Genomic DNA, 56299 nt, shown 5'->3' with positions numbered 1-56299 from the left:
CCGCGCTCACGGCCGCCGAGGCCTGTATGACTCCGCGGGCGCTGGCGGAACAGGAGCACGCGGCCCGTCGCGTGTCGATAGACCGGGCCCATCTGGTCGCCGGACTCAGGGAGTTCGCGTCCGACGGCGTCCGTGTCGCGGAGCCCGCCGAGGGCCCCTTCGTCCTCATCGGGCTCCCCGGGGCGGCGGCCGTCCGCGCCCGGCTGCGCCGGCTGGGCTTCGCCGTGCGGCGCGGCGACACCTTCCCGGGGCTCGACGACACCTGGCTGCGCCTGGCGGTGCGCGACCGGGCGACGGTCAACCGCTTCCTCCAGGCACTGGACCAGGCAGTGAGCCTGCGGGACCGCTGACGCGGACACCGCGCCTGGCGGACTCCTGAGCCGGCGCGGGTGGCGCATTGCCCGGCGCGGCGAGGGTGGCACATTGCCCCGCAGCACGGGATTCGCCCGGGCGATGCGCCACCGGGCTCTCGTGGCGCCGACGGATGCGGGCGCGGTGCGCCGCCGGATGCCGACACGGTGGCCACAATCGCTCGTACGGGCGCTGGGCGCGCGAACTCCCCTCTGCCACCGAGGAGTTCGCGCACCAGGGCCGCCGATCCGTCCGGGCCGTCTGGGCCGTCTGGGCCGTCTGGGCCGTCTGGGCTGTCTGGGCTGTGCTCAGCCCCTCTTGCGGCGGGCCAGTACGACGGCTCCGCCGCCCGCCGCCAGCAGGGCGACCGCGCCCGCGGCGACGTACGGTGTCGACGAACTGCCGCCGGTCTCGGCGAGGTTTGCCTCGTCGGCAGGGGCGCCCTGTGGCTTCACCTCGGTCGCGGGCTCGACAGGATCCGCAGCCGCAGGTGCGTCCGGAGCGTCCGGTGCCTCGCAGGTGGCCTCGGCGAGGGTGACCGTGCCCTCGACCTCGGCCACGTTCAGCTTCAACGGGTTGATGGACACCTTGAGTTCGAGCGCGGTGGCGGCGGCCGTACGCGAGGTGGTGCGGGTCGACGCAAGGTCGAGGCGCACCTCGCCGACGCCGGGCACCTTCACCTCGGTCGGGCCACCGGCGGTCACCGTGGTCTTCTTGCCGAGGACCGTCACTGCGCCCAGCGGATTGGCGGTGGCGACGGGCTTCTCGCCCGCCGCGCAGACCGCCTTCGCGCTGACCTGCTCGATCTCGATGAGGGACAGCAGGGGCAGCCCCGGCACATGCACCTTGGCATGGGCGAGGTGCACGGAGCCTTCGGCCTTCTTCGCGGAGACCTTCGCACTCGACCGGGCGACCTCCGCCCCCAGTACGGTGAACGGCCGCCCGCCGTCGACTCCGTCCAACTTGGCGGTAAGCGCGGTCTTCTCGGCGCTGCGCGGTGCCCGTACGTCGTTGAGCGAGACCGTGAGCGGGACGTTCACGGACTTGTTGAGCAGGGAGACGTCGAGCCCGGTGCGCAGGACCACGGCACTGGCGCGGCCGTGGCCCTCGGTCGCCTGGGCCGGGCCCGCGCCCGCCAGGGCCGCGGGACCTGCGGCCAGGACGGTGGCCGCCGCGGTGACGGCGAACCTGCGTGCGGGCATGCGTGCGGGCATGCGTGCGGGCATGCGGAAAGCGTTGCTGTTCAAGGTGGTGGGACCCCCACGGGAGACAGAACTGGAGACGCGACGCCGCCGGACGCTCCGCTCACGGGGACCTGCGGGGAGCGCCGACGGCGTCGATGCGGGAATCCTTACGCACGGAGAGTGAACAGTCAGCAAGCTGACGGGAGTTCACTCATACGTGGAGTTTCCGTGCGCTTCTTCGAATCGTCCGGCACGCGCGTTCCTCATCTCCACCCGGATGCCCGAACCGGCTCGAACGCGCCGGTTGACGCGCCGGAGCACGCGCGGAAGTGCAGAACGAGCGAGCTCGGCGGACGGTTACGCTCCGTCAACTCACAGGTCCTAGCCGACGACCTTGCCGTTCAGCACCACCCGTCGGGGTGCCGCCAGCACCCGTACGTCCGCCCGCGGGTCTCCCTCGTACACGACGAGGTCGGCCGGTGCTCCCTCGTCCAGGCCGGGCCGTCCCAGCCAGGCCCGGGCGCCCCACGCCGTCGCCGACAGCGCCTCGATGGGCGGGATTCCGGCGGTGACCAGCTCGGCGACCTCGCCCGCCACCAGGCCGTGTGCGAGCGTGCCGCCCGCGTCGGTGCCCACGTACACGGGGACACCGGCGTCGTACGCGGCGCGCACGGTGTCGTAGCGACGCTCGTGGAGTCGCCTCATGTGCGCCGACCACTGGGGGAACTTCGCCTCACCGCCGGCCGCGAGCTGCGGGAAGGTGGCGATGTTGACGAGGGTCGGGACGATGGCGACGCCGCGTTCGGCGAAGAGCGGGATGGTGTCCTCGGTCAGGCCGGTGGCGTGCTCGATGCAGTCGATGCCCGCCTCCACCAGGTCCCGCAGGGAGTCCTCGGCGAAGCAGTGCGCGGTGACCCGGGCGCCCAGGCGGTGGGCCTCGGCGATCGCCGCCTCGACCTCGGCGCGGGGCCAGCAGGCGCCGAGGTCGCCCGTCTCACGGTTGAGCCAGTCCCCCACGAGCTTCACCCAGCCGTCGCCCCGGCGGGCCTCCTGGACGACGTACGCGACGAGGTCGTCCGGCTCGATCTCGTGGGCGAAGCCGCGGATGTAGCGGCGGGTGCGGGCGATGTGGCGGCCAGCCCTGATGATCTTCGGGAGGTCCGCGCGGTCGTCGATCCAGCGGGTGTCGGAGGGCGAGCCCGCGTCGCGGATGAGCAGGGTGCCGGCCTCGCGGTCGGTCAGGGCCTGCTTCTCCGCGATGTCGTCTGCGACGGGGCCGCTGGGGCCGAGGCCCACGTGGCAGTGGGCGTCGACCAGGCCGGGCAGGGCCCAGCCGTTCACGGTACGGATGTCACGGGCGCCTTGCGGGCGCTCGTAGGTGATTCTGCCGCCGACGATCCAGAGTTCGTCCCGGATGTCGTCGGGGGCGACGAGCACACGGCCCTTTACGTGCAGTACCGCCTGATCACTCATGAGTGCACTTTAGTTCGGCGGCTGCGGGACCGCCGTGGCTGGTTGCGCAGTTCCCCGCGCCCCTCAAGGGGCACGGAGAAAGGGGCACGGAGCGCTCAGCCCTCCTTGCTCAGTCGGCCGGCGCTGTCCTCCTCGACGTCCGCCATCGCCGGGTCCAGCAGGCGGGACAGGAAGTGGCGGGTCCGCTCGTGGGTCGGGTTGGTGATGACCTGGGTCGGGGGGCCGTCCTCGACGATGGCGCCGGCGTCCATGAAGACGACGCGGTCGGCGACCTCTCGGGCGAAGGTCATCTCGTGGGTGACGACCATCATGGTCATGCCCTCGTCGGCGAGCATGCGCATGACGGCGAGGACGTCGCCGACGAGTTCCGGGTCGAGGGCCGAGGTGGGCTCGTCGAAGAGCATCACCTCGGGGCCCATGGCGAGCGCGCGGGCGATGGCGACGCGCTGCTGCTGGCCGCCGGAGAGGGAGGCGGGATACGCGTCCGCCTTCTCGGAGAGGCCGACCCGCCGGAGGTTCTCGGCGGCGACCTTCGCGGCCGCCTCCTTGTCGCGGCCGAGCACCCGGCGCTGCGGCAGCGTGAGGTTCTCGGTCACCGTCAGGTGCGGGAAGAGGTTGAACTGCTGGAAGACCATGCCGATCCGGCGGCGTACGGCGTCGATGTCCACGTCGGGGTGGGTCACTTCGGTGCCGCCGACGAAGACCTGGCCCTTGGTGGGCTCTTCGAGGAGGTTCACGCAGCGCAGGAGCGTGGACTTGCCGGAGCCGGAGGGGCCGATGACACACACGACCTCGCCGGAGCGGACCTCCAGGTCGATGCCGCGCAGCACCTCGTTGTCGCCGAACGACTTGTGCAGGCCTCGGACCTGGATCTCCGGCGTACCGCTCGTGCCGCTCGCGTCGGCCTTGCTGCTCGTGCTGCTCACTTGGTGGCCTCCCCGGCCTTCGCCTCAAGGCGGCGTACGACGAATCCGAGCGGGATCGTGACCAGCAGATAGCACAGGCCCGCCACCAGGATTGGTGTCGAGTTGGCGGTCTCGCTGGCCAGGTCGCGGCCGAACTTGGAGAGTTCGCGCTCCTCCAGGGTGACCCCGAGGAACAGCACCAGCGAGGAGTCCTTGAAGAGGAGCACCAACTCGTTGGTGAGCGGCGGGATCACGATCCGGAACGCCTGCGGAATGATGATCGAGACCATGGCCCGGGCATGCGAGAAGCCCAGCGAACGGGCCGCCTCCATCTGTCCCTTGGGCACGGCCTGGATGCCCGCGCGGATCGTCTCCGCCATGTACGCGGCCGCGACGAGGCCGAGCGCCAGCGCGACCTTTCCGTACGTGCCGCCGGGGATCTCCGTGCCGGGGAACGCCAACGGCACGGCGACGCCCACGAAGATGAAGATCAGCAGGGCGGGCAGCCCGCGGAAGATCTCGATGTAGATGCCGGCCAGCCAGCGGTACGGCCCCACGGAGGAGAGCCGCATCAGGGCGACGACCACACCGAGGGCTAGGCCGAAGACGAAGCCGGACACCGTGTAGAGGACGGTGTTCTTCAGCGCCAGCGTGATGATGTCCGGGAACATCCGCTCGGCCAGGTCGACCTGGGCGAACTGGTTCTGCAGCTGCTCCCAGTCGGCCGTGACGCCGAAGGCGACCAGGGCGGCGACGAACACCGCGTACTGGACGCCGCGCGACACGGCCCGCTTCTGACGCCTGGTCAGACCGCTTCTGCGTGGCTGGACTTCGGTGTCCGTCCCACTCATGAGGCGGCGGACGGGGAAGCGGATGCGGCGTCCGCCGCGTTCTCGTCGTATGGGCCGATCCACTTCTCGTACAGCTTCTTGTAGGTGCCGTCGGACTTCGCGTCCGCCAGCGCCTTGTTGATGGCGTCGGCGAGCTTGGTGTTGCCCTTCTTCACCGTGAAGCCGTACTCCTCACCGGTGTTGATGTTGTCGGCGACCTGGAAGGCGTCCGCGTTGGCCCTGTCCTTCAGCCAGCCCTGGACGACCGGATAGTCGATGACGACGGCCTTGACCTGGCCGGTGCGCAGGCCGTTCAGGAGCGCGTCGGAGGACTCGAAGGAGACCGGGTCGAGGCCCTTGCTCTTCGCGTACTCCTCGCCGGTGGTCTGCGCCTGGGCGCCGACCTTCTTGCCCTTGAGGTCGGCGAAGGAGGAGATGCCGCTCTTCTTGTCGGCGAGGACGGCCTGGGTGGCCTCGAAGTACGGGTCGGAGAAGTCGACGTTCTTCTTGCGCTCGTCGGTGATCGTCATGCCGGCCGCGGCGAGGTCGCACTGGCCGGCGTTGAGGGACCCGCCGGTCTTGAAGTTCTCGAAGGGCTGGTCGAGGATCACCTGCTTCACGCCCAGGTCCTTGGCGACCAGGTCGATGACCGAGACGTCGAAGCCCTGCACCTTGCCGTCGATCTCCGACTGGAACGGCGGGTACGGCAGGTGCGTGCAGGTGGTGAGCTGTCCGCCCTTCACCAGCTCGACCCCGTTCGCGGTGGTCTTCTTGCCCCCGTCGTCGTCCGAAGAACAGCCGGCGACGAGCAGCAGCCCGGCCGTCGCGGTGGTGGCGGCCAGGATGCGGGACCGGCGCCCGAGGACCATCTTCACGGGGGTTGACCTCCTGTGGGGGAACTGTGGCTTCTGATTATAAGGAAAGGTTTGAGGCTCTCAAACCATTCCCATGGCCATTGAGCCGTCCGGCCTCAGAAGTCGTCGGTGGGGCGGGCGGGGACCCGCCCGTTACGCTCGTGTGCGTCTACCCCGTGAGCGCCACCCGTGAACAGCGCCGTCCGTAAACGAAGAGAGCACTGCTGTGACCCATCCCCTCCTGGACCTGGCGCCGCTGAGCGCCGCGCACTTCGCGTCGATCGAGGACCGCGTGGCGCGACTGCTCTCCACCGAACAGGACGTCCTGATCACCCAGGGCGAGGCACTGCTGCCGCTGGAGGGAGCCATTCGCGGCGCCGCGGGGCCCGGCACGATGGCTCTCAACGTGATCACCGGTCCGTACGGGCAGACGTTCGGCGACTGGCTGAGGGACTGCGGCGCGACGGTGTACGACCTGGCCGTCCCCTTCCACACGGCGGTCACGGCCGCACAGATCCAGGAGGCCTTCGCCGAGCACCCGGAGATCGACTTCGTCTCCCTGGTTCACGCGGAGGCGGCCACCGGCAACACCAACCCGGTCGCGGAGATCGGCGAGGTCGTACGGGCGCACGGTGCCCTGTTCTACCTGGACGCGGTGGCGTCGATCGGCGCGGAGCCGGTGCTGCCGGACGCGTGGGGCGTGGACCTGTGTGTGATCGGCGCCCAGAAGGCGATGGGCGGGCCGGCCGGGGTCTCCGCGGTCTCGGTGAGCGCGCGTGCCTGGGCCCGTATGGCCGCCAACCCGCACGCTCCGCGCCGCTCCTACCTCTCCCTCCTGGACTGGAAGGAGCGCTGGATCGACACCGGGCGCCGGGCGCTCCTGCATGCCCCGGCCCAGTTGGAGATGCTCGCGCTGGAGGCGTGCGTCCAGCGCATCGAGGCCGAGGGTCTCGACACGGTCATGTCCCGTCACGCGGCGGCCGCGGCGGCCACCCGGGCGGGGGCGCTCACGCTGGGCGGGGGCGTCGAGCCGTATGTGTACGAGGCCTCGGCGGCGGCTCCGGTGGCCACGACGTTGCGTACGCCGGTGGGGGTCGACGCCTCCGCGGTGGTGGCCAGGGCACTGGCCACCGACCCGACGCTGCCGCTCGCCGCGGGTGGCGGTGCCCTGGCCAAGGAGATGATCCGGGTCAACCACTACGGGCCCGCGGCGTCCCTGGACACGGTCCAGTCCTGCCTCTCCGCGCTGGGCGCGGCGCTGGCCGAGGGCTGAGTTTCGTCTGCGGGCCGGTGGGGGCCGGTCGCGCAGCCAGCAACGAACGGCCAGGGGAATGAACCGGGGACGATTGAACGTTCACCCTCCGAGCGGAGGGTGCCTCCGCGTCCGTCCGTACGAGCCGAAAGAGCCGAAGACATGCGCGTCGAGATCTGGAGCGACATCGCCTGCCCGTGGTGCTACGTGGGCAAGGCCCGCTTCGAGAAGGCGCTCGACGCCTTCCCGCACCGCGACGACATCGAGGTGGTGCACCGCTCCTTCGAGCTCGACCCGGGGCGTGCCAAGACGGACATCCAGCCGGTGATCAGGATGCTCACCAAGAAGTACGGCATGAGCGAGGCGCAGGCGCGGGCCGGTGAGGAGAACCTCGGCACGCAGGCCGCCGCCGAGGGTCTGGAGTACCGCACCCAAGGCCGCGACCACGGCAACACCTTCGACATGCACCGGCTGCTGCACCTCGCGAAGGAGCGGGGCCTGCAGGACGAGCTGATCCAGATCTTCTACAAGGCGAACTTCGCCGAGGAGCGGTCCGTCTTCGGCGACGACGAGCGGCTCGTGGAGCTGGCAGTCGCCGCCGGGCTCGACGCCGACGAGACCCGCAAGGTGCTCGCCGACCCGGCCGCGTACGCCGACGAGGTCCGCGCCGACGAGCGCGAGGCCGCCGAGCTGGGCGCGAACGGCGTGCCGTTCTTCGTCCTCGACCGGAAGTACGGCGTCTCCGGCGCCCAGCCCGCCGAGGTCTTCGCGCAGGCGCTGGAGCAGGCGTGGGGCAGCCACTCCCCGCTGAAGCTGATCCAGCAGGACGACGCCGAGGCGTGCGGCCCCGACGGATGTGCGGTGCCGCAGAACTGACACGGACGGGAAAAGCGCAGGTCGGGGCGTATCCATAAGCGTTGCTTGGCGAAACCACGTAGAAGTCGGCAATGGACGGGGAGATCCCCGGGCCGCAGAGTGGTCCCATGGAGACCTTCGAGACCCTCGTCCGAGCCGAGTTCGCCGCGAAGAACACCTATCTCAACACCGCGAGCACCGGGCTGCTCCCGGCCCGCGCGGTCGACGCCATGCGGGCCGGCGTCGAGTCCGTGGCGGCGGGGCAGCCGCAGGACATGTTCGCCGACGTGGAGGCGGCCCGCGCCGCCTTCGCCCGTCTCGTCGGAGTCCCGGACAGCCGTGTCGCGGCCGGGGCCTCCGTCGCCGTCTACAGCGGACTGATCGCCGCCTCGCTGCCCGAGGGCGCCGAAGTCCTCACCGCCGAGGCCGACTTCACCTCCGTGGTGAACCCCTTCCACATGCGCCGCGACCTCAAGGTGCGCACCGTGCCGCTGGAGCGGATCGCCGAGTCGGTGCGCCCGGGCACCGCGCTCGTCGCGGTCAGCGCCGCACAGTCCGCGGACGGCCGGATCGTCGATCTGCCGGCGCTGCGCGAGGCCGCACGCGAGCACGGGGCCCGTACGTACCTCGACGCCTCCCAGGCCACCGGATGGCTGCCCATCGAGGCGGACGCGTACGACTATGTGTCCTCCGTCGCCTTCAAGTGGCTCGTCTGCCCGCGGGGCGTGGCTTTCCTGGTCGTTCCGGAGGACCTGGGGGGACTGAACCCGATCTTCGCGGGCTGGGTCGCGGGAGAGCACCCCTGGGACAGCTGTTACGGGCCGGTCGAGGAACTCGCCCACTCCGCACGGCGGTTCGACGAGAGCCCGAGCCTCTTCTCGTACGCGGGCGCCCGTCACTCGCTGGAGCTGATCGAGGAGTTGGGCGTGGACGCCGTGCACGCCCATGACCTCGCCCTCGCCGACCGCTTCCGCGCGGGCCTGGCCGGCCTGGGGCAGGAGCCGGTTCCCGCGCCGGGCTCGGCGATCGTCTCCGTGCCCGGACTCGGCCACAGGCAGCCGGAGTTGAGCCGGGCGGGGATCGAAGTCTCCGACCGCGCGGGCAACCTGAGGGCCGCGTTCCACCTGTACAACACGGCCGCGGATGTCGATCGTCTGCTGGACGTCCTGTCGGGCTGATTGCCAGACCCACTGGCGCGGGGTCCGCGGGGACGCTAGGAAGGGCATCACGAGGTGGTGGTGCCGGTGGAGCCAACTCTCCACAAGTCCGAACGGCCGCCCGCGGATGCGGAGTTGCATCGGCGGCTGGTGTACGGCGACGAGTCCGCGCTGTCCGAGGCCTACGCGGCGTACGGCGGGCTCGTGCGGCGGATCGCCGGGCGCGTCACGAACAGCCCGGCGGCCGCCGAGGACGTGGCGCAGGAGGTCTTCGCCCAGCTGTGGAGCAGGCCGTACGCGTTCGACGCGCGCCGGGGTTCGCTGCGCACCTGGCTGTCCGTGCTCGCGCACCGGCGGGCCGTGGACTGGGTGCGCAGCGAGGCCCGGCACCGCAAGGCCGCCGGGGCGGACGACTCCGCGCTGCACGCGATCCCCGACACCGGGCCCGGGCCCGACGAGGCGGTCGTCGACCGCGAGCGCTCGCTGCTGCTGCACTCCGCACTGGCCGAACTTCCGCAGCCGCAGCGGGAGGTGGTTCACCTCGCCTACTTCGCGGGCCGCACCTACCGCCAGGCCGCCGTCGAGCTCGGCATCCCGGAGGGCACCGCCAAGACCCGCCTGCGGTCCGCGCTGCGCAAGTTGGCCGAGACTTTGGCCGAGCCGCCGGATCCGGCGTGGGAAAGGGGCGCATGATGGCGACAGGGGAAGGAGGCGTCCGGTGACCGACGACCACGACGGTGTGCCCGAGCTGCTGGCCGCCTGGGCCTTCGGCGCGCTGCAGCCCGCTGACGAGAAGGCGGTACCGGCGCACCTGGCCGGCTGCGAGAGCTGCGCGGCGGAGGCGGAACGGCTCCGCGAGACCGTACGGCTGCTGGACGTGTCACCGGGGACGGCCACGGGCAACGGATCGTCGGCGACGGCCGCGCGGAACGGTTCGGCCGCGGTCTCGCAGAACGGTTCGGCCCCCGGCGCGACGGGCGGCGGTTCCGCGGGAGCGTCCGTCGGCGACGGTCCGGCCGGAGCGGACGGTGTGCTGGCCCTCGCCCTGCGGTCCCGGCCCGCCCTGCCGCGCGTCGCCGCGCACGCGGCCCCGTACGCGGCCGCCGTCGCGGGACTGCGCGCGCTGCTGCGGGAGGTGGACGGCCACGGGCCGTGGGGCACGCCCGTCGTGCACGACTGGGACGTCCGCGACACCGTCGGCCATCTGATCGCCGCCGATGAACAACTGGCCGTGCGCCTGGGCCTTCGGACCCACACACCGCCCTCGCGGATCACCGAGGACACACCGTGGGAGGAGGCCTGGAACACGCGGACCGCCGACGTCATCGCGTACGAGCGGACGCGCGACCCCCAGGAGACGGTCGCCGCGTGGGCCGCGCGGGCCGCCGCGCTGCTGGCCACGCCCGAGGCCGTGGATCCCGAACGGGCCGCGCGCGCGACGACGTTGATGGGTGTACGGCTGCCGGTCGCCGACCACTTCGTGGTGCGGGCCTTCGAGGCGTGGATCCACTCGGACGACATCGGCCGCGCTCTTGGTCTCGCCGTGCCGCCGCCCCCGGACGCCCATCTGTGGCAGCTGGTACGGCTCGCCGTCCGGATCCTCGGCATGACTCTGGGGCCCACGGCACCGCCGGTGCTGTTCGCGGTGACCGCCGGCGAGAGCTCCACCGAGTGGGTGCTCGGCTCCGAGGACGAGGCGGTCCGGGGTGAACTCGTCCTGGACGCCGTGGACTTCTGCCTGCTCGTGGGCGGCCGGTACACAGCCGACGAGGTCCCGAGGGGCGTGGCGGGTGACGAGAACGTCGTACGCGACGTACTGGAGCGCGCGGCCGCCCTGTCCTGGCTGTAGCTCAGCCTCTACGGGCCCGGGCAGCGCGCCCCTGGCCCTGGGGAGCTACGAGCCCGGGGCCGGGCAGCCCCCCGTCTCCGTGCAGAGGTTCGCCTCGACCTTGGAGAGGAGAGCGACGAGCTGGGTCCGCTCGGCCGGGCTCAGGCCCGCGAGGGCGTGCTCCTCAAGGCTCGCCCAGGCGAGTGTGACCTCGTCGAGCAGTCCGCAGCTCTTCTCGGTCGCCTCGACGAGCACCGCGCGCCGGTCCTTCGGATCCGGGCTGCGGGTCACGTGCCCGGACTGCTCAAGGCGCTGGAGCATCTTCGTGACCGTGGACGGATCGAGGTCGACCGCCTTGATGAGGTCCGACTGGCGCACCGGGCCCCGGTCCCACAGGTGCATCATCACGAACTCCTGCCCGGGGTAGAGCCCGGCCCCGCGCAGCAGCTTGGCCGCGGTCGTGCGGTGCAGCCGGGCGACCCGTGAGATGGCGTGGCCGACCGGGCCGCCGCGCGCGGCGGAGGGCAGCTTGTCGATACAGAGGGGGTCGGCCTGCGGGGCCGCGACCTCCTGGCTGGCACTCATCTCGACTCCCGGGTTCGTGCGTACGTGCTGTCCACCGTACGTCCCACCGCCTCCCCCGGCCTCCCCCGCCTTCTCGCGCCGTCTCCCAGCCGTCTTCCGGCTTCCTCCACCGAGATTACCTTGGTCGGCCAAGGAATGGTTTAGGGTGGCTCTCGGTTCAGATGATTGGCCGACCACATAAATCATTTCCGGGAGCTCTTGTGACCACTGCGTACGACCCGATCGACCTGTCCGGCACACCCCTCGCCAACCGCATCGCCATGGCGCCGATGACCCGCAGCAGGGCGGGCGAGGACGGGGCCCCCACCGACCTCACCGTCGAGTACTACGCCCAGCGCGCCTCCGCGGGGCTGATCATCACCGAGGGCATCCAGCCGTCCGCGGTCGGCCAGGGCTACCCGGACACCCCCGGCCTGCACAGTGCCGAGCAGATCGCCGGCTGGCGGAAGGTGACCGACGCCGTGCACGCCGCCGGCGGCCGGATCTTCGCGCAGCTCATGCACGCGGGCCGGATCGGCCACCCCAGCCTGCTGCCCGACGGACTCGTCAACGTCGGCGCGTCACCCGTGCCGGCCCAGGGGCAGGTCTACACGCACGAGGGTCCCCTCGACTTCATCACCCCGCGCGAGCTCACGGGCGACGAGGTCCGCGCCACCGTCGGGGAGTTCGTGACCGCCGCGCGCGGCGCTGTCGAGGCGGGCTTCGACGGCGTCGAACTGCACGGCGCCAACGGCTACTTGATCCATCAGTTCCTCGCCCCCGGCTCCAACCACCGCACCGACGAGTGGGGCGGCTCCGTCGAGAAGCGCATACGGTTCGCCGTCGAGACCGTGAAGGCCGTCGCCGCCGAGATCGGTGCCGGACGCACCGCCATCCGGCTCTCGCCCGGCAACCCGTACAACGACATCCAGGAGCCCGAGCCGGAGCCGACGTACACCGCGCTGGTGGCCGAGCTGGAGCCACTGGGTCTCGCGTATCTGCACGTCACCGAGGCGGTCGAGATGCGTGAGCTGACCCTCGCGCTGCGCAAGCGGTTCAGCGGGACCCTCGTCCTGAACCCGGCCACCGAGGGGCCGACCGGGCCGGAGTCCCTGACCCTCGTCGAGGACGGCGTCGCCGATCTCGTCGCGTACGGCCAGCTGTTCCTGGCCAACCCGGACCTGCCCGCCCGTCTGCGGACCGGCGGTCCGTTCAACGAGCCCGACGGGGCCACGTTCTTCGGCGGGGACGCGAAGGGCTACACGGACTACCCGGCGCTGTAAGGCAGTTGGCCCGGTTCCCGTCTCGTACGAGACGGGAACCGGGCCAATCACCCGTGGGCGTACGTCACTTCACCGGAGTGAAGTCCCGCGCCCCGATGAACTCGGGCCGGCGTACCGGTGCCGAGAACGGCTCCAGCGCCGTGTTCTCCACGCTGTTGAACACGATGAAGACGTTCGAGCGCGGGAACGGCGTGATGTTGTCGCCCGAGCCGTGCATGCAGTTGCAGTCGAACCAGGTGGCCGAGCCGGCCTTGCCCGTGAAGAGCTTGATGCCGTGCTTGGACGCGAACTTGGTGAGCGCCTCGTCGGAGGGCGTGCCCGCGTCCTGCATCTGCAGCGACTTCTTGTAGTTGTCCTTCGGCGTGGCTCCGGAGCAGCCGAGGAACGTGTGGTGCGACCCCGGCATGATCATGAGGCCGCCGTTGGTGTCGTGGTTCTCCGTCAGCGCGATCGAGACGGACACCGTCCGCATGTTCGGCAGACCGTCCTCCGCGTGCCAGGTCTCGAAGTCCGAGTGCCAGTAGAAGCCGCTCGCACCGAAGCCGGGCTTGACGTTGATCCGCGACTGGTGGACGTACACGTCGGAGCCGAGGATCTGCCGGGCGCGGCCGACCACGCGCTCGTCGCGTACGAGCTGGGCGAAGATCTCACTGATCTTGTGGACCTCGAAGACCGAGCGGATCTCCTGCGACTTCGGCTCCACGATCGAGCGCTCGTCGGCACGGATCGCGGGGTCCGTCACCAGGCGCTCCAACTCCGCGTGGTAGAGCGCGACTTCGTCCTCGCCGATGATCCGGTCGACGGCGAGGAAACCGTCACGCTCGTACGACTGCAGGTCGGCCCCGGGGATCGGTCCCGGCGTACCGGGCTCGCTCCACACGACCGGGTCCTGCCGGGGCACGGACACCTCGCTGGTACCGCGACTGGGATACAGGTCGGTGATCGTCGTCATCGGTTCAGACCTCCTCGGGCTCGGTCAGCAGGGGGTAGACGCCGTTCTCGTCATGGTCCTCCCGTCCGGTCACCGGCGGATTGAAGACACAGATGCAGCGGAAGTCCTCCTTGATCCGCATCGTGTGCCTCTCGTGCCCGTCGAGGAGGTACATGGTTCCCGGCGTGATCGTGTACTTCTCGCCGGTCTCGTCGTCGGTGAGTTCGGCCTCGCCCTCCACGCAGACGACGGCCTCGATGTGGTTCGCGTACCACATCGACGTCTCGGTACCCGCGTAGAGGATCGTCTCGTGCACGGAGAAGCCGACCCTCTCCTTGGCGAGGACGATGCGCTTGCTCTCCCAGGTACCCGACGCCGATTTCACGTGTCGGTCAGTGCCTTCGATCTCCTTGAACGAACGGACTATCACGGTGCTGCGAAGCCTCCTTCAGGCTGATGTGCGGTTGGTGCGGTTGGTGCGGTTGCTGCTGTGGCCGCTGTGGTTCAGGGGTGGTTCAGGCCGTCTCGCGGACGGCACGGGCGAGGATGCGCAGGCCCTCGTCCAGTTCCTCGGGGGTGATGGTGAGCGCCGGGAGGAGTTTCACGACCTCGCTCTCCGGGCCCGACGTCTCGATGAGCAGGCCGAGTTCGAAGGCCCGCTTGGCGATCAGGCCCGCGCGCGCCCTGTCGTGGAACTCCATGCCCCAGACCAGGCCCCGGCCGCGGTACTCCTTGACGTCGGCGAGGTTCTCCTCGGTGATCGAGATGAACGCCTCCTCGACCTGCTCGCCACGGGTACGGGTCTGCTTCTCCATGGCGGGGCCGTCGGACCAGTACGTCTCAAGAGCGGCGGCGGCCGTCACGAACGCGGGGTTGTTGCCGCGGAACGTGCCGTTGTGCTCGCCCGGCTCCCAGATGTCCAGCTCGGGCTTGAACAGGCACAGGGACATGGGCAGTCCGTAGCCGCTGATGGACTTGGAGACGGTGACGATGTCGGGGGTGATGCCCGCCTCCTCGAAGGAGAAGAACGCCCCGGTCCGGCCGCAGCCCATCTGGATGTCGTCGACGATCAGGAGCATGTCCTGGCGCTCGCACAGGTCGGCGAGGGCGCGCAGCCACTCGGGGCGGGCGACGTTGATGCCGCCCTCGCCCTGCACGGTCTCGACGATCACGGCGGCGGGCTTGTTGAGTCCGGAGCCCTGGTCCTCCAGGAGCCGCTCGAACCAGAGGAAGTCCGGGATCTTGCCCTCGAAGTAGTTGTCGAAGGGCATCGGCGTGCCGTGCACGAGCGGGATGCCGGCGCCGGCCCGCTTGAAGGCGTTGCCGGTCACGGCGAGCGAGCCGAGCGACATGCCGTGGAAGGCGTTGGTGAAGGAGACGATCGCCTCGCGCCCCTTGACCTTCCGGGCCAGTTTCAGCGCGGACTCGACGGCGTTGGTGCCGGTCGGGCCCGGGAACATGACCTTGTACGGCAGGTCGCGGGGCCGCAGCACCAGGTTCTGGAACGACTCCAGGAACCCGCGCTTGGCGGTCGTCGACATATCCAGACCGTGGGTGACGCCGTCGCGTTCCAGGTAGTCGATGAGGGCGCGTTTCAGTACGGGGTTGTTGTGGCCGTAGTTGAGTGATCCGGCGCCGGCGAAGAAGTCGAGGTACTCATGGCCGTCCTCGTCGAACATGCGGCTGCCCTGCGCGCGGTCGAAGACGGTGGGCCAGCCGCGGCAGTAGCTGCGCACCTCCGACTCCAGGGTCTCGAAGACGCTCAGGTCGGGCTGGGTGATGGTCACGGTGTTGCTCCTCAGGGCGTGGGGGGTTCGTCAGTGCGACAGGGGGCCGATGCGGTACAGCACCTCTGGGTCGTGCGGTCCGTCGGGGAAGTGCGCTGTGTCGAACAGGACCTCGCGCTCGACGGTCGCTCCGTGGCGCCCGGCGTACGACGTGAACAGCCGCTCGGAGGCGGTGTTGCCCGGGGTGATGGTGGTCTCGACGGTGGTCAGCTCGTGTGTGCGGGCGATCCGCAGGGTCAGTCCGTCGAGGAGCGCGGCGGCGAGGCCGCGTCCGCGCTGTTCCGCGTCGACGGCCACCTGCCACACGAGAAGCGTGTGGGGGCGCTCGGGCCGGATGTAGCCGGTGACGAAGGCGACCGGCTCGCCGTCGGCCGTACGCGCCACCGCGGAGGTGCCGGCGAAGTCACGGCACCACAGCAGGTAGCTGTAGGAGGAGTTCAGGTCGAGGTTCCCGGAGTCCTTGGCAATGCGCCAGAGTGCGGCTCCGTCCACCACGTGCGGACGGTCGATCCGCAGCCCTTCCGGCATTTCCAGGAATTCCGCTTGCAGGTCTGCTTGTGCGGCGGTCATGCGGATTGAATTTACCCAGCGAAAGTTCAAATTGCATCGCCGGAGGGGGTTACGTCGATGCGCCCGTTGTGTTATCACGCGGGCGCGGACGCCGCGTACCACCGGCCTGGAGCCACCCATTTATCACGAAAACACAGGAGAAACCGGGCACCCTGTGTGTTGCGTCACAGCCGCGTAATCACCACGAGATCTGCCCGAATTAAGAGGTTGGTGTTCGCGAAATCTTAGCGTTTAGGTTCGAGGAAAGCGGGCAGAAGAAAACGGGGAGCTGCACTGAATAAGGCCCCGGAAAAGAGCCCGGAAATACCTCCGGATAAACCGAACCGGAATTCCCCGATCACCCGCCGCACCGCTGGTCAGGCGCCTGTGACCCCGTCGATCCGCTCCCTGACGATGTCCGCGTGACCGTTGTGGCGCGCGTACTTGTCAGGTTCACCCGCGCCCCGAGAGAAGCGTTACCGCCGCATCTCGGTGAGACGCCGCACGAGTCCAAGCGGCGTCACCTCGGACAGCGCGGCACCGTGGGCTCTCCGTACGACCCCCGCCGGTCGGGGCTCAGGTGCCGTCTCTGAGGTCCGCCGGCCAGTCCGGGCGGTATTCGATGTGGTCGTAGGTGACCACGCAGCCCTCACCCATCGGGGACTGGGTCATGAAGCCGATCAGGGCGGCGCCGGTCTCCTTCTCGTCGGCCAGGGTGAAGAGGCGGACGAAGGTCCAGCGCTTGCCGTCCCGCGATGCGTGGAAGGCGAACGCGCGGCCGGTGCGGCTGATCCTCAGCCAGACCGAACTGCCGTCCACCGTGAAGGAGTTGGCGTCGTCGGAGTGGCCCCGGGTGACGACCGTGCAGACGGTGGGCACATCCGGCGAGTTCTCCAGGCAGAGTTTGGCCCAGGCCCGCTCGCCCACATGCGCGTACAGCACGCCCGCGTCGAAGGCCCCGGCGAAACCGACCGTGACCCGGGCGATGAGCTGGAAGTCCCCCTCCGGCGACCCGAGCAGCCGGGGGGCGTCGGACGCGGGGTCCAGGCCCTCGTCGGTCGGCGGCACGAACCGGTCCTGCCGCGCCCCCGCCCACCCGGTGAGCACCCCGTCCTCGTACGACCAGTGCCCGTCGGGCCCGTACGTCCGAAGAGAAAAGGGAAGTTCAGGAATTTTCACGTCCATCCCCCGAGTCTGTCAGGTCCACCCCCACGCCCCGAAAGGGGCGCGGCTCCTTCAGGGGCGCGGGGAACTGCGCGATCAGCCACAGCGGGCCCGCAGCCGCAAACCGACCACGGGCCCAACGGCGCTCCAAGCGGAGCGCTACCGCTCCAGACGCCCGTCGTACCGCCGCGGCAACCCCAGCGGATTGTCGTCGCGGAGCTCCGCCGGCAGCAGCGCCTCCGGCGTGTTCTGGTACGCGACCGGCCGCAGCCACCGCTCGATGGCCGTACCGCCGACCGACGTGGACGTGGAGGTGGTCGCCGGGTACGGCCCCCCGTGGTGCTGGGCGGGTGCGACCGCGACACCGGTCGGCCACGCGTTGACCAGGACGCGACCCGCGAGCGGCGTCAGCTCGGCGAGGATCTCCGCACCGCGCCCCTCGCCGGCGGTCTCCTCCGTGGAGAGGTGGACGGTCGCCGTGAGGTTGCCGGGCAGCCGGGCGAGCACCGCGTTCGCCTCGGCCTCGTCCTCGTAGCGCGCCACGACGGTGACCGGTCCGAAGCACTCCTCAAGAAGCAGGTCGTACTCGCCCTCGCTCGCGAGCCGCCCGGCCGGAACCGTCAGGAAGCCGGGGCTCACCGTGTGCTCGCTGCCCGCACCCGGGGTCACCGGAGCGTCCACGTCGGGGAGTTCGGCCCGCTCGGCGACCCCCGCGACGAAGTTGTCGCGCATGCGGTGGTCCAGCAGAACACCCGCGTCCGTGTCGCTCACCGCGTCCGTGAGCGACTTGACCAGCCGGTCACCGGACGCGCCGGCGGGCGCCAGCACAAGACCCGGCTTCACGCAGAACTGGCCGACGCCCAGCGTCATGGAGCCCGCGAGCCCCGTACCGATCGCCTCGGCGCGCTCGGCGGCCGCGGCCTCGGTGATGACGACGGGGTTCAGGGAGCCCAGCTCGCCGTGGAAGGGGATCGGCACGGGCCGGGCGGCCGCCGCGTCGAAGAGTGCCCGTCCGCCGCGTACCGAACCGGTGAATCCGGCGGCCGTGACCAGCGGGTGCCTGACCAGCTCGACGCCGGCGTCGAAGCCGTGCACCAGGCCGAGGACACCGTCCGGGATGTCGTGCTGGGCGGCGGCCCGGCGCAGGACGGACGCGACCAGCTCGGACAGACCCGGGTGGTCGGGGTGCGCCTTGACGACGACCGGGCATCCCGCGGCGAGCGCGCTCGCGGTGTCGCCGCCGGGCACGGAGAAGGCGAAGGGGAAGTTCGAGGCCGAGTAGACGGCGACAACGCCCAGCGGCACCTTGTAGCGGCGCAGGTCCGGGATCGGCGGGGTCGCGGTGTCGTCGGGGTGGTTGATCACGACCCCGAGGAACTCGCCCTCGTCGACGATGTCCGCGAAGGCCCGCAGCTGGTAGCAGGTGCGGGCGAGCTCACCGGTGAGCCGGACCGGACCGAGCGCGGTCTCCGCGTCCGCGGCCTCGACCAGGTACTCCTTGGCGCCTTCGAGCTGGTCGGCCGCGGAGCGCAGGAAGGCCGCGCGGACGGTGCGGTCGGCGAGTGCTCCCCGGGCGGCGTGGGCCGCGCGGACGGCCGCGTCCACCTCCTGGGCTGTGGCTTCCACCGCAACCTGCTCGCGCTGCTTCCCGGTTCGGGGGTCGACACTCCAGACTGGTGCTGCTGCCACCGCGGGTCCCTCCAGATGTAATGCCGCAGTACATGTGCCACTCACCAGCGGCGTTCGATATGCTGAACGCTGTCTCTGGTGGTGAATATGCTGTGGAGACTATTTCCCGGCGAACTAGGGGGTCAAGGCGATGTCGGCAGTCGAGACGGGCGGCGGGGCGCAAGTCAAGTCCGCGGTGCGGACGGTTGAATTGCTCGAGTACTTCGCCGGACGCCCGGGCATGCACTCCCTGGCCGCCGTGCAGGAGGCCGTCGGGTACCCCAAGTCCAGTCTCTACATGCTGCTGCGCACCCTCGTCGAGCTCGGCTGGGTCGAGACGGACGCGACGGGCACGCGGTACGGCATCGGCGTACGTGCCCTGCTCGTCGGTACGTCGTACATCGACGGTGACGAGGTCGTGGCGGCCGCGCGGCCGACCCTGGACCGGCTCTCCGACGACACCACGGAGACCATCCACCTGGCGCGCCTCGACGGCACGAACGTCGTCTACCTCGCGACCCGCCAGTCCCAGCACTACCTCCGCCCCTTCACACGCGTGGGCCGCCGGCTGCCCGCGCACTCCACGTCGCTCGGCAAGGCGCTGCTCGCCACACACACCGACGAGCAGGTACGGAAGCTGCTCCCGGAGACGCTCCCCGCGCTGACCGAGCACACGATCACCGACCGGGAGAAGCTCATCGAGGAGCTGCACCAGGTTCGGGAGCAGGGGTTCGCGGTGGACCGCGAGGAGAACACGCTCGGGCTGCGCTGCTTCGGCGTCGCGATCCCCTACCGGACGCCCGCCCGGGACGCGATCAGCTGCTCGGTGCCGGTGGCTCGGCTGACGCCCGCGCACGAGCAGATGGTGAAGGACGCGCTGTTCGACGCGCGGGACCGGCTGACTCTCGCTACCCGGAGGCTTTGACATGTCCGACATGCCCGACGCGGAGGTCGTGCTCCGGGAGATCCACGACAGCGATCTACCGGTCTTCTTCCGGCAGATGATGGACCCCGAGTCGGTGCGGATGGCCGCGTTCACCGCGAAGGACCCGACGGACCGGGACGCCTTCGACGCCCACTGGAAGCGGATCCGCGCCTTGTCCGACGTCGTCAACCGTACGGTCCTCGTCGACGGTGACGTGGTCGGCAACGCGGCGGTGTACGGCCCGCCGGACGAGCGCGAAGTGACGTACTGGATCGACCGGGCGTACTGGGGGCGGGGGATCGCCACGGGCGCCTTGCGGGCGCTGCTCGATGCCGTGCCCGAGCGTCCGTTGTTCGCTCGGGCTGCCGCGGACAACGTGGGGTCGTTGCGGGTGCTGGAGAAGTGCGGGTTCCGCGTCTCCGGGCGGGACCGGGGGTTCGCGAATGCGCGGGGTGAGGAGATCGACGAGGTTGTGCTGACGCTCGAAGCGTGAGCGTGCGTCGGTTTTTCGGTGGGCGCAGTTGGGGCTGCGGGTCGTTGCCGGGTGCGGGTTGTGTGTGGCTGGTCGCGCAGTTCCCCGCGCCCCTTTCGGGGCCTGGCATCGCGTCCGCCTCCCCCGTGCGGCGGAGGCGGATCGTCGTCGCGCAGGACGTGGCCCGGTGGGGTGGGGCGGGAGCGTGGGTGGCATGACGCAGACGTTTCGTCGGATGTTGTGCGCCGTCGCCGAGCAGCCGACGACCTGATGAACCTCACCTACGCTGGGCAGATGATCGTCGGCATCCTCGTGGCGGGCGTCGGTGCCTCCGTCCTGGCGAAGCGGTCGAGGTGACCGCATTCGCCCGGACTCTGTTCGGGAGGCGGACGCGTCGCCGGTGGATCCATCTGATCCTCGGCGGTGCGCTCGCCATGCCGTACGTCTTCGTCGGCGAGCTGATCGTCGGCCCGTTCACCAGCTCCCAGAACCTGTTCAGTTCGCTGCCCCACCAGCTGCTCGCCTTCGGTGCCGGGCTGCCGCTCGCCGCGATCACCGGGCTGTTCCCGCTGACCCGGCCGATGTCGGTGGCCGTGGTCCGGGCCCTGTGCGGGGTCGACGGCGACCGCCTCGCCGACGGGCCCGCGCGCACCCGGCAGGCGAAGGGGCGTACGGCGGTGTGGTTCACGCTGCACCTGGGGTTCGGCGGAGTGATCGCCGGGATGTCCCTCGCGACGCCGCCCTTCGCGGTGGTGCTGATCGTGCTGCCGCTCTACGCGGGGCTGCGCGACTCCCGGCTCGATCTGCCCGAACTCTTCGACCACACCTGGGCGTTGGCGCTCTCCCCGGTCGCGGGCGCGGTGATGCTGGCGGCCCTCGCCGGCTGCGCGGCGGGCGCGGGCGCGCTGCTGGCCCGCTGGGCGCCGGAGCTGCTCGGGCCCACGCCCGAGGACCGGCTCGCCGCCGCCGAGGCCCGCGCCGCCGACCTCGCCGTACGCAACCGGCTGGCCCGCGAGCTGCACGACTCCGTCGGCCACGCGCTGAGCGCCGTCACGCTCCAGGCGAGCGCGGCCCGCCGGGTCCTGGACAGCGACCCGGAGTTCGTGCGCGAGGCGCTGGCCGCGATCGAGGACACCACGCGGCGCACGGTGGGCGAACTCGACGCCGTACTGGGTGTGTTGCGTGACGCCGGCTCCCCCGGCGGCGCGCCGGGCTCCCCCGGCACGACCCCCGCGACCGCCCCCTCGCCCACCCTCGCCGCCGACCTCGACGGTCTGCTCCGCCGCACCCGCGCGGGCGGCCTCCGCGTGACCGCCGCCGTGGAGGCCGACCCCGAGGCGCTGCCCCCGCTCGTCTCCCGCGAGGCGTACCGCATCGTGCAGGAGGCGCTGAGCAACGCCCTCAAGCACGCCGGACCCGGGACCTCCGTGAGCCTCCGGATCAGGGTGGTCCCCGACGGCAGGGAGCTGGCCATCACCGCCGAGAACCCCGCGCCGACGGCCATGGTCCCCCGTCCCGGCGGCGGCCACGGCCTGCGCGGCATCGCCGACCGGGCCCGGCTCCTGGGCGGCACCGCGGAGTCCGGGCCGGTGGACGGGGTGTTGTGGCGCCTGCACGTACGACTCCCCCTGGAAGGACCCGTATGACCATCCGGATCGTCCTCGCCGACGACGAGCGCATGGTGCGCACCGCGCTGCGCGCGATCCTGACGGCCGAGCCCGGTCTGGAGGTCGTCGGCGAGGCGGCCACCGGCGCCGAAGCCGTGTCCGTCGTCCGCGAGCTGGCGCCGGACGTCGTCCTCATGGACGTCCGCATGCCCGGGATCGACGGCATCCGCGCCACCGAGCAGATCCTGGCGACGCTTCCCGATCCCCCGCGCATCGTCGTGGTGACCACCTTCGAGAACGACGCGTACGTGTACGAGGCGCTGCGTGCCGGAGCGTCCGGGTTTCTGCTCAAGCGGGCCGACGCCGACGCGCTGGTCCAGGCCGTGCGGCTGGTCGCGCACAGCGACAGCCTGCTGTTCCCCGCGGCGGTGCGTGGCCTCGCCACCGAGTACGGGCGGGCGAAGGCGGCACCGCCGGCCTGGGTGGCGAGGCTCACCGGCCGGGAGAGCGAGGTCCTGCGGCTGATGGCCGCCGGGCTCACCAACGCCGAGATCGCGGGCCGCATCGGCGTCGGCCCCGCGACGGTGAAGACGCACGTGGCGGCCGTCCTGGCGAAGACCGCGACCCGGGACCGTACACAGGCGGTGATCGCGGCGTACGAGGCGGGCTTCATGAAGGACGTATGAAAAATCCGGGTGGGTGGGAACGATCGGGTCCGTCCTGGTCGTCGTCCATATGGGATGAACAAAACGATCAGGCGCGCCTCCGTCTTCACCCTGCTGCTCGTCCTCGCCCTCCTCGTCCGGGCGACCTGGGTGCAGTTCTACGAAGGCCAGGCGCTCGCGGACAGCAAGGACAACCGACGGAACGCGATCGAGCAGTACGCGTACCCGCTCGGGAACATCATCGTGGCCGGCGACGCGATCACCGGTTCCGCGCAGACGAAGGGCAGCGACCTCAAGTACAAGCGCACGTACACCGACGGCAGCCTTTACTCGGCGGTCACGGGCTACAGCTCGCAGGTGTTCGGGGCGACGCAGTTGGAGGGCATCTACCAGGACCTGCTCGACGGCACGGACAACCGCCTGAAGAACCCCCTCGACACGGTCACCGGCAAGCGCGCCGACCCGGGTGACGTGGTCACCACGATCGACCCGGACGTGCAGAAGGCGGCGTACGAGGCGCTCGGCGACAAGAAGGGTGCCGCCGTCGCGATCGACCCGAAGACGGGCAAGATCCTCGGCGTCGTGTCCACCCCGTCGTACGACCCCTCGGTGATCAGCGCCGGCGACTCCGACGCCTGGACGAAGCTGACGAAGGACCCGGAGAAGCCGATGACGAACCGGGCGCTGCGCCAGCCGCTGCCGCCTGGCTCGACGTTCAAACTGGTCGTCGCGGCCGCCGCGCTGGAGGACGGCCTGTACTCCTCGGTGGACACGAAGACCGACAGCGAGAACCCGTACACGCTGCCGGGCACGACCAGGGTCCTGGAGAACGAGAGCAAGTCCGCGCCCTGTGAGAACGCGACGATCCGTGTCGCCCTGCAGTACTCGTGCAACAACGTCTTCGCGAAGATGGCCGTCGACCTGGGCCAGGACAAGCTGAAGGCGATGGCCGAGAAGTTCGGCTTCAACGACACGTCGCAGGACGTGCCCGTGCGGGCGTACGAGAGCGTGTATCCGTCGGACATGGACCCCTCGTCCACCGCGCTGACGGGCATCGGCCAGTTCGACGTGACCGCGACGCCGTTGCAGATGGCCATGGTGTCGGCAGCCATCGCCAACGGCGGGAAGCTGGTCTCGCCGCACATGGTGTCGCAGATCAGTGACTCGGACGGCAACGTGCTGGAGAACTACGACGACTCGACGGACTCGAAGGAGATCGTCAGCTCGTCCACGGCCGAGCAGCTGCAGTCGGCGATGCAGACGGTCGTCGATGAGGGCACGGGCACGAACGCGCAGATCTCCGGGGCGACGGTGGGCGGCAAGACCGGTACGGCGCAGCACGGTGAGAACAACAGCAAGACGCCGTACGCGTGGTTCACGTCGTACGCGAAGGACGACTCCAGCGGCAAGGAAGTGGCTGTCGCCGTGTTGGTGGAGCAGTCGAATGCGGCGCGCTCGGAGGTCAGCGGCAACGGGTTGGCCGCGCCGGTTGCGAAGGCGATGATGCAGGCCGCGCTTCAGAACTGACGGTTCCTGTGGGTCGGTTGGCCGCGGGCCGCGCCCCTAAAAGACTGCGCAGTTCCCCGCGCCCCTGAAAGGGGGCGCGGGGAACTGCGCAGTCTTTGGCGGTGACCGTTACTTCACGCCCAGAACCTGTTCGATCGGGTCGATCGCGAAGTAGATCAGGAACAGCACCGACGTTCCCCACAGCAGCCAGTGGACCTCCTTCGCCTTGCCGAGGACCGTCTTGATCAGGACGTAGGCCAGGAAGCCCGCGCCGATGCCGTTGGTGATCGAGTAGGTGAAGGGCATCACGGCGATCGTCAGGAACGCCGGGATGGCGATCTCGTACCGGTCCCAGTCGATGTGCTTGACCTGGGTCATCATCAGGAAGCCGACCGCGACGAGGGCGGGGGCGGCCGCCTGGAGCGGGACGATCGTCAGCAGCGGGGTCATGAACAGGGCGAGGGCGAAGAGCCCGCCCGTGACCAGGTTCGCGAAGCCCGTGCGCGCACCTTCGCCGACGCCCGCCGCCGACTCGATGTACGAGGTCGAGGAGGAGGCGGAGGCCGCGCCGCCCGCGACCGCCGCGGCGCCGTCGATGAGCAGGACGCGGCCGAGGTTGGGGACCTTGCCCTCCTCGTCCAGGAGTCCGGCCTCGGCGCTGATGCCGACGACCGTGCCCATGGTGTCGAAGAAGTCCGACAGGATCAGCGTGAAGACCAGCAGCACGACGGTGATCACGCTCGCCTCACCGAAGGCGCCGAACAGGCTGAAGTCGCCGAGCAGCCCGAAGTCGGGCGAGGCCACGATGTCGTCGGGGATCTTCGGTGTGGTCAGGCCCCAGCTCTTGATGTCCGCGATCTCGTTGATGATGATCGCGACGATCGTCATGGTCACGATGCTGATCAGGATCGCGCCCTTGACCTTGCGGGCGAGCAGCCCGATGGTCAGCAGCACGCCGAGACAGAAGACCAGGATCGGCCAGCCGGCGAGCGCGCCGGTGCCGCCGAGCTGCACCGGGACCGTGGTGTTCGCGACGTCGGGTATGCGGGTGACGAACCCGGCGTCGACGAAGCCGATGAAGGCGATGAACAGGCCGATGCCGACGCTGATCGCCTGCTTGAGCGGCTGCGGTATCGCGTGCATGACGGCCTCCCGCAGGCCCGTCACCACCAGGACGCAGATCAGCAGGCCCTCAAGGACGATCAGGCCCATCGCGTCGTCCCAGCTCATCAGCGGGGCGATCTGGAAGGCGACGACGGCGTTGAGGCCGAGCCCGGCGGCGAGCGCGAGCGGCAGGTTGCCGCCGACGCCCATGATGACCGTCATGACGGCAGCCACCAGTGCGGTGGCGGTGACGAGCTGGACGGTGTCGAGCTGGTCACCGAACTTGTCCTTGGCGCTGCCCAGGATGATGGGGTTCAGGACAAGGATGTAGGCCATCGTGAAGAACGTGGCGAAGCCGCCGCGTACTTCACGGGCGAAGGTGGAGCCCCTGGCGGAGATCTTGAAGTACCGGTCGACGCTGTTCGCCGGGGGTGGTCCGGCGCTCGGCCGGTCTCCCACCTTCTGAGTTTCGGACATGGCGGATGCTCCTCGTTACCTGCGTGTTCAGAGTGCGGATGCTGGCTGGATTGTTCCCTCGTTGAACCGTTTTCAGGTTTTCCCCGTGTTACGGAATCGAGTTCGGCCCGCCATACGATGTTCGAAGCGCTGTACGAGCGCCTGATACTCTCTCGGATCTCGCCCCACAGGACACCGTTCCTTCACACCCGCAACGCAGGGGCCGTATACGCACGTACCCCGTGAGAGCCGTCAGACGTACCGCGCAGGAACCGACAGGGAGAGGTCGCCCGTGGGCACTGTCGTCGACGACGCCGCCTCCGTGGAGTTCCACGATTTCTTCGAGCGCCACTACGCCGAACTGGCGCGTCTGGCCCACCTGTTGACGGGCGAGTCGGACGCGGCCGACGATCTGGCGGCGGACGCACTGCTCGCGCTGTGGCACCGCTGGGACCGGGTGCGCGCGGCGGACCACCCGGTGGCGTACGCGCGTGGTGTGGTCGCCAATATGGCCAGGAGCCGGATCCGCAGTGCGGTGCGTGAGCGCAGACGGATCACGCTGTTCTGGGCGCAGCGCGAGGACAAGACCGAGAACCCCGACATACCGGGCATGGTCGATGTTCAGGAGGCCCTGCGCAGACTGCCGTTCCGCAAGCGGGCGTGCGTGGTTCTGCGGCATGCTTTCGACCTCTCGGAGAAGGACACCGCGCTCGCCCTCGGAATCTCGGTCGGTACGGTGAAGAGCCAGACGTCGAAGGGGATGGCGGAACTGCAGCGGTTGCTCGGGTCCCAGGAGGCTCCGCGGCGGGTGCACGCGGCGGTACTGCGTGCCACCGGAGCCGAAGGGAGGGAACGATGAAGGACGTGCACGAGGAGCTGCGCGCCACGCTGCGGGACGCGGCCGAGGCGCATGAGCCCGACCGCGCGCACATCCTGGCCCGTGTCGAACGCGGCATGGCCGGCGCGGAGAGTGCCGGGCGCCCCTCCCCGCGGTCGTCCCCGCTCGGCTGGTTCCGTGTCGTCGGCGCCACGGCTGCCGCCGCCGGTGTGCTCGCGGTGGGCGGCTACGCGGTCGCGTCCGCGGTGAAGGACGACAAGGCGGCCGATCAGACGGTCGCGGTCTCCCCCACGCCCGACCCGTCGCCGGAGGCGACGAGCCGTGCCCCGATTCCGCCGGACCCGGCCAAGTCGTCGCCCCCGCCGGAAAGGCCGAGCACGCCGAACTCCCCGACGGCCAGGCCGACTCGGACCGCCCCGGTCGCTCCGCCCGCGAAGGCGGACACCGAGGACGGCCCGCTGTGGTCGGACGGCTCGGTCGACCCGCACAGCAACGAGTTCTGGGCGCAGAGCAATGTGACCCTGAGGACGAGCAAGCAACTCACCGCGCTCACCGTCGTGTTGAAGGTCAAGCAGACCGGCGGGGTCACCTCCGCGGGTGCCTGGCGCTCGGCGCCCGAGGACGACTTCACGGTGACGGTCGCCGAGAAGGACGGTTTCCTCGTCTACACCTGGGTGCTCAGGTCGGGCCGCACGGTGTGGCCGGGCGAGTGGGTGTTCGCGGGCCAGTACGACCACGACCGCGGCGGACGCGACGCCGGAGACGACACGTACGCGGTCGGCGCGCAGGCCGGGGACGAACAGCTGGGCGTGGCGGGCGACTTCGCGCGCGACGCGTCCGACGACGACGGCGACTCGTGAGAAAAAGTTCCGACGGGCGGCAACCGCTTCTGGAGACTGAGCGGGAGCGAGTCCTGTAGTCAGGACTCGTTGCACTTCAGCGGCAGCAGCTCCACACCCCCGACACGGTCATCACCACGGGCTCCTACCGGGGCAACAACCACACGTTCACGTACAACGTCCCGGCGACCGCCTGGAAGTCGGACACCAGTCAGTACAACGTCCTGAAGCTGAACGTGGTCAGCGGTTCGACGGGCTCGGCGTTCCTGAGTCCGGGCACGTCCTTCGACTGTCTGGACCTGCTGCCCTGACCTCAGAGCCCGTCTCACACCCCGGGGACGTGGAACCCGGCGGAGCTGTTGCCGTGGGCCTCGTTGCCGTCGAGGACGTGAGCGACCGAAGCACCTCCTCCGCCGAGTTCGAACCCGTGGCCGCCACCCTCGAAGGCACGGTCCTTCCACCGGTTCTTCCCGTTCCCGTACGCCGACGAGTGCTCGACGGTGACGGGGCTGGAGAACTGCCAGAGGTCCAGGCCGTCGTCGGAGTTGTCGTAGAGCCGGGCGCCGACGATCCTGTTGCCCGTGCCGGAGCCGAACTTCACGCCGATACCGTCCGCGTTCCGGCCGTGCCCCGCGGCGTCGTAGTTGCCGTAACTGCGCAGGTTCTGCACGAGGTTGTCCGTCGTACCGTCCCCGCGCAGCGTGAATCCGGAGTCGCCGTTGTCCGCGGTGACCAGGTTCCTGAAGACGCCGCCGACGGACGAGGTGGCGACGAAGCCGAGGCCCGGAGAGTTCTGCCAGGTGATGTCCTGGACGGTCCAGTGGTCGCCGTCGATCCCGGCGAGCGGGGATCCGGCGGCCAGCTTCGCCCCGTCGATCCGTACCTTCTCGCCGTCGTACGCCCGCAGCGTGATCCGGGCCGAACTCGTGCCGTTGGCAGCCGACTTGAGAGTCCCCGTCGGGTAGTACGTGCCGCCGCGCACCTGGATGGTGGTGCCGGCCGTGGCGTTCCTGACGGCGGACTCCAACTGCGCCGCGGTCGACACGGTCACCGTCGTGCCGGCGGCGCTCGCCCCGTCGGGCGAGAGGCCGAGGTAGACGCCTCCCGCCCCCGAGGCGACGACCACCGCCGTGGCGACGGAGAGGGTGCCGGTCCTGCGGTGCCGTCCGGTGCCGAGACGCACGGGGGCGTTCCTTTCCTGGGGAACGGGGGAGAGAGGCGGGGCCGGGGCCGCTTTCGTTTCTCGGCCCCGCCTCTGATCCCTGGTCGCCGCCTGCCCGGAAAAGGTTGCCGGGTCCGCGCGAAACGAATCGAAACTTTCGCTCGCCCCGGGGCCGCTTCCACCGATTGACGGCCCCGTGCGCCACTGGTGACACTCCGAGGGCAGTCCATCCCAACAGAATCCACCAGACCCCCACAGGATGTGTCATGCGCCCCCGCACCGTGCGAACGCTCCTGATCCCCCTCCTCGCCCTCCTCCTGGGCCTGCTCGCCGCCCCACCGAGCCCGGCGGCCCAGCCCCAGGCCCCACCCGAAGCGCCCGGAGCACCTCACGTGACCAAACAGAAGTACGCCGGCTATCTCTTCGCCTACTTCACCGGGGAGGGCACGGCGGACGGCGAGCAGATCCGCTACGCCCTCAGCCGGGGCGACGACCCGCTGCACTGGCGGGAGTTGAACGGCGGCAAGCCGGTCCTCACGTCCACGACCGGCGAGAAGGGCCTGCGCGACCCGTTCGTGATCCGCTCCCCCAAGGGCGACAAGTTCTACATGATCGCGACCGATCTGCGCATGTACCAGAACTCCAGCGGCAGTTGGGACGACGTCCAGCGCCACGGCAGCAGGTCCATCATGGTCTGGGAGTCCACCGACCTGGTCCACTGGACCGACCAGCGCCTGGTGAAGGTCTCCCCGGACAGCGCGGGCAACACCTGGGCGCCGGAGGCCTATTGGGACGACAAGCTCGGCGAGTTCGTCGTCTTCTGGGCGTCCAAGCTGTACGCCGACGACGACCCGGACCACACCGGCTCGACGTACAACAAGATGATGTACGCGACGACGAAGGACTTCCGCACCTTCAGCGCGCCGAAGGTCTGGGACGACCCCGGCCACTCGGTGATCGACTCAACGGTCGTGAAGAACAAGGGCACTTACTACCGCTACACGAAGGACGAGCGGGACCCCACCTCCTCCAGCCCCTGCTCGAAGTTCATCACCGCGGAGAAGTCGACGACGCTCACGGACACCTCGTACGACTTCGTGTCGGACTGCATCGGCAGCGGCTCGATCGACCGCGGTGAGGGCCCGACGGTCTTCAAGTCCAACACCGAGGAGAAGTGGTACCTGTTCATCGACGAGTACGGCGGCCGCGGTTACGTGCCGTTCGAGACCACCGACCTCGACTCGGGCCGGTGGACGATGTCGGAGAACTACCAGCTGCCCGCGAGCCCGCGGCACGGCACGGTCATGCCGGTCACGCAGGCGGAGTACGACCGGCTGCTCGCCGCCTATCCGGCCGGCGGCGCCTCGGTCATGGACGCGACGGTGAAGGACCAGAAGGGGTACGCGATCGTCACCGAGGCAGCCTCCAAGGTCGTGCTGCCGATGAAGCCGGGCGAGAACCTCGCGCGGCTCGCCCCGAAGCTCTGGCTCGCTGAGGGTGCCACGGTGAGCCCGGCGTCCGGCACGCGCCGCGACTTCCGCAAGCCGCAGAAGTACGAGGTGGCTTCGGCCGACGGCACGACCCGCACCTGGACCGTCGAGGCCGTGCCCACCCGCAGCCCCGTCCTGCCCGGCCTGTACGCGGACCCCGACATCCAGTACCTGGACGGCCGCTACTGGATCTACCCGACGACGGACGGCTTCCCGGGCTGGAGTGGTACGAAGTTCAAGGCGTTCTCGTCCAAGGACCTGGTCCACTGGAAGGACCACGGCGAGATCCTCGACCTGGGTCCTGATGTGTCGTGGGCGGACAAGAACGCCTGGGCGCCCGCGATCGCCGAGCGCGACGGCAAGTACTACTTCTACTTCTGCGCCGAGCAGCAGATCGGCGTGGCGGTGGCCGACTCCCCCGCAGGACCCTTCAAGGACGCCCTCGGCAAACCCCTGGTGGCGAAGGGCGGTTCGCTGCAGGGCCAGATGATCGACCCGGCGGTCTTCACGGACGACGACGGGACGTCGTACCTCTACTGGGGCAACGGCCACGGTTACGTCGTCCCGCTCAACGACGACATGGTGTCGTTCGACGCGTCGAAGATCCAGGACATCACCCCGGACAACTTCCGGGAGGGCTCCTTCGTGGTCAAGCGCAAGGGCACGTACTACTTCATGTGGTCCGAGGACGACACCCGCAGCGAGAACTACCACGTCGCCTACGCCACCGGCCCGTCCCCTCTCGGCCCGTGGACCAAGCAGGGCACGATCCTCTCCAAGCGGCCGGAGTACGGCATCCTCGCCACGGGCCACCACTCGGTGGTCAACGCGCCCGGCACGGACGACTGGTACATGGTCTACCACCGGTTCGGCCTGAACGGGCCGGGTCTGGCGGGCGGGGACGGCACGCACCGGGAGACGACCGTCGACCGCATGAGGTTCGCGGCCGACGGCACGATTCTGCCGGTGGTGCCGACCCTTGAGTCGATCAGGCCGGTACGGCACTAGCCCCGGCTCGGTCTCGGGCCATTCCGTCTCAGTCCATTCTGTCTCAGTCCATCGTCGCGCCGATGGTGGTGCTGCCCGTGGTCAGGAACGTGGTCACGGGCAGCGCGCCGTTCGACTGGCGGGCGTTGTACGTGGTCGTCGCGCTGGTGGACCGGAAGGCGGGCGTGGAGATGCCCGAGTCCCAGTTGTTGCCGGACGAAACGACCGAGGAGCTCTTGCTCACCGAGCCGCCGCTGTTGCCGACCGCCAGGTTCTTGCCGAGCCTGGCGGCGCCGGTGGCGAAGTAGTAGCCCCACTTGGCGTTGGCGTAGGCGGTCGTGCGGTTGATGACGATGGCGCCCTTGTTGCTGTTCTCCGTGAAGCCGTTGCCCGCGTTGTCCCAGGCCGCCGAGTTGTTGACGACATGGGCAACGACCTCGCCGTCGCCGCCCAGCTTGTAGCCGTTGCCGTCGCCCGCGAACGCCGAGTCCGACCAGCGGTTCCTGCCGTTGCCCATGGCCCAGGTGTGCTCGACGGTGACCGGCGACGAGAACGACCAGAAGTCCAGGCCGTCGTCCGAGTTGTTGTAGAGGCGGGCGCCGGTGACGAGGTTGCCGCTGCCCGAGCCGAACTTGATGGCGATGCCGTCCGCGTTCTCACCGTGGGTGGCGGCGTCGTAGTGGCCGTAACTGTCGATGTTCCGGACGGTGTTGTTGGTGGTGCTGTCCCCGGTGAGCGTGAAGCCGGAGTCGCCGCCGTTGATCGTCTTGATGTTGTCCCAGACGGTCGAGGCGCAGGACTGGCAGACGACCGCGCTGTCCGGGGAGTTCTGGAAGGTGATCCCCGAGACCGTCCAGTAGTCGGCGGTCAGCTTGAAGATCCAGTCCCCGTCGGGAAGGTTCGAGCCGTCGATCTTCACCGTCTCGGAGCCGTACGGCTGGAGGTGAATCCGGCTGGACGAGGTGCCGTTGGCGGTCGACTGGAGGGTGGCCGTCGGGTAGTAGGTACCGGCGCGCACCTGGATGGTGGTGCCCGCGGTGGCGTTCTTGATGGCGTTGGACAGGTCGGTGGAGTTGCTGACGACCACGGTGGCGGCCTGGGCCTGGGTGGGGATCACGGCGAGTCCGGCACCGAGGGCGAGAGCCGCGCACAAGGACAGAGCGGTTCGACGGGACATGGGTGTGGGGACCTTTCGTCGAGTGGTGTGGGGAGACTGCAGGTCACAGGACGGAGTTCAGCCATGCGGGAACCTCGTCCTGCTGGGGCGGGGGGCTGCTCAGGACTGGCACTCAGAAGGCCTCCAGTCCCCGAGATACGCCTCCCGGGTGTGCGACGCGGCCTCCGTGTCCGTGAGCTGCGGCCGGTTCTCCGGCACCGAAATCACCGCGCCAGAACCGGAGTTGGCGTACTCGCGGAAGCGCATGCTCTGCCACGGATACGCCTCGCGCATGTTGGTGTAGGGCTCCACCGCGTCGATACCGGCCCCCAGCCAGGTCTCCCGCACGACGAGCGAAGGCCAGGCGGTGGTCTCGTACGAGGGCACCCACGGCCGGGCGATCTTGTACGCGGCGTCCTCGGCACCCGAGGTGATCCGGCACCGCTCGGCGAGGAAGCCGTACGGATTCGCGCGGGCCGTGGCCGGGGCGAAGACCATGCCCTCGGGTCTGAACGTGACGTCCCGGTCGAGGGTGTGGAAATGACACCGCTCGAAGACCGCCCGCGCCCGCCCGAACACGAAGTCCACATCACCCTCGACATAGCAGTCCCGGTAGTACTGCCGGTCGAACGCGTCGAGCGCGGTGGTGTCCGCGAACAGCGTGTCCTGGTGGCCGAGGAACCGCACCCGTTCGAAGCGTGATCGGTCCCCGGTGACGTACGCCGCCACGGCCTGTGTGCCCGTGATGTCGGGGTGGTCGGCGCGCAGCCAGTCGTTGGCCAGGGTGAGGTCCCGGACGGTCAGGCCGGGCGCCGCCGAGGTGAGGGTGGCGGAGCCGGCGGTGCCGTAGGTGCCGCCGCCGGGCTTGGGGGTGCCGTTGGCGTTGTCGAAGACGACCACGGCGGCCCGCGGATCGCGGGACGCACCGCGAAGCGTCAACTCCCCTTTCTCGGCAGGGATGTTGACGACCTCGCGATACGTGCCCGGATGCACGACGATCGTCCAGCCCTCCCCGTCCACGGCGTCCACCGCGTCCTGGACGGAGCCGCCGGGGCGGACGTGCAGGACGCGGCGCCGGGCCTCCGCGAAGGCGGGGGTCGTGCCGACGGCCACCAGGCCACCGGCGATCCCGGTGAGCAGTGTGCGCCGGCGCATGTCAGCACCCCTTCCAGGGTGTCCAGTCGCCGAGGTAGGCCTCCTGGGTGTGCGACCGGGCCTCGGCGGAGGTGAGCTGGGGCCGGTTCTCCGGTACGAAGACCACGGCGCCCGGTCCCGTGTTCCGGTACTCGGCGAACCGCTGGTCCTGCCACGGGAAGCCCGACGACATGTTGGTGTAGGGCGCGACCGCGTCGATCCCGGCACCGAGACGCGTCCCGCGCACGGTGAGCATGGGCCGCGCGGTGGTGTCCGAGCTGGGCACCCACGGGCGGGCCAGCTTGTAGTAGGAGTCCGGCGCCTCACTGGAGATCCGCCCGCCGGTCACCAGGTAGCCGTGCGGGTTGGCGCCCGCGGTGGAGGGCGCGAAGACGAACCCGTACGGGGCACCGGTCAGGTCATTCCTGATCAGCGTCCGGAAGTGACAGTTCTCGTAGACGGCGGTGGCCCGCCCGAACACGAAGTCCACGTCACCCTCGACGTAACAGTCCCGGTAGTACTGCCGGGCGAAGGTGCCGAGCGCCATCGAGTCGGCGTACAGCGTGTCCTGGTGGCCCAGGAACCGGCAGCCCAGGAACGCCGACCGGTCGCCCTGCACCTTGATGGCGACGGCCTGGGTGCCGCTGATCCCGGGGTGGTCGGCGCGCAGCCAGTCGTTGGCGAAGGTGAGGTCCCGCGCGGTGAACCCGTCGCCCTGCACGAGGGTGGTCGCCGACCCGGTCGTACCGTACGTTCCTCCGCCGGGCTTCGGAGTACCGGCCGCGTTGTCGTACACGACCACGACGTCCCGCGCCTCGCCCGAGGCCCCGATCCAGGTCATCTCCGTACGGGCGACGCTCACGGAGACCGTCTCCCGATACGTGCCCGGGGCGATGACGAGCGTGAACCCACTGCCGGTCGCGGCGTTCACGGCGGCCTGGACGGTGGTGTGGTCGCCGAGGCCGCCGGGGTGGACGTACAGAGTGCGCTCGTTCAACCGGGCGGACGGCGAGCCGTACCGCCCTAAGGGGGCGCGCCCACGCGCGTGGGCCTGTGTCTGTGCCTGTGAGGAGAGCCCCAGTGCGAGCGCGGCCCCCACGCTCGCCGCGACGAACGACCGTCTGCTGACCGGTGCGGGAAGGGTCATGGTCAGCAGACCTTTCCGGCACCGGCGCGGCCGCCGACGATGCCCGGCACGGCCCGCGGCGGGTCGACCTTCGTACGCAGGGTCGGGGTCCACCCGGCCCCCGACTGGAGGGTCTCCCCCGGGATCTCCGCGTTGTGGACGGCGATGAGATCGGTCAACTTCCCGTTGACGTAGTTGTTCTCGGCGGTGAGCGGAGCCTCGTTCCACTTCTTGAGGGTCTTGGCGGCGCTGACGCCGGCGGGCAGCGAGAACGCGTTGTCCGAGGCGTACAGCTGCGAGGAGGCACCGATGCCGAAGGTGTATCCGTACGACTGCCCCTTCGCCACGACGAAGTGGTTGTTGTACGCGTCGACCTGCCCGAATCGGACGCGCGGCGCACGCTCCACGATGCCCTCGAAGCGGTTGTGGTGGAGCGTGACCTTGAGCTTGCCGGTGTCGGTCGACCCGGCGCTGTCGCTGTTGCCGATGAGCATGGTCTTGTCGTGGTCCTCGACCGAATTCCAGGACACCGTCACATAGTTGGCGCCGCGTACGACGTCGAGCAGACCGTCGTGCTGCTGGTAGGTCTGGCCGTAGTACGTCGGCAGGGTGCTGTCGGGGTAGCGGCCGTCGGTCAGGGTGTTGTGGTCGACCCACACATGGGTGGAGCCGTAGACGACGACCGCGTCGTACTCGGAGTTCCAGGCCCCGGTGTCGGTGTCGGTCGGGTCCCACTGCGGGAAGCAGTCCAGCGGGGCCTCGATGGTGAGGTTGCGCAGGATGACGTTGTCGACGCCCTTGATCTGCAGGCTGCCGCCTCTGATCCCGGCGTTCTTGCCGACCCCGACGATGGTGGTATTGGCGGGCACGTTCGCCTTGATCGCCTTGTCCTGGTTGGCGGCGGAGGCGGCCCGCAGGCCCTCCGGGCTGTCGGCGGGCTCTCCGGAGAGGTCCTTGTCCAGCCCCCAGTTCTCCGGCGAGTACTTCTCCAGATACGCGTCGAAGTCGTACCCCGGCGCCGCGAAGGAAGCACACCCCTCGGCCACCGGATCGATGACTCCCTTGACCTTGATGATCTTCGGCGCGTCCCCACCGGCCTTCAACGCGGCCTTGAACTCGGCCCAGTTGGTGACGGTGTAGACGTGCTCGGCGGTGGCAGCGGCACCACCCGTGGTGCCGGCCCCCTCGGACCCCCAGCCGTCACCGACGGCGAGGGTCTCCCGCCCGAGGTCACGCCCCTGGGCGGCTTGGGTGACCGGGGCGGCCTGGGCATGGGCGACGGTCCCGGTGACACCGAGAACGAGCGCGGTGCATCCAGCAAAGGATGTCATGACATGGGCATGCCACATAGGGTTACGCATGAGTGCGGGATTCCTTCCAAACGAGGGGTGGGGCAACTGCTCAGGGGCGCGGGGAACTGCGCGACCAGCCACAACTCACGGACGGCTGCAAACGAACCTCCAGCCGCAGCACTAGGACTCGGGCCAACTGATCCAGGACTCAGGAATCAACTCGTCAAGGCGCCGAACATCCCGAGACGCCACCACCCGACGACGCAACAACTCACCCGCCACCATCCGAGCCACAGCAATGGCCCCCGGCGGATTGAAATGCGTGTTGTCCTGCTCGACATCGGTCCAGTTGAAGTACTTCTTCGTCTCCTCGACCCCGAGTTCCTGCCACAACGCAATCGACAGAGCCTGAATGTCGAGCAGTGCCACACCTTCGGCCGCGGCCAGCGCCCGCATGGCAGGCGAATAGTCGCCATGGGTGCCCACGGCGCCCCCACCGGCATCGAACTTCCGCCGCTCCACGGACGTGGCCAGCACCGGCCGGGCACCCCGCGCCCGCGCCCCGTCGACGTACTGACGGAGATAGTCCTGATAGGTCGTCCACGGCTCGGTGTACCGCGTGGGATCGGCGATCTTGGAGTCGTTGTGCCCGAACTGAACGAGAAGGAGATCGCCGGGCCTGATCGCGGCGAGAATGACGTCGAGACGCCCTTCGTCGATGAAACTCTTCGAACTGCGCCCGTTCACCGCATGGTTGGCGAAAGCCAACCGCTCCCGCAGAAAGAACGGAAGCGCCATGCCCCAGCCGGTCTCGGGTGCGGCATCGGCGTATTTCTGGGCGGCGGTGGAATCACCGGCGATATAGAGGGTGCGCTCTCGGGGCCGCCCCTGCGGGGAGGCGGCAGTGGCGGGCCCCGTCGCCGCGACGGCGAGGGGAACGGCGGCAAGCGCCGCGGTGGTGACCTGTCTGCGGGTGAGTGACACGACGATGTGCCTTTCGGACATGGGAAAGCTGCGGTTGGTGCAGGAGGTGGCGCCCAAATCGCGCCCCTTTAGGGGCGCGGGGAACTGCGCGACCAGCACAACGGCCCCGCAGCTCCCCACGATCGACCCCTGCGAAGGAACAGCGAAGGGGCTAGCCCTTCTGCTCGTTCCACTCCGTCTGAGCCTCATTGAGCTGATCGGCCAGGGTGTCCAGGAAGTCCTTGGCACTCATGGACCCGTTCATGACCTTCTGGAACGCCGGCTCGTTGTCCGTCTTGGAAATGGTGTTCCAGTCGGGCAGGTAGTACGGCAGCTGAACGATGGTCGTGGACCCATCACTCAACGCCTCGGCGGCAAGCTTCGTGGGCTCGGCCTTCGAAACCCAGGCGTCCTTCGCGGCGTCGTTGTTCGACGGCACCTGCCCCGCGGCCTCGTTGAACTTGGAGTTCTCCGCCTTCGAGGTCGCGAAGTCGATGAACTTCCAGGCGGCGTCCTTGTTCTTGGAGCTCTTGAACAGCCCGAGCCCGTCCACGGGGTTGGAGACCTGGACCCGCTTGCCACCGGGTCCGACCGGCTGCGGAATACCGCGGAACTTGTCGACGCCGAGCGCCTTCACATGGTCCTGGTAGGAACCCAGGTTGTGGTTCAGCATTCCGATCGTGCCGGAGTCCCACTGGGCGACCATCTTGGTGAAGTCGTTGTTGAGGTCGGCGGCCGGGGTGGCCTTCTTGAAGAGGCCCACGTACTTCTCCAGGGCCGCCACGTTCTTCGGGTCGTTGACCGTGGTCTTCTCGTTGCCGGCGTCCCAGAAGGACGTGATGCCGGACTGTCCGTACATCGCGTCGAGCGCCTGGGCGATGGATCCGGCGCCACCGCGGATGGTGTAGCCGAACTCGTTCTTGCCCTTGTCGGTGAGCTTGTCGGCAGCCTCGTAGAACTTGTCCCAGGTGGTCGGCGCTTCCAGGCCCGCCTGCTCGAACAGGTCGGTGCGGTAGTAGAGGACGCCGTTGTTGGCGGAGGTCGGGATCGAGTACAGCGTGTCGTCCCGGCCGCCGGCCGCCTTCAGCGACTTGACCATGTCCTCGTTGAGCTTGCCGTTGAGGGAGGACTTGCCGAGGCGGTCGTCCAGCGGCTCCAGCGCGTTCTGGGCGGCGAACCCGGCGAGCATCGCGGCGCCGACACCGCCGACGTCCGGCAGCCCGCCGCCCTGGAGGGCGGTGTCGACCTTGGACTGGTACTCGGTGGCGGCGATCCCGACGTACTCGATCTCGATGTCGGGGTTCTCCTTCTCGAAGTCGGCGATGATCTCCTTCCAGATGTCCGTGCGGACACCGCCGTTGTTGTCCCAGAAGACGACCTTGCCCTTGCCGCTGCCGTCGGCGCCCTTGTCGCCCGCGGCCCCGCTGCCGTCGTCGCCGCAGGCGGTGGCGGTCAGCGCGAGCACGGCGCTCAGGGCGACGGCGGCTGCCGAGCGGCGCCCGCCTCTGCTGCTCCTGTGAATGCTGGTCTTCATCATCGGCTCTCTTCTTCTGGATCCAACGAGGGTTGTGTCGCTGTGAAGTTGTGAGGCTGTGGGGGGCTGGAGGAAGCCATGTGGGCTCTGGAAGGAGTCACGTGGGGCCGGAGGGGCTCAGGGGCGGGCGTGCGGTGCTTGCTGCGGACCGGAGAACCTGGACACGAGCGCGGGGACGGCCGCCGCCGGGTGGAGCCGGTAGTCGTAGAAGTCCCGCGGGTCGAAGGCCGCGCCCCTCGTTTCCTGGCGGCCACTGGTGTTCTTCAGGATCGAGCCGCGCTGCACCAACTCGGCCGTGGCGTCGGCCTGGTAGGGGTGCTGGACGTCCTGGTAGTAGCTGTTCTCGATGACCATCCTGGTCTTGCCGCGGGACCAGTTGCCGTACGTCCATACGGGGTCGCCGGGGTCTGCCTGGGCGGTCATGTAGTTGTTGTAGAGGTGTGCGTAGGCGCAGTTGTCGGCCGACGGGTTGCGCTGCTTCGTACCGCGGAACCAGTTGTGGTCGATGGTGATCTGCGTCTTCACGTTCGGCGTCCAGCCGATGCCGAAGGTCTTGTTGTTGTTCTCGAAGCGGTTGTAGGAGACGGTGACGTACTCGCTGTCCTTGCGGATGTCGAGCTGCCCGTCGCAGATCCGCGAGAAGCGGTTGTGGTCGATCCAGACGTGGTGGACGGTGTCCATCTGGATGCCGTCGAAGTCGGTGTCCTTGCAGTCCCAGTTGCCCTCGACGTACGAGTCGCGGATCGTCAGGTTGCGGATGATCACGTTGTGGGTGCCGGGCGTGAGGTGCAGTTCGCCCTGGACGAGCTCCCCGGCCGTACCGACGCCGATGATGGTCTTGTCCGAGGCCACGACGACGTTCGCGCCGAACGGCTCGGCCTTGATCGTCCCGGCGACCCGGATGACGTACGGCTCCTCGGCTGCCGCGTAGCGCTCCAGGCCGGCCTGGGTGGTCACGGTGACGACCTCGCCGCCGGCGCCTCCCGTCGTACCGCCCTCCAGGGACGCGAAACCGTGGGCCTTGTCGGTCCGGCCGACACTCTCGGACACCGCCTCGGCCGGGGCGACGACCCCGAGCCCCAACGAGGCCACCAGGGCGGTGACCGTGACCAGGGTCCGGCCGAGGCCAGGGCCGGGCCCGGCACCGAGCCCCGGCCCGGAACCCGGTCCGGGCAAGCGCTTGCTGCTACGGAAGTGCGTCATTGCGGCTCCCAACAGGCGTACAACGGTGATGACTTGAAGCGATCAGGCAGGTGGCGCGGTGATGCGGAACTGCGTGAACGTGGCCGCCCCGGCGTGTCCCCCGCCGGTCGGCGCGAGTGCGACGAGGCCGAGCAGGGCGCCGACCCAGCGCCAGGGGGTGGCGGCGAAGACCTGGCCGGACCGCTCCCAGCCGTCGCCGAGGTCGTGGGAGAAGCGGCAGCGCGCCCCGGCGCCGGCCTCGATCCGCAGCCGTACCCGTCCCCCGGGCGCGAGCCGCGGATGCGCGGCGTCCCGCTCGCGCTCGGCGACCGACTCGGCGAACCGGTGCACGAGGTGGACCGTCCCGTCGGCCCCCCGTTCGAGCCCGATCCAGCTGAACGCGTCGCCCAGGACGACGAGTCCGGCCCGCGCGCCCGGCTCCTCGGCGTCGAGCCGCAGCCCGACCTCGACGGTGCACGGGGCCCCGGGCAGCCGCTGGGTGAGCACGTTCGGTAACTTGCGCAGATCCTGCGCGTCGACCGTCCGTACGCAGGCCAGCCGCAGCCCGTCGCCCGAGTGCTGGGTCGCCCAGCCGTCCTGCGGGTTGGCGGTCCACTGCCACTGCCGTCCGAACCTCCCGCCCGGGAAGTCGTCGTCGGTGGCGGGCGCCGACAGCGGCTGCCGAGGCAGGTCCGGCTTCCGGTGTACGGCGACGGGGGCGCCCTCGTCCCCGAGGACCGGCCAGCCGTCCGTGCCCCAGCGCATCGGCTGGAGGTGGACGACCCTCCCGTACGCGCCCTTCTCCTGGAAGTGCGCGAACCAGTGCTCGCCGGACGGGGTGGTCACCCAGCCGCCCTGGTGGGGGCCGTTGACGTCGGTGTCGCCCTGCTCCAGGACGACCCTCTCCTCGTACGGGCCGAAGAAGTCGCGGGAGCGCAACGCGCCCTGCCAGCCGGTCTCGACGCCACCTGCCGGGGCGAAGATCCAGAACCAGCCGTCGTGCCGGTACAGCTTCGGCCCTTCGAGCGTGAACCAGCCGGGTATGCGGTCGCCGTCGACGATCACCTTGCCGTCGTCGAGCAGTCCGGTGGCGTCGGGCCGCATCCGATGGCCGGTGAGCCGGTTCTTGACGCCGGAGCGGGACTTGGCCCAGGCGTGCACGAGGTACGCCTCGCCGGTCTCCTCGTCCCACAGCGGGCAGGCGTCGATGAGTCCCTTGCCCGCCTTGACGAGGTGAGGGCGGGTCCAAGGGCCGCGTATCTCCGGGGCGTTGATCTGGTGGATGCCGTGGTCGGGGTCGCCCCAGAAGATCCAGAAACGGTCGTCGTGGTGGCGCAACGACGGTGCCCAGACACCGCAGTCGTGGCGTGGCTTCCTGAACTCCCGTGCTGGTTCGAGGAGTTGTAAGGCATGGCCGACGAGTGTCCAGTTGACGAGGTCTCGGGAGTGCAGCAGCGGCAGGCCCGGGACTCGGCCGAAGCTGGAGGCGGTCAGGTAGTAGTCGTCGCCGACACGGATGAGGTCGGGGTCGGACCAGTCGGCGTTCAGGACCGGGTTGCGGTACGTGCCGTCGCCGAGGTCGGCGGTGAAGGCGGGTGCGCTCTGGCCACTCATGGGCTCACCGCCTTGCGGACGAGGGCCGCGGCCTCGCCCCGGTCGAGGCGGCCGTCGGCGACGACGGTGACGACCCGGCGTACGACGGTCTCCCCGGCCGGGACCGGCAGCCTTTCCTGATGGGCGAGGGACGAGCCGACGCCCGGGTACTCGGCGGTGCGCACGAACCACGGGTCGCGCCGGGTCCGCTCGGTGGCCCCGGCGAACACCAGCGTCCAGTTGGCGCCCGCGAGTGCCAGCCAGTCGGCGCGCGTGCCGTGCACGGTCTCCTCGCCCTCGGTGCCGGCCGTGAACACCGCGGGCGCGGCGGCCTCCTTGCGGGCCCGCCAGAAGAAGCCGCCGTAGGCCGCACCCGGCCGTCCGTTGGTCGCCGGGCTGCCGATCGACAGGGGTTCGGCGGTCGTGTTGGTGAGCGAGAAGGTGAAGTCCAACGCCCAGGCGGTGTCGGTGAGTTCGGTCGCCGCGGCCGTACGCCGCTCGCGCAGCAGCTCACCGCCCGCCGCGATCCAGCGCAGTTCCTCCACGAAGCCGTCGGGGTCGCGCAGCTGGAACGTGGAGTGCCGCTGGGCCCCGTGGTTGTCCAGCTCGGTCGGCCCCCGGTCGCGTACGTAGGTGCGACCGCCCCAGAAGTTGAACCCCTCGACGTCGGGAACGGCGACACCGACGCCGAGGTGGTGGATGTGGTCGGCGGGGCTGAGCTCCGTGACGGCCGTGCCGGCCAGGGTGGTGACGGGGTGGAAGTACGGACGCGGCGACAGCTTCGGCGGCAGCTCGGGCCGGGTGACGTAACGGCCGACCGGGCGGCCCGCGACACGCAGGACCAGCGACTCGTTGTTCATCAGGTACTCACCTCTTTCGGGAGCGCCCAGGAGGCGCCCAGCTCGGAGTAGAGGGCGAGGGTGTCGGCGGCGGCCGCGACGAGTCCGTCGACTCCGTGCACGATCCGGCGGTTCTCGTCGGCCTTCAGGTACCAGGCGTCGGCGGGCAGCGCGACGGGGTCCGGCGCCTGTCGAATCGCTTCAACGACCTTCATGAAGGCGCCCGTCGAGTCCGGCGCGACCAGCAGTCCGGCCCGGCCTTCGAGGTGCTCGACGAGGTTCTCCAGCAGGTCGGTCCTGCCGTACGTGATCTCCTGCGGTCCGTGCCCCGACCGCTGGACGAGGACGCGGTCCTGCTTGTACCAGAAGGTGATCCGGCCGCTGGTGCCGTGCACCAGGACGTACGGCTCGTCGGGGTGCTCGGCGCACAGGGTCGCGGCGACGGTGATCCGGTGGCCGGCCGCGGTGGTGACGCGGACGCAGGAGGTGTCGTCGGACTCGATGTCGTTGGCGCGCAGCAGCTCGGTCTCGATGCCGGTGACGTCCTCGGCGCGGGTGGCGCCGTCGAGGGCCAGGGCGGTGGCGACGGCGTGCGCGAGGGGGTTGGTCAGCACCCCGTCGACGACGTCGGCCCCGTTCATCCGGCGCCGCCCGGCCCAGGGCGCGCGGCGGTAGTACTCCTCGGCGCGCGCCCAGGCCCCGGCCCCGCCGATCCCGTCCACCCGGCCGATCGTGCCCTGCGCAATCAGCTCCCGGATCGCGGGAACGGCCTGCGAGCCCAGCGACTGGAAGCCGATCTGGCAGACCACCCCGGCCGCGGCGACCCCGTCGGCCATCCGGCGGAACTCGGCGTACGAGGGAGCCGGCGGCTTCTCCAGCAGGATGTGTACGCCCCTGGCGGCGGCCGTCAGCGCGAGGTCGGTGTGGGTGGGGATCGGCGTGCAGATCACGGCGATCGCCGCGCCGGTGGAGTCCAGCAGGGCCCCGAAGTCGGCAGACTGCTCCGGGAGTTCGCCGGGCGCGGTGAAGCCGCCCAGCTCCGCCTCGGTGAGCGGGGTCAGCTCGCAGATCCCGGCGAGACGCACCAGGCCCTTGTCCTGGAGGCGGCGGATGTTCGCGAGGTGCCAGTGGCCGTGACCGCGGGCGCCCGCGAGCACGACGGGGAGGGGGGACTCGTGCGAGGGCAGGGCCTCGGAGGAAGAGTTCATGGGCCCTATCGAAGCGGTTCCGGGCCCGGTGGCGGTGCTCATCGGATCCTCCCCGCTCCCGCGCCGCGCTCGACGTCACGGTCGGCCTTCGCGGCGCTGTCGACCGTGCCGTGCAGCGTGGGGGTCCAACCGACGTCGGCGGTCAGGTCGCGTTCGCTGCCGGAGTTGTAGGCGTTGTGGATGGCGAGCAGGTCCACGGGGAACCCGTTGAAGAGCGTGCCGGACTGGTGCAGGGCCGTGCCGTTCCAGCTCTTCACCAGGTCGGCGACCTCGATGTGGCCGGATGTCGTGAACGCGTTGTTCTCCGCGTGGACCGCCGACTCGACGGAGATCCCGAGCGAGTAGCGGTAGTCGTGCGCGTCGGCCGGGACGACGTACCGGTTGTTGTAGACGTGCACCTGCCCGAAGCGGACGCGCGGGGCGCGCTGGACGACGGACTCGAACTCGTTGTGGTGCAGGGTGACGCGCAACTTGCCCCGGTCGCCGGTGGCCGTGTCGCCGTTGCCGATCAGCATCGCCTTGTCGTGGTCGGCGAACCGGCTCCAGGAGACGGTCACCAGGTCGGAAGCGTTGGTGATGTCCAACAAGCCGTCGTGGCGCAGGTAGTTGCGGCCGAAGTAGGTGGGCTCGTTCTCGTCAGGGTGGCCCTTGTCGGACGCCGTGACATGGTCGATCCACACATGGGTGGCGCCGCGCAGCCACAGCGTGTCGTACGCGGTCTTCCAGTCGCCGAGGCCACCGGAGTTGGGCTGCCAGACGGGGAAGCAGTCGTAGGCGTCCCGGAGTTCGAGGTTGCGGACGATGACGTTGTCGGCGTCGCGGATCTGGAGGCTCGCGCCCTTGAGTACGGCGCTGTCGCCGAGCCCGACGATGGTGGTGTTGGAGCCGACTGCGAGCTCGACCCGCTCGGCCTGGGCCGCCGCCGAGGCCTGCCGGGCCTCCTCCTGCGGACCGGACGGCTTGGCCGCGCCCCAGGTGCGCGGGTCGTACGCGGCCAGGTACTTCTTCAGGCCGTAGCCGTCGGTCGCGTAGTCGTCGCAGTCCAGCCGCTTGCCGGAGTCGTCGGTGTTGGCGTCGATCGTCCCCGCGACCTTGATGATTTTCGGGGTCGCGCTGCCGCCGTCGAGGGCGCGGACCAGCTCGGCCCGGTTCCGTACGGTGAAGACGTGGGCGTCGTCTGCGGAGGAACCCCCCGTGGTACCTCCGTCGGCGGCGGCCCAGCCGTCGTTCGCGGGCAGGATCTCGCGGCTGATGTCACGGGCCTCGGCGTTCGCCGGTGCCCCAAGTGCGGCCAACAGTCCGCAGGCGAGGGTGACTTGGAGGACGCGGCGCCCTCTTGCCGTGCGCCGCAGGTAGGTGCGTACGCCTCTCATCCCTTCACCGCCCCGGCGCTGAAGCCCGTGATCAGCCACTTCTGGATGAAGGCGAAGACGATCACGACGGGTACGGCCGCGATGATGCCGCCGGCGGCGAGCGCGCCCAGGTCGACGCTGTCGGCGCTCATCAGGCTGTTGAGGCCGACGGGGATCGTCTGCTTGTCCTGGTTGCTGAGGAACATCAGGGCGAAGAGGAAGTGGTTCCAGGAGTGCACGAAGGCGAAGGAGCCGACCGCGATCAACCCGGGGCGCAGCAGTGGCAGGACGACGACCCGGAAGCCCGTGAAGCGGTTGCAGCCGTCGACCCAGGCGGCCTCTTCCAGCGAGTACGGCACGTTCCGGATGAAGCCGCTGATCAGGATCATCGACAGCGGCAGCTGGAAGACGGTCTCGGCGATGATGACGCTGCCCAGCGAGTTGATCATCTGGAGCTCGGCGAAGATCTGGAACAGCGGCACCAGGAGCAGCGCGCCCGGCACGAACTGGGAGCAGAGCAGCGCCAGCATGAAGGCACGCTTGATCCTGAAGTCGAAGCGGGCGAGGGCGTAGCCGCCGGCCAGTGCGACGAGCGTGGTCATGAAGAGCGTGGCGACGCCGACGTAGACGCTGTTCTCGAAGTACGTGCCGAAGCTGCGCTCGTTCCACACCTTCTCGAAGTGCTCGAAGGTCATGGGCCAGGGCACGAGCGAGGTCGAGCCGGGCTTGCGCAGGGCGAAGAGCAGGATCCAGTAGAAGGGGATGAGCGTGAAGAGCAGGTAGATGCCGAGCGGGACGTAGATCTGCCAGCGAGGGGCCTCGTCCCAGGCGCGCCTGCGCTTCCCCGGGCGCTGCGGCGGCTCGTCGGCCACTGGTGCGGGCACGGCCGGAACGACTGTGTCGATGTCCTTGGTGATCACTTGTCCCCGCCTCCGAACTTGCTCAGCCGCAGATAGACCATCGAGAAGAAGAGAAGGATCACGAACGCGACCGTGGTCAGGGCCGATGCGTAGCCGAAGTTGTGGGCGTCGACGCTGGTGTTGGCGATGTAGAGCGGGAGTGTCGTCGTCTCCCCCGCGGGTCCGCCGCCGGTGAGGGTGTAGAGCAGGTCGACGTTGTTGAACTCCCAGACCGCGCGCAGCAGCGTGGAGAGGATGATGGCGTCCTTGAGGTGCGGCAGCGTGATGTGCACGAACTGTCGGAAGCGGCTGGCGCCGTCGACCTCGGCGGCCTCGTACAGGTCCTTCGAGACGGACTGGAGGTCGGCGAGGATGAGGATCGCGAAGAACGGAACGCCTCGCCAGAGGTCGGCGACCACCGCCGCCGGGAAGACGGTCGAGGTGTCGGAGAGCCAGCTCGTGCCGTAGTCCCCGATACCCATGTCGGCGAGGTAACGGGTGATGCCCGTCTGGGAGTTGTAGAGCAGCACCCAGATCGCGGAGGTGAGTACGCCGGACACGGCCCAGGGCGAGAAGACCAGGGCGCGGCCCAGCGAGCGGCCCACGAAGGTCTGGTTGACGATCAGCGCGAGCGCCAGGCCGAACAGCAGCTGCAGCCCGACCTCGACGACGACCCACTTGGCACTGAAGACCAGGGTGTCCCAGAACTGCGGGTCCTCGGTGAAGGCGTGCACGAAGTTGTCGAAGCCCGCGAAGCCGTTCCGCCACGGCTTGGTGGGGTTGTAGTTCTGCAGGCTGTAGTAGAAGACGCTGAGCACCGGGTAGGCGATGAAGCCCAGCATCAGCAGTCCCGCCGGGGCGATCAGCAGATACGGGAGCCTGCGGGGCGTCGCTGAGCCACGGCGCCGCCGGGGTGGCGCGGGCTTTTTCGCCACGGCTGCGGCTTGGGCCATGACTGTTCTCCGTTCTCGGGGGTGTGCGGGTGGTGCTGTGCGCTCGTTCTGTTCGTTTCTTCGCTTTCGTGGAAGCGCTTGCTATCCGGACAGTGTCTGGTGAAGCGCTTCGCACACATCGTTCGATATCTCGGACAGACGGGAGTGCCGATGGGCCAGTCCCTCAGCCCGCGTACGGGTCCTGCACCTTGCCCGGCCGTGCCAGGAACGCGAAGTCGCAGCCGGTGTCCGCCTGGGTGATCTGTTCGTTGTAGAGCGCGCCGTAGCCGCGCTCGTAGCGCTCGGGCGGCGCGGTCCACTCCGACCGGCGCCGCGCCAACTCCTCGTCGTCCACGTTGAGTTGGAGCGTGCGCGACTCGACGTCCAGCGTGATGGTGTCGCCGGTGCGGACCAGGGCGAGCGGTCCGCCGATGTACGACTCGGGCGCCACGTGCAGCACACAGGCGCCGTAACTCGTGCCGCTCATCCGGGCGTCGGAGATCCGCAGCATGTCCCGTACACCCTGCTTAAGCAGGTGGTCGGGGATCGGCAGCATCCCGTACTCGGGCATGCCCGGGCCACCCTTGGGTCCGGAGTTGCGCAGCACCAGCACGGTGTCGGCCGTGATGCCCAACTCCGGGTCGTTGATGGTGCGTTGCATGGTCCGGTAGTCGTCGAAGACGACCGCGGGACCGGTGTGCTTGAGCAGGTGCGGCTCGGCGGCGATGTGCTTGATGACGGCGCCGTCGGGGCAGAGGTTGCCGCGCAGGACGGCGACGCCTCCCTCGGCGGCGACGGGGTTCTCCCGGGTGCGGATGACCTCGTCGTTGTGCACCTGCGCGGAGGCGAGCTGCTCGCGCATGCTGTCGTACGAGACGGTCGGCCGGTCGAGGTGCAGCAGGTCGGTGATCCGCGACAGGAACCCGGGCAGTCCGCCGGCGAAGTGGAAGTCCTCCATGAGGTACGTCCGGCCGCCGGGCCGTACGTTCGCCAGGACCGGCACCGTACGGGCGATCCGGTCGAAGTCGTCGAGGGTGAGCCGGACTCCGGCGCGTCCGGCCATGGCGATGAGGTGGATCACGGCGTTGGTGGAGCCGCCGAGCCCGAGGACCGTCGTCACCGCGTCCTCGAAGGCATCGGCCGTGAGGATGTCGGACAACTTCCGGTCCCTGCGGACGAGTTCGACGATTCGCAGGCCCGAGGCGGCGGCCATCCGGTCGTGCCCCGAGTCGACGGCGGGGATGCTGGAGGCGCCCGGGACCGTGACCCCGAGGGCCTCGGCAGCCGCGGTCAGCGTGGACGCCGTACCCATGGTCATGCAGTGACCGGGCGAGCGCGCGAGGCCGCTCTCCAGCTCGGTCATCTCGCAGTCACCGATGAGCCCGGCGCGCTTGTCGTCCCAGTACTTCCACATGTCGGTGCCGGAGCCGAGGACCTCGTTGCGCCAGTGGCCCGGCAGCATGGGCCCGGCGGGCACGAAGACCGCCGGCAGGTCGACGGACGCGGCGCCCATGAGCAGCGCGGGCGTCGACTTGTCGCAGCCGCCCATGAGGACGGCCCCGTCCACCGGGTACGACCGCAGCAGCTCCTCGGTCTCCATGGCGAGCATGTTGCGGTAGAGCATCGGGGTCGGCTTCTGGAAGGTCTCGCTCAGCGTCGACACCGGGAATTCGAGAGGGAAGCCGCCGGCCTGCCACACGCCCCGCTTGACCGCTTGGGCGCGGTCGCGGAGGTGGACGTGGCAGGGGTTGATGTCGGACCAGGTGTTGAGGATCGCGATGACCGGCTTGCCGAGGTGCTCCTCGGGGAGGTAGCCGAGCTGGCGGGTGCGGGCGCGGTGACTGAAGGAGCGCAGGCCCTCGGTGCCGTACCACTGGTGGCTGCGCAACTGCCTTGGGGCGTCCGGGGTTTGGGCGCTGTCGGGCGTTGCCGAGCCGGACCCGGTGCCTGGGTTGGCGTCGGTCATATCGACCACCCCGCGGCGATGGCGGCGATCTCGGCGCGTTCGGACTCGGGGAGCTGCTTGCTCGGCGGCCGGACCTCGCGGCGGCACAGGCCGAGCGAGGCCAGGGCCTCCTTCACGACCGTCACGTTGTTGGCGGAGTTGTTGGCCGCGCGCAGTTCCTCGAAGCGGCGGATCTGCTCCCAGACCTTCATGGCGCCCGCGTAGTCGCCGGATCGAAGCGCTTCGATCATGTTCAGCGAAACGGCCGGGGCGACGTTCACGAGCCCGGACGTGAAGCCCGTCGCGCCCGCCGAGAAGTACGAGGGCGCGTACGGTTCGGCGAGTCCGGCCACCCACACGAAGCGTTCCAGCCCGGCGTCCCGCGCGAACGCGGCGAAGCGGGCCGCGTCCGGCACGGCGTACTTCACGCCGATGACGTTCGGGCAGGCGTCGGCCAGTTCGGCGAGCCGGGCGCCGGCGAGCACCGGGTTGCGGATGTACGGGACGACGCCCAGCTCGGGGACCGCCTCCGCGATCGCCCGGTGGTAGTCGACCCAGCCGCCCTCCGAGACGTACGGGTGGACGGGCTGATGGACCATCACCATCTGTGCCCCGAGCTCACGGGCGTGGCGGGCGGAGGCGACGGCGGTCGGCACGTCGTGCCCGACACCGACCAGGATCGTCGCCCGGTCCCCCGCCTCCTCGATGGTCAACTCCGTTACCGTGCGCCGCTCTTCGGGGCTCAGGGCGTAGAACTCGCCGGTGTTGCCGTTGGGCGTGAGGATGCGCACGCCGCCGTCGAGCACCCGGCGCAGCAGGACGCGGTGGACCTCCTGGTCGATGGAGCCGTCCTCGGCGAACGGGGTCACGGGGATCGCCACCACGTCGGCGAGGGCGGCCCGCCCGGCCTCGAACGCGGTCGTGGTCGCGGTCATTCCTGCTCACCCTTTCCCTGGGCCTCGGGGAAGGCCCGTTGCACGAACGAGGCGATGTGCGAGTGCAGGGCGCGGGCCGCGCCGTCCGAGTCGCCGTCGAGGGCGAGCCGCAGGATCTCCCGGTGCTCGGTGGCCTCGCGCTCCCAGGACGGGTTGGCGGCCCAGGCGACCGCGGAGACCAGGGCGGCCTGGTCGCGGACCTCGTCGAGCATCCGGCCGAGCAGCGGGTTGCCGCAGCGGACGTAGAGGGAACGGTGGAACTCGCGGTTGGCGAGGGACCGTTGGGCGGTGTCGGTGGCGGCGTCGGCGCGTTCGAGCGCCTCGCGCGCCGTGTCGAGGGAGGAGCCGCGCCGGACGGAGCGCCGCAGCGCCTCCGGCTCCAACAGCAGCCGCACGTCGTACACCTCGCGCGCCATGTCCGCGTCCACCATGCGCACCGTGACGCCCTTGTACTGGTTCATCACGACGAGCCCGGTGCCGGCCAGGGTCTTGAGCGCCTCGCGCACCGGGGTCTTGGACACCCCGAACTGTGCGGCGAGCTCGGTCTCGACCAGGGCCTGTCCCGGGGTCAACTGCCCGGTGAGGATGCGGTGTTTGATCCCTTCCAGCACGAACTGCGTGCGGGAGGGGATCGGCGTGGGCACAGAGGTCATGCGCGCCTCTCGGGGTAACGGAGTCCCCAGGGCATCGGGGGCTCGCGTATCTGATCTCGCGTATCGCGTCTCATATATGACGTACGAAGTACGACGCGATGAAAGTAGGAGCGCCCCCGTGTTTCGTCAACGCTTCTGACAAAAGAAGTTCGAGGCTTCTGACAAAAGAAGGCCTGCCCCGTCGGCCGATGGGCTCAGCGGTGGGCTCAGCCGGTGGGCGCCCACCCCGGGTCGCGGCCGCTCAACCCGATCACCCGGTCCAGCAGAGGTGCCCCCTCTGGCACGGGCACGACCGGTCCGAAGATGGTTCCGCGCGACGGATCGTCCACCGAGGGCGCGAGCATCTCGTACGCCGCGTTCAGGGCCGCCGCGTCGGGGGCGTACGGCTGACCGGTCGCCCGGGCCAGGTCCCAGCCGTGCACGACGAGTTCGTCGGCGGCGACGATGCCCGCGACCTCGCCGGGCAGTTCCACACCGCCCGCCCGGGTCTCGCCCGTCCACGCGGCCGGATCGCGCCACGCCTCGGCCAACTCGCCGAGCACCTTGGGCAGTTCGGCGCGCCAGCCGGGCATCACGTCCGGCAGTCGGGAGGTGGGGTCGGTGTCCGTCGTGGCCCCGAGGTCCTTGCGCCCGGCGTCCCGGAAGGCCGCGGACAGCCCGGCCAGATGCCCGAGCAGATGGCGCACCGCGTACTCCGGACACGGCGTCACGGCGTCCAGCTGTTCCTCGCCCACCTCCTCCGCGAGGCGTGCCACGATCAGGGCCTGCGGCCCCAGGTCAAGGATGCCGGGAGTGGTACCGCCGTCGCCCATGCCGGGCTCCTCTCGTCAGGGGGTCTTCAGGGGGTAGACCGTCGGCCGTACGAAAACTCATCGCTCCCGGTCCCAAGATCGTGCTCAGGAGTCTGGTCAGGCGTTCGAGCCGTCGAGATGCTCGGTGCACACCGGGATACCGGATGTCACCGGGATATCCGGTGCCGGGGACCGCGAAGGGGAGCCACGCCATGAAGGCGATCGTTCAGGATGCGTACGGATCAGCGGACCTCCTGGAACTGCGCGACATCGACCGCCCCGTGCCCGGCGACGACGAGGTGCTCGTCGAGGTGCGCGCGGCCGGTGTCGGCCCCGAGGTGTGGCACCTCATGACGGGCCGGCCCTATGTGGCGCGCGTCGCCCTGGGGCTCCGTAAGCCCAGGAACCCGGTACGGGGCTGGGACGGCGCCGGACGGGTCGAGGCCGTCGGGGCGAAGGTGACCGAGTTCAAGCCGGGCGACGAGGTCTTCGGCAACTGCGAGGGCTCGTTCGCCCAGTACGCGCGCGCCAAGGCCGCGAAGATCGCCCTCAAGCCGTCCAACCTCACCTTCGAACAGGCCGTCGCCCTCCCCGTCTCCGGCATGACCGCCCTCCAGGCCCTCAGCGGCAAGGGCCGTCCGCAGCCGGGCCAGAAGGTCCTCGTCATCGGCGCGTCCGGCGGCGTCGGCTGCTACGCCGTCCAGCTCGCCGCGATGTACGGCGCCGAGGTCACCGGCGTCTGCGGCCCCACGGGCGCGGATTTCGTACGGTCCCAGGGCGCCTCGCACGTCATCGACTACACCCGCGAGGACATCACCGACGGCCCGCACCGCTACGACGTCATCGTCGACAACGCGGGCCTTCGCCCCCTGCCCGTCCTCCGCCGCGCCCTCGCCCCGCGCGGCACCCTCGTCATCGTCGGCGGCGAGGGCGGAACCGGCTTCTTCGGCGGTATGAGCCGCGGCCTGCGAGCCGTGATGCTCTCGCCGTTCATCGGCCAGAACCTCAGCAACCTCATCTCGGTCGCGCGCCGCGAGGACCTGCTGACCCTCAAGGACCTCGCCGAGCAGGACAGGATCACCCCGCCGATCGACCGCACGTACCCCCTCGCCGAGGCCGCCGACGCCCTCCGCCATCTGGAGAAGGGCCATCCCCGGGGCAAGATCGTCCTCAGTATCTGAACCGGGCGGGAGCCCGACGGTAGCCGACGGGACCGGCGGGCCCGTCGGGGCTTCTCCCCACCCCGACGACCCCGCTGCCGCTTCCGTGGCGTCCCCGCTAAGGCACCTGCCCGATGCCCGGCCCGGGGCCTTAGCCCCACGATGACCTGGCATGACGACAAGGACATGGACACAGACATGGGCGGTGGCCTGCGTCCTGCGAGACCGCAACGCGGGTCTGTACCTCGGCGGAGTCGTGGTCTCCGGGTTCGGCTCGTCGGCGATGTGGCTGGTGTCCGGGATCTGGGTGAAGGACCTGACCGGCTCGGACGGCCTGGCCGCTCTCTGCGTCTTCGCTCTCTGGGCGCCCACGCTGATCGGCCCGGCCCTCGGCACCCTCGCGGACCGCACCCGCCGCCGGCCCCTGCTCGTGTGGACGAATCTGGGCCTGGCCGCACTCCTGCTGCCCCTCTTCACCGTCGACTCCCCCGGCACCCTGTGGATCCTCTTCGCCGTGCTCCTCGTCTACGGAGCGGCCGGCGTCGTCCACGACGCGGCGGAGTCCGCTCTGGTGGCCACGGCCGTCGACAAACAGCTGCTCGGCGACTTCAACGGGCTGCGCATGACGGCCAACGAGGGCATGAAGCTCCTCGCCCCGCTCGCGGGAGCGGGCCTGTACGCGGCGTACGGGGGCGCCCGTGTCGCACTCCTGGACGCGGTCACCTTCGCCCTGGCCGCGGGCCTCTACACACTCCTGCGCGTACACGAGCCGAAGCCGCTCGCGGCCCCCGCCACGGCCGGTTGGCGCGCCCGAACTGCCGAAGGCGCCCGCTACTTGTGGGGCCACGCGACCCTGCGCCCGCTCGTCCTCGCGGGCGGCACGACCATGCTCTTCTCAGGCCTCAACGGCGCGTTGATCTACGCGGTGGTGGAGGGCCTTGGCCACTCCCCCGCGTACGTGGGTGTCCTGTACGTCGCCCAGGGCGTCGGCTCGGTGGCGGTCGGCCTGGCCGCGGGCCCGCTCCTGCGCCGCCTGGGCGAACGCCGGTTCGCCGGATACGGCATCGCGCTCACCGCCGTGGCCGTGACGGCTCGCGCGCTCCCCTACGACGTGGTGGTCCTCGCCTCGGCCGCGGCGGTCGGCGTCGGACTCCCCTGCGTACTGATCGCGGCGCTCACCGCGGTCCAGCGCGAGACGCCGGACGCCCTGCTGGGGCGCACGACGGCGACCGCCAACACCCTGCTGTTCGCCCCGACCGCGGTGGGACTCGCACTGGGCGCGGGCCTGGTCGAACTGGTGGACCACCGTGTGCTGTTGGCGGTACTCGGGCTCGTGCGACTCGTGACGGTCGCGCCCCTGCTGAGGTCTCAGCCGAGCCGCGCGAGCGCCTCCGCCACCAGCGACAGGTCCTCGTCGGACGCCAACCCCGCGTGATACAGCCGCACTTCGGTGGCTCCCAGCCCGACCGCCCGTGCCACGTCCTCGACGAGTGTCGCCGGGCGGCCGCCCATCCCGCTCACCACGGTGAAGTTGGCCGCCAGCACAGCCCCGTCAACTCCCTGCTCGGCGAAGGGGATCAGCGGCTCGGGTCCGGCGGCGCACGGTACGACCACTCCGTCGGCGACCGACAGGATGTGCCCGGGGTCCACACCGACGTTCGCACCGACGCGGTAGGAGACCGGGTCCGCGTGCAGCAGGATCTGGAACCCCTCGGGCGCGGCCGCGCGTACGGCGAGGACGGCCTCCGTCTGGAGGGACCGGGCGACCGAGTCACGCCACGCGCGCGTGACCGTCGCGAGCTCGGCGCCGAGCAGCTTCTCCACGTCCTCCCAGCCCTCGACGGGAGCCTCGCCCCGCCACACCGGCTCCAGGGCACGCCGGACCGAGGCCGCCAACTCGTCGGGGTCGAGCCCCAGTTGCGTATAGCCGTCCCCGCAGGAGGGGCAGAAGCACAGCGACATCAGGTACGTGCCGGCGTCCCCGAGTGCCACGCCCGCCGTCTTGTCGTGGGCGTGCAGATGCGGGAGCCCGTACCAGCCGAGGGACTCCAGCTCCGTGCCCGCGGCGCCGGGACGGAGCGCCGCCTCGACGGCCAGATCGACGAGGTACGCGCGCGTGTCGGGCTGAGCGACGCAGGGGGCCCACGAGTAGCGGTCCCCGTAGGCGTTGACCACCGAGGTGTCAGGGAACTCCACGCCCATACGGGAGTTGTGCGCGAGCACCACCCAGGTGTGCACGTCGAGCCCCGCCCGCGCGAGAGCCGACGCGGCCTCCCCGTACGCGTCACCGGGCGCCCAGTCCCCGGCGGCGTACGGCCGGAGCCCGCGGCCCTGCCACCGTGCGGTGTCCGTCGGGTAGAGCGCGGCGGCGTGCAGCGCGGTGACGATGCGGTGCCGGGGGTGGCGGGGGGTCAGGGCGCGCGTGGAGTGGTACGCGGAGGCGAGCGTCGCCTGCCGCACGCCGAGCCCGGCGATGCGCTCCGCCGCGTCGGGGTCGCCGTTGACGTCCCACGGATAGACGAAGGTCGACGCCTTCACTTGTCCTCCTCCAGAAGCGCGTGGCCCCGCTCGATCAGCTGGGCGAGCTGCTTGACGTGGTCCTCGGACGGCTCGTGCAGCGGCGGCCGCACCTCGCCCACGTCGAGCCCCCGCAGCCGTACGCCCGCCTTGACCAGCGAGACGGCGTACCCGCGGCCCTGTGCGCGCAGTTCGACGAGAGGCCGGTAGAAGCCGTCGAGGAGCCGGTTCACGGTGGCGTCGTCGCCGGAGCCCAGGGCCTGGTGGAAGGCGAGGGCGATCTCGGGCGCGAAGCAGAAGACGGCGGAGGAGTACAGCGTGATACCGATGCCGCGGTAGGCGAGGCCGGTGAGTTCGGCGGTCGGCAGCCCGTTGAAGTAGAGGAAGTCGCCCGGGTACTCGGACCGCACGGCGCTCACGATGCGCTGCATGAGGTCGAGGTCGCCGAGCCCGTCCTTGAGGCCGATGATGCCCTCGGCGCGGGCCAGCGAGACGACGGTCTCGGGCGTGAACACGGCGTTGTCCCGCTGGTACACGATGACGTCGAGCGAGGTGGCGGCGGCCAGTTCCGTGTAGTGCCGCAGCAGCCCCTCCTGCCCGGCGACGACGAGATAGGGCGGCATGGCGAGCAGCCCGTCCGCGCCCGCCTCCTCGGCTAGCCGCGCATACCGCACGGCGAGCGCGGTCCCGTACCCGGCGCCCGCGACGACGGGGACGCGGCCCGCCGTCTCCTCGACGGCCGCCCGCAGGCACTCCTGGAACTCCTCGGGCGTGAGCGCGTGGAACTCCCCGGTCCCGCAGCAGGCGAAGACGGCGGCGGCCCCGGCCTCGACGCCCCGCCGGACGTGCTCGCGGTAGACGCCGAGGTCGACGGCTCCGTCGCGGTCGTACGCGGTGACGGGGAAGAACAGCGGCCCGCTCGGGATACTGAGTCGACTGGCAAGGGGGGCTGACGTCACGGGCTCTCCCTAGAGCATGAGCATGCACGCACACGCCGACTCGTGCACGTTTCTGATCCATGTCCATATCCCTGAACACTTCCACGCTAAGGCGCCCTCTTGGGGGCGGTCAAGCGGACCGGCATGCATTGCGGCAGCAACAAGGGAGCAGAAAGAGCACGGAAGGGGAGCGGATCTCACCACTCCGCGCGACACTTGACGCGGTCCGTCGACGATCCCTAGCGTGTCCACGGATGTGAATGCCGTACACGTTGACGGCTGCCGATTCAAGGAGACCCGAGGATGCCCGCTCCCCGCACCGTTCTGCTCACCGGCGCCGCCGGCGGTCTCGGCACCCTGATGCGAGGACTTCTGCCCGCCTACGGCTACGAGCTGCGGCTCCTCGATCTGCTCCCGATCGAGGGCGAGCCGGGCGCGGTCACCGCGGACCTCGGCGACAAGGAGGCCCTGCGCGAGGCCGTGCGGGGCGTGGACGCGATCATCCACCTCGCGGGCATATCCCTGGAGTCCACCTTCGAGAAGATCCTCAAGGCGAACATCGAGGGCACGTACAACCTGTACGAGGCGGCACGCGAGGAGGGCGTCCGGCGCATCGTCTTCGCCTCCTCCAACCACGCGGTCGGCTACACCACGCACCCCGAGGGCGAGGCGCCCCACGCCCCGGACACGCTCATCCCCATCGACACCCCGCGCCGCCCGGACACCTTCTACGGACTGTCGAAGTCGTTCGGCGAGGACCTGGCGCAGTTCTACTGGGACAAGCACGGCCTGGAGACCGTCTCCGTGCGGATCGGCTCCTGCTTCATGGAGCCGACCAGCGTGCGCATGCTGTCGGTCTGGATGAGCCCCGGCGACGGCGCCCGCCTCTTCCACGCTGCCCTGACCGCCGAGGGCGTCGAGCACACCGTCGTCTACGGCTCCTCCGCGAACACTCGCCTGTGGTGGGACCTGACCACCGCCCGGGGCCTCGGCTACGAGCCGCAGGACGACTCCGAGCAGTACGCCGAGAAGCTGATCGCCGAGCAGGGCGAGCTGGACCCGCGGAACCCGGACCACACCCGCCTGGGCGGCCACTTCGTGACCAACCCGCCGGTCTGGCCGTACTGACGCCCGCGTCCGGGCCGAGGACCCCATTCGGCCGCACAGGCCACCGCCGACACATCCGGCCACCACGCAAGGACCACCTCACAGGGCGAGCGGGCACCGAACGGGCCCGCCCGCCCCGCCCTTCGGGCATGCCCACTGCCCGAATTCCGCTGCACCGCAGGTCCGGCACGGGCAGCCGTCGCTCGTTACGGTCACATACGGGCGCCATCGGGCCCGCAACAGACCTGGTCAGTGGCGCGTACCCGCTGTAGAACTTCCCCCATGGGCCCCACCGGGCCCGAACGGGCAGTGAGCACGGAGAGCGGGTGTCGGGCATGAGCGCGGAAGAACGTCAGC

The 56299-nt window shown here is 70.1% G+C and carries 51 protein-coding genes and 3 pseudogenes (2 of these 54 running past the window's edge); 20 read left to right on the top strand and 34 right to left on the bottom strand.

All coding sequences use genetic code 11. The features are described 5' to 3' along the window. Positions 1-350: the 3' end of an Rv2231c family pyridoxal phosphate-dependent protein CobC gene (gene cobC / locus ACZ5VQ_RS15560; protein ID WP_469105312.1), read on the top strand. 799 nt of this gene lie to the left of the window's left edge; only the last 350 of its 1149 coding nucleotides appear in the window; its start codon lies beyond the left edge, outside the window; it ends in the stop codon at positions 348-350. Positions 351-659: 309 nt separating this feature from the next. On the opposite strand, the gene ACZ5VQ_RS15555 is transcribed toward cobC, so the two are convergent. The 5 genes from ACZ5VQ_RS15555 to ACZ5VQ_RS15535 form a co-directional block, all read right to left on the bottom strand. Further along, on the bottom strand, positions 660-1577 hold the full coding sequence (locus tag ACZ5VQ_RS15555) for an SCO1860 family LAETG-anchored protein (RefSeq protein WP_469105311.1): 918 nt from the start codon (positions 1575-1577) through the stop codon (positions 660-662). Between the two features lie 339 nt (positions 1578-1916). Next, complete coding sequence (locus ACZ5VQ_RS15550; protein WP_469105310.1) at positions 1917-3008, bottom strand: amidohydrolase family protein; 1092 nt, start codon at positions 3006-3008, stop codon at positions 1917-1919. 95 nt (positions 3009-3103) lie between these two features. Next, the gene (locus tag ACZ5VQ_RS15545) at positions 3104-3934 is read right to left on the bottom strand and encodes an amino acid ABC transporter ATP-binding protein (RefSeq protein ID WP_362082293.1); all 831 of its coding nucleotides are present in this window, start codon (positions 3932-3934) and stop codon (positions 3104-3106) included. Beyond that, entirely contained in the window at positions 3931-4764 is an 834-nt protein-coding gene (locus ACZ5VQ_RS15540; protein WP_143637142.1) for an amino acid ABC transporter permease, read from the bottom strand. Before ACZ5VQ_RS15540 ends, ACZ5VQ_RS15545 begins: the two co-directional genes overlap by 4 nt. Beyond that, positions 4761-5618 carry a transporter substrate-binding domain-containing protein gene (locus tag ACZ5VQ_RS15535; RefSeq protein ID WP_469105309.1) on the bottom strand — a complete coding sequence of 286 codons (858 nt, stop codon included), beginning with the start codon at positions 5616-5618 and terminating at the stop codon, positions 4761-4763. Before ACZ5VQ_RS15535 ends, ACZ5VQ_RS15540 begins: the two co-directional genes overlap by 4 nt. 205 nt (positions 5619-5823) lie before the next feature. Here ACZ5VQ_RS15535 and ACZ5VQ_RS15530 point away from each other — a divergent pair, with 205 nt between their 5' ends. The 5 genes from ACZ5VQ_RS15530 to ACZ5VQ_RS15510 all read left to right on the top strand — a co-directional run bounded on the left by ACZ5VQ_RS15530 (position 5824) and on the right by ACZ5VQ_RS15510 (position 10710). Further along, positions 5824-6870 carry a pyridoxal-phosphate-dependent aminotransferase family protein gene (locus tag ACZ5VQ_RS15530; RefSeq protein WP_469105308.1) on the top strand — a complete coding sequence of 349 codons (1047 nt, stop codon included), beginning with the start codon at positions 5824-5826 and terminating at the stop codon, positions 6868-6870. Positions 6871-7011: 141 nt separating this feature from the next. After that, positions 7012-7725: a DsbA family oxidoreductase gene (locus ACZ5VQ_RS15525; RefSeq protein WP_469105307.1), complete on the top strand. Its 714-nt coding sequence runs from the start codon at positions 7012-7014 to the stop codon at positions 7723-7725. A gap of 107 nt (positions 7726-7832) precedes the next feature. Next, positions 7833-8882 (top strand): aminotransferase class V-fold PLP-dependent enzyme, encoded by a 1050-nt coding sequence (locus tag ACZ5VQ_RS15520; protein WP_469105306.1) that lies wholly within the window; start codon positions 7833-7835, stop codon positions 8880-8882. Between the two features lie 54 nt (positions 8883-8936). Next, the gene (locus ACZ5VQ_RS15515; protein ID WP_055616448.1) at positions 8937-9554 is read left to right on the top strand and encodes an RNA polymerase sigma factor; all 618 of its coding nucleotides are present in this window, start codon (positions 8937-8939) and stop codon (positions 9552-9554) included. A 25-nt stretch (positions 9555-9579) separates the two neighbouring features. Continuing rightward, the gene (locus ACZ5VQ_RS15510; protein WP_469105305.1) at positions 9580-10710 is read left to right on the top strand and encodes a maleylpyruvate isomerase family mycothiol-dependent enzyme; all 1131 of its coding nucleotides are present in this window, start codon (positions 9580-9582) and stop codon (positions 10708-10710) included. Between the two features lie 45 nt (positions 10711-10755). Here ACZ5VQ_RS15510 and ACZ5VQ_RS15505 read toward each other — a convergent pair whose 3' ends face one another. Then, positions 10756-11274 carry a MarR family winged helix-turn-helix transcriptional regulator gene (locus ACZ5VQ_RS15505; RefSeq protein ID WP_362082307.1) on the bottom strand — a complete coding sequence of 173 codons (519 nt, stop codon included), beginning with the start codon at positions 11272-11274 and terminating at the stop codon, positions 10756-10758. A gap of 200 nt (positions 11275-11474) precedes the next feature. Here ACZ5VQ_RS15505 and ACZ5VQ_RS15500 point away from each other — a divergent pair, with 200 nt between their 5' ends. Next, positions 11475-12536 carry an alkene reductase gene (locus ACZ5VQ_RS15500; RefSeq protein ID WP_469105304.1) on the top strand — a complete coding sequence of 354 codons (1062 nt, stop codon included), beginning with the start codon at positions 11475-11477 and terminating at the stop codon, positions 12534-12536. 64 nt (positions 12537-12600) lie between these two features. On the opposite strand, the gene thpD is transcribed toward ACZ5VQ_RS15500, so the two are convergent. The 7 genes and pseudogenes from thpD to ACZ5VQ_RS15465 form a co-directional block, all read right to left on the bottom strand. Further along, on the bottom strand, positions 12601-13488 hold the full coding sequence (gene thpD / locus ACZ5VQ_RS15495; RefSeq protein ID WP_469105303.1) for an ectoine hydroxylase: 888 nt from the start codon (positions 13486-13488) through the stop codon (positions 12601-12603). A gap of 4 nt (positions 13489-13492) precedes the next feature. Then, positions 13493-13897, bottom strand: a complete 405-nt coding sequence (locus ACZ5VQ_RS15490) for an ectoine synthase (RefSeq protein WP_200399089.1) — start codon at positions 13895-13897, stop codon at positions 13493-13495. An 85-nt stretch (positions 13898-13982) separates the two neighbouring features. Continuing rightward, entirely contained in the window at positions 13983-15254 is a 1272-nt protein-coding gene (gene ectB / locus ACZ5VQ_RS15485; RefSeq protein WP_469105302.1) for a diaminobutyrate--2-oxoglutarate transaminase, read from the bottom strand. Between the two features lie 30 nt (positions 15255-15284). Then, positions 15285-15824 carry a diaminobutyrate acetyltransferase gene (ectA, locus tag ACZ5VQ_RS15480; RefSeq protein WP_190230211.1) on the bottom strand — a complete coding sequence of 180 codons (540 nt, stop codon included), beginning with the start codon at positions 15822-15824 and terminating at the stop codon, positions 15285-15287. Positions 15825-16180: 356 nt separating this feature from the next. Further along, positions 16181-16249 (bottom strand): annotated as a pseudogene (locus ACZ5VQ_RS15475) (mycothiol transferase); the annotation flags it as partial. Between the two features lie 130 nt (positions 16250-16379). After that, positions 16380-16988: a DUF1349 domain-containing protein gene (locus ACZ5VQ_RS15470; RefSeq protein ID WP_469105301.1), complete on the bottom strand. Its 609-nt coding sequence runs from the start codon at positions 16986-16988 to the stop codon at positions 16380-16382. Positions 16989-17126: 138 nt separating this feature from the next. Next, on the bottom strand, positions 17127-18656 hold the full coding sequence (locus ACZ5VQ_RS15465; RefSeq protein ID WP_469105300.1) for an aldehyde dehydrogenase (NADP(+)): 1530 nt from the start codon (positions 18654-18656) through the stop codon (positions 17127-17129). 130 nt (positions 18657-18786) lie between these two features. Here ACZ5VQ_RS15465 and ACZ5VQ_RS15460 point away from each other — a divergent pair, with 130 nt between their 5' ends. The 5 genes from ACZ5VQ_RS15460 (at position 18787) to ACZ5VQ_RS15440 (ending at position 23831) form a co-directional block, all read left to right on the top strand. Then, entirely contained in the window at positions 18787-19560 is a 774-nt protein-coding gene (locus ACZ5VQ_RS15460; protein WP_055616458.1) for an IclR family transcriptional regulator, read from the top strand. A gap of 1 nt (position 19561) precedes the next feature. Further along, complete coding sequence (locus ACZ5VQ_RS15455; protein ID WP_469105299.1) at positions 19562-20053, top strand: GNAT family N-acetyltransferase; 492 nt, start codon at positions 19562-19564, stop codon at positions 20051-20053. Positions 20054-20385: 332 nt separating this feature from the next. Beyond that, positions 20386-21678 carry a sensor histidine kinase gene (locus ACZ5VQ_RS15450; protein ID WP_469105298.1) on the top strand — a complete coding sequence of 431 codons (1293 nt, stop codon included), beginning with the start codon at positions 20386-20388 and terminating at the stop codon, positions 21676-21678. Continuing rightward, complete coding sequence (locus tag ACZ5VQ_RS15445) at positions 21675-22325, top strand: response regulator (RefSeq protein WP_469105297.1); 651 nt, start codon at positions 21675-21677, stop codon at positions 22323-22325. The genes ACZ5VQ_RS15450 and ACZ5VQ_RS15445 overlap by 4 nt, the downstream gene beginning before the upstream one ends. Before the next feature lie 54 nt (positions 22326-22379). Beyond that, positions 22380-23831: a peptidoglycan D,D-transpeptidase FtsI family protein gene (locus ACZ5VQ_RS15440; RefSeq protein WP_469105296.1), complete on the top strand. Its 1452-nt coding sequence runs from the start codon at positions 22380-22382 to the stop codon at positions 23829-23831. Between the two features lie 108 nt (positions 23832-23939). Here ACZ5VQ_RS15440 and ACZ5VQ_RS15435 read toward each other — a convergent pair whose 3' ends face one another. Beyond that, positions 23940-25391 carry an NCS2 family permease gene (locus ACZ5VQ_RS15435; protein WP_469105295.1) on the bottom strand — a complete coding sequence of 484 codons (1452 nt, stop codon included), beginning with the start codon at positions 25389-25391 and terminating at the stop codon, positions 23940-23942. 271 nt (positions 25392-25662) lie between these two features. On the opposite strand from ACZ5VQ_RS15435, the gene ACZ5VQ_RS15430 reads away from it, so the two are divergent. The 3 genes and pseudogenes from ACZ5VQ_RS15430 to ACZ5VQ_RS15420 form a co-directional block, all read left to right on the top strand. Continuing rightward, positions 25663-26229 (top strand): SigE family RNA polymerase sigma factor, encoded by a 567-nt coding sequence (locus ACZ5VQ_RS15430; RefSeq protein ID WP_469105294.1) that lies wholly within the window; start codon positions 25663-25665, stop codon positions 26227-26229. After that, positions 26226-27068: a hypothetical protein gene (locus tag ACZ5VQ_RS15425; protein ID WP_469105293.1), complete on the top strand. Its 843-nt coding sequence runs from the start codon at positions 26226-26228 to the stop codon at positions 27066-27068. The genes ACZ5VQ_RS15430 and ACZ5VQ_RS15425 overlap by 4 nt, the downstream gene beginning before the upstream one ends. Positions 27069-27178: 110 nt before the next feature. After that, a pseudogene (locus ACZ5VQ_RS15420) lies at positions 27179-27358 on the top strand (polysaccharide lyase family protein); the annotation flags it as partial. Positions 27359-27390: 32 nt separating this feature from the next. Here the strand turns inward: ACZ5VQ_RS15420 and ACZ5VQ_RS15415 are convergent. Then, positions 27391-28230: pseudogene (locus ACZ5VQ_RS15415) on the bottom strand (right-handed parallel beta-helix repeat-containing protein); the annotation flags it as partial. Positions 28231-28475: 245 nt separating this feature from the next. On the opposite strand from ACZ5VQ_RS15415, the gene ACZ5VQ_RS15410 reads away from it, so the two are divergent. Then, a complete protein-coding gene (locus tag ACZ5VQ_RS15410) occupies positions 28476-30707 on the top strand; it encodes a glycoside hydrolase family 43 protein (protein WP_469105292.1) in 2232 nt (743 codons plus the stop codon). Between the two features lie 43 nt (positions 30708-30750). Here ACZ5VQ_RS15410 and ACZ5VQ_RS15405 read toward each other — a convergent pair whose 3' ends face one another. From ACZ5VQ_RS15405 to ACZ5VQ_RS15325, 17 genes are all read right to left on the bottom strand, one after another. Beyond that, positions 30751-31863, bottom strand: a complete 1113-nt coding sequence (locus ACZ5VQ_RS15405) for a right-handed parallel beta-helix repeat-containing protein (RefSeq protein WP_469105291.1) — start codon at positions 31861-31863, stop codon at positions 30751-30753. Positions 31864-31962: 99 nt separating this feature from the next. After that, a complete protein-coding gene (locus tag ACZ5VQ_RS15400) occupies positions 31963-32997 on the bottom strand; it encodes a pectinesterase family protein (protein ID WP_469105290.1) in 1035 nt (344 codons plus the stop codon). Between the two features lies 1 nt (position 32998). Beyond that, on the bottom strand, positions 32999-34123 hold the full coding sequence (locus tag ACZ5VQ_RS15395; RefSeq protein WP_469105289.1) for a pectinesterase family protein: 1125 nt from the start codon (positions 34121-34123) through the stop codon (positions 32999-33001). A gap of 2 nt (positions 34124-34125) precedes the next feature. Further along, positions 34126-35463 carry a pectate lyase family protein gene (locus tag ACZ5VQ_RS15390; protein ID WP_469105288.1) on the bottom strand — a complete coding sequence of 446 codons (1338 nt, stop codon included), beginning with the start codon at positions 35461-35463 and terminating at the stop codon, positions 34126-34128. Between the two features lie 111 nt (positions 35464-35574). After that, entirely contained in the window at positions 35575-36378 is an 804-nt protein-coding gene (locus ACZ5VQ_RS15385; protein ID WP_469105383.1) for a rhamnogalacturonan acetylesterase, read from the bottom strand. Between the two features lie 151 nt (positions 36379-36529). Further along, entirely contained in the window at positions 36530-37891 is a 1362-nt protein-coding gene (locus tag ACZ5VQ_RS15380) for an ABC transporter substrate-binding protein (RefSeq protein ID WP_469105382.1), read from the bottom strand. A 117-nt stretch (positions 37892-38008) separates the two neighbouring features. Next, positions 38009-39094, bottom strand: a complete 1086-nt coding sequence (locus ACZ5VQ_RS15375) for a pectate lyase family protein (RefSeq protein ID WP_469105287.1) — start codon at positions 39092-39094, stop codon at positions 38009-38011. Positions 39095-39136: 42 nt separating this feature from the next. Further along, positions 39137-40687 (bottom strand): glycoside hydrolase family 43 protein, encoded by a 1551-nt coding sequence (locus ACZ5VQ_RS15370; RefSeq protein WP_469105286.1) that lies wholly within the window; start codon positions 40685-40687, stop codon positions 39137-39139. Then, positions 40684-41526, bottom strand: coding sequence for a DUF6807 domain-containing protein (locus ACZ5VQ_RS15365; protein ID WP_469105285.1), 843 nt, complete (start codon positions 41524-41526; stop codon positions 40684-40686). Before ACZ5VQ_RS15365 ends, ACZ5VQ_RS15370 begins: the two co-directional genes overlap by 4 nt. Next, a complete protein-coding gene (locus ACZ5VQ_RS15360; protein ID WP_469105284.1) occupies positions 41526-42713 on the bottom strand; it encodes a Gfo/Idh/MocA family protein in 1188 nt (395 codons plus the stop codon). The genes ACZ5VQ_RS15365 and ACZ5VQ_RS15360 overlap by 1 nt, the downstream gene beginning before the upstream one ends. A gap of 38 nt (positions 42714-42751) precedes the next feature. After that, positions 42752-44086, bottom strand: coding sequence for a pectate lyase family protein (locus ACZ5VQ_RS15355; protein WP_469105283.1), 1335 nt, complete (start codon positions 44084-44086; stop codon positions 42752-42754). Further along, positions 44083-44985 carry a carbohydrate ABC transporter permease gene (locus tag ACZ5VQ_RS15350; protein WP_388468340.1) on the bottom strand — a complete coding sequence of 301 codons (903 nt, stop codon included), beginning with the start codon at positions 44983-44985 and terminating at the stop codon, positions 44083-44085. Before ACZ5VQ_RS15350 ends, ACZ5VQ_RS15355 begins: the two co-directional genes overlap by 4 nt. Then, the gene (locus tag ACZ5VQ_RS15345) at positions 44982-45917 is read right to left on the bottom strand and encodes a carbohydrate ABC transporter permease (RefSeq protein WP_055616478.1); all 936 of its coding nucleotides are present in this window, start codon (positions 45915-45917) and stop codon (positions 44982-44984) included. The genes ACZ5VQ_RS15350 and ACZ5VQ_RS15345 overlap by 4 nt, the downstream gene beginning before the upstream one ends. 163 nt (positions 45918-46080) lie before the next feature. Beyond that, positions 46081-47862, bottom strand: a complete 1782-nt coding sequence (araD, locus tag ACZ5VQ_RS15340; RefSeq protein WP_469105282.1) for an L-arabinonate dehydratase — start codon at positions 47860-47862, stop codon at positions 46081-46083. After that, positions 47859-48776 (bottom strand): dihydrodipicolinate synthase family protein, encoded by a 918-nt coding sequence (locus ACZ5VQ_RS15335; RefSeq protein ID WP_469105281.1) that lies wholly within the window; start codon positions 48774-48776, stop codon positions 47859-47861. Before ACZ5VQ_RS15335 ends, araD begins: the two co-directional genes overlap by 4 nt. Continuing rightward, positions 48773-49429 (bottom strand): GntR family transcriptional regulator, encoded by a 657-nt coding sequence (locus ACZ5VQ_RS15330; RefSeq protein WP_055616480.1) that lies wholly within the window; start codon positions 49427-49429, stop codon positions 48773-48775. The genes ACZ5VQ_RS15335 and ACZ5VQ_RS15330 overlap by 4 nt, the downstream gene beginning before the upstream one ends. A 206-nt stretch (positions 49430-49635) precedes the next feature. Further along, a complete protein-coding gene (locus tag ACZ5VQ_RS15325) occupies positions 49636-50241 on the bottom strand; it encodes a TIGR03086 family metal-binding protein (RefSeq protein WP_469105280.1) in 606 nt (201 codons plus the stop codon). A 191-nt stretch (positions 50242-50432) separates the two neighbouring features. Between ACZ5VQ_RS15325 and ACZ5VQ_RS15320 the strand changes: the two genes are divergently transcribed. After that, positions 50433-51401, top strand: coding sequence for an NAD(P)-dependent alcohol dehydrogenase (locus ACZ5VQ_RS15320; RefSeq protein ID WP_469105279.1), 969 nt, complete (start codon positions 50433-50435; stop codon positions 51399-51401). Positions 51402-51552: 151 nt separating this feature from the next. Beyond that, positions 51553-52815 (top strand): MFS transporter, encoded by a 1263-nt coding sequence (locus ACZ5VQ_RS15315; protein ID WP_469105278.1) that lies wholly within the window; start codon positions 51553-51555, stop codon positions 52813-52815. Here ACZ5VQ_RS15315 and ACZ5VQ_RS15310 read toward each other — a convergent pair. Together ACZ5VQ_RS15310 and ACZ5VQ_RS15305 are read right to left on the bottom strand one after the other, a co-directional pair. Beyond that, a complete protein-coding gene (locus tag ACZ5VQ_RS15310; RefSeq protein ID WP_469105277.1) occupies positions 52749-53918 on the bottom strand; it encodes a hypothetical protein in 1170 nt (389 codons plus the stop codon). The genes ACZ5VQ_RS15315 and ACZ5VQ_RS15310 overlap by 67 nt on opposite strands. Further along, positions 53915-54856, bottom strand: coding sequence for a 5-dehydro-4-deoxyglucarate dehydratase (locus ACZ5VQ_RS15305; protein WP_469105276.1), 942 nt, complete (start codon positions 54854-54856; stop codon positions 53915-53917). The genes ACZ5VQ_RS15310 and ACZ5VQ_RS15305 overlap by 4 nt, the downstream gene beginning before the upstream one ends. Before the next feature lie 282 nt (positions 54857-55138). On the opposite strand from ACZ5VQ_RS15305, the gene ACZ5VQ_RS15300 reads away from it, so the two are divergent. After that, positions 55139-55963, top strand: a complete 825-nt coding sequence (locus ACZ5VQ_RS15300; RefSeq protein ID WP_469105275.1) for an NAD-dependent epimerase/dehydratase family protein — start codon at positions 55139-55141, stop codon at positions 55961-55963. Between the two features lie 305 nt (positions 55964-56268). Next, a protein-coding gene (locus ACZ5VQ_RS15295; RefSeq protein WP_143637268.1) for a DeoR/GlpR family DNA-binding transcription regulator crosses the window boundary here: on the top strand, positions 56269-56299 show its 5' portion. Its footprint extends 740 nt past the window's final position; the window shows 31 of its 771 coding nt (coding positions 1-31); the start codon lies at positions 56269-56271; the stop codon falls past the right edge of the window.

The sequence above is a fragment of the Streptomyces sp. NPDC033178 genome, from assembly GCF_055577685.1.
Note: the sequence above shows the minus strand (reverse complement) of the source record. Positions and strands in the feature narration are given on the sequence as shown.

Bases quoted from the DNA above. Each gene is read 5' to 3' on its own strand.
- ACZ5VQ_RS15555 (WP_469105311.1), bottom strand. From the start codon at position 1,577: ATGCCCGCACGCATGCCCGCACGCATGCCCGCACGCAGGTTCGCCGTC.
- ACZ5VQ_RS15550 (WP_469105310.1), bottom strand. From the start codon at position 3,008: ATGAGTGATCAGGCGGTACTGCACGTAAAGGGCCGTGTGCTCGTCGCC.
- ACZ5VQ_RS15540 (WP_143637142.1), bottom strand. From the start codon at position 4,764: ATGAGTGGGACGGACACCGAAGTCCAGCCACGCAGAAGCGGTCTGACC.
- ACZ5VQ_RS15525 (WP_469105307.1), top strand. From the start codon at position 7,012: ATGCGCGTCGAGATCTGGAGCGACATCGCCTGCCCGTGGTGCTACGTG.
- ACZ5VQ_RS15520 (WP_469105306.1), top strand. From the start codon at position 7,833: ATGGAGACCTTCGAGACCCTCGTCCGAGCCGAGTTCGCCGCGAAGAAC.
- ACZ5VQ_RS15505 (WP_362082307.1), bottom strand. From the start codon at position 11,274: ATGAGTGCCAGCCAGGAGGTCGCGGCCCCGCAGGCCGACCCCCTCTGT.
- thpD (WP_469105303.1), bottom strand. From the start codon at position 13,488: ATGACGACGATCACCGACCTGTATCCCAGTCGCGGTACCAGCGAGGTG.
- ectA (WP_190230211.1), bottom strand. From the start codon at position 15,824: ATGACCGCCGCACAAGCAGACCTGCAAGCGGAATTCCTGGAAATGCCG.
- ACZ5VQ_RS15470 (WP_469105301.1), bottom strand. From the start codon at position 16,988: ATGGACGTGAAAATTCCTGAACTTCCCTTTTCTCTTCGGACGTACGGG.
- ACZ5VQ_RS15460 (WP_055616458.1), top strand. From the start codon at position 18,787: ATGTCGGCAGTCGAGACGGGCGGCGGGGCGCAAGTCAAGTCCGCGGTG.
- ACZ5VQ_RS15455 (WP_469105299.1), top strand. From the start codon at position 19,562: ATGTCCGACATGCCCGACGCGGAGGTCGTGCTCCGGGAGATCCACGAC.
- ACZ5VQ_RS15445 (WP_469105297.1), top strand. From the start codon at position 21,675: ATGACCATCCGGATCGTCCTCGCCGACGACGAGCGCATGGTGCGCACC.
- ACZ5VQ_RS15440 (WP_469105296.1), top strand. From the start codon at position 22,380: ATGAACAAAACGATCAGGCGCGCCTCCGTCTTCACCCTGCTGCTCGTC.
- ACZ5VQ_RS15435 (WP_469105295.1), bottom strand. From the start codon at position 25,391: ATGTCCGAAACTCAGAAGGTGGGAGACCGGCCGAGCGCCGGACCACCC.
- ACZ5VQ_RS15425 (WP_469105293.1), top strand. From the start codon at position 26,226: ATGAAGGACGTGCACGAGGAGCTGCGCGCCACGCTGCGGGACGCGGCC.
- ACZ5VQ_RS15410 (WP_469105292.1), top strand. From the start codon at position 28,476: ATGCGCCCCCGCACCGTGCGAACGCTCCTGATCCCCCTCCTCGCCCTC.
- ACZ5VQ_RS15405 (WP_469105291.1), bottom strand. From the start codon at position 31,863: ATGTCCCGTCGAACCGCTCTGTCCTTGTGCGCGGCTCTCGCCCTCGGT.
- ACZ5VQ_RS15400 (WP_469105290.1), bottom strand. From the start codon at position 32,997: ATGCGCCGGCGCACACTGCTCACCGGGATCGCCGGTGGCCTGGTGGCC.
- ACZ5VQ_RS15395 (WP_469105289.1), bottom strand. From the start codon at position 34,123: ATGACCCTTCCCGCACCGGTCAGCAGACGGTCGTTCGTCGCGGCGAGC.
- ACZ5VQ_RS15390 (WP_469105288.1), bottom strand. From the start codon at position 35,463: ATGCGTAACCCTATGTGGCATGCCCATGTCATGACATCCTTTGCTGGA.
- ACZ5VQ_RS15380 (WP_469105382.1), bottom strand. From the start codon at position 37,891: ATGAAGACCAGCATTCACAGGAGCAGCAGAGGCGGGCGCCGCTCGGCA.
- ACZ5VQ_RS15375 (WP_469105287.1), bottom strand. From the start codon at position 39,094: ATGACGCACTTCCGTAGCAGCAAGCGCTTGCCCGGACCGGGTTCCGGG.
- ACZ5VQ_RS15370 (WP_469105286.1), bottom strand. From the start codon at position 40,687: ATGAGTGGCCAGAGCGCACCCGCCTTCACCGCCGACCTCGGCGACGGC.
- ACZ5VQ_RS15365 (WP_469105285.1), bottom strand. From the start codon at position 41,526: ATGAACAACGAGTCGCTGGTCCTGCGTGTCGCGGGCCGCCCGGTCGGC.
- ACZ5VQ_RS15360 (WP_469105284.1), bottom strand. From the start codon at position 42,713: ATGAACTCTTCCTCCGAGGCCCTGCCCTCGCACGAGTCCCCCCTCCCC.
- ACZ5VQ_RS15355 (WP_469105283.1), bottom strand. From the start codon at position 44,086: ATGAGAGGCGTACGCACCTACCTGCGGCGCACGGCAAGAGGGCGCCGC.
- ACZ5VQ_RS15345 (WP_055616478.1), bottom strand. From the start codon at position 45,917: ATGGCCCAAGCCGCAGCCGTGGCGAAAAAGCCCGCGCCACCCCGGCGG.
- araD (WP_469105282.1), bottom strand. From the start codon at position 47,862: ATGACCGACGCCAACCCAGGCACCGGGTCCGGCTCGGCAACGCCCGAC.
- ACZ5VQ_RS15335 (WP_469105281.1), bottom strand. From the start codon at position 48,776: ATGACCGCGACCACGACCGCGTTCGAGGCCGGGCGGGCCGCCCTCGCC.
- ACZ5VQ_RS15330 (WP_055616480.1), bottom strand. From the start codon at position 49,429: ATGACCTCTGTGCCCACGCCGATCCCCTCCCGCACGCAGTTCGTGCTG.
- ACZ5VQ_RS15325 (WP_469105280.1), bottom strand. From the start codon at position 50,241: ATGGGCGACGGCGGTACCACTCCCGGCATCCTTGACCTGGGGCCGCAG.
- ACZ5VQ_RS15320 (WP_469105279.1), top strand. From the start codon at position 50,433: ATGAAGGCGATCGTTCAGGATGCGTACGGATCAGCGGACCTCCTGGAA.
- ACZ5VQ_RS15315 (WP_469105278.1), top strand. From the start codon at position 51,553: ATGACGACAAGGACATGGACACAGACATGGGCGGTGGCCTGCGTCCTG.
- ACZ5VQ_RS15300 (WP_469105275.1), top strand. From the start codon at position 55,139: ATGCCCGCTCCCCGCACCGTTCTGCTCACCGGCGCCGCCGGCGGTCTC.